The organism is Alkalicoccobacillus gibsonii (genome assembly GCF_016798245.1).
Taxonomy (GTDB): domain Bacteria; phylum Bacillota; class Bacilli; order Bacillales; family Bacillaceae_D; genus Alkalicoccobacillus; species Alkalicoccobacillus gibsonii.
Genome location: NZ_JAEUZA010000005.1, coordinates 171,310 through 228,980 on the forward strand (window position 1 = coordinate 171,310; position 57,671 = coordinate 228,980).

Below are 57,671 nucleotides of genomic sequence, written 5' to 3' on the forward strand. Positions count from 1 at the left end.
CATTCCAGCCCTATAAAAAAAGCCAAATTCCTCTACGAAGGAATTTGGCTTTTCATTTAAAGAATGGCACGAATTAATCCATTTGCCACAACGGCAATCATCAAAATTAGGACCACTCGATTGTATTTGCTTTCCTTCCCCTTAAATCCGGCAATCACTCCTACTGTTAAGAGAACAACAAAGGCTGCATTCATCCCAATGATAAACCACGGCTGAAACAGGCTAGCCACAAAGAGTAGAATGGCTAGTATCCCGAGAATCACTTCGCTTGTACTAAAACGCCACATCTAACCCCTCCTACCCTAAACTGTACCCTTCCTGTACTCTTCGTATGCACAAAAAAAGGAGCTGCCCCTTAGGACAAGCTCCATTCCTTGATTAACGCTTATTGATTTCTTCCATTAGGAATTGGTTCACCAATTGCGGGTTCGCTTTTCCTCTGGAAGCTTTCATGATTTGACCAACAAGGAAGCCCACAGCACGGTCTTTTCCGTTTTTGAAATCGATGATGGATTGTTCGTTTTGATCCAATACATCAACGACCATTTTGCGGATTTCGCCTTCATCAGAAATTTGAACAAGCCCTTTGTCTTGAACAATTTTCTCTGCGTCTCCACCTTTTTCGATCAGGTCTTTGAACACCTTCTTCGCAATCTTAGAGGAGATGGTTCCTTTTTCAATTAGCTTAATCATTCCAGCTAGTGATTCAGGTGTGATGGCTGTTTCACCAAGTTCCTTCTGCTCTGCATTCAGATACTCGGATACGCCACCCATTAACCAGTTTGAAACAAGCTTTTGATCTGCTCCAAGTTCAATGGTTGCTTCAAAGAAATCAGACATTTCTTTTGTAAGCGTCAGAACCTTCGCATCATATGCTGGTAAACCAAGCTCTTCCACATAACGTTGTTTACGAGCATCTGGAAGCTCAGGAATCTCCGCACGGATGCGTTCTTTCCATTCATCATCAATGTGTAAAGCGGTTAGATCCGGCTCTGGGAAATAACGATAGTCGTCAGATCCTTCTTTTACACGCATCAGAATCGTCTTTCCGCCAGCTTCATCAAAGCGACGTGTTTCCTGCTCGATGATTCCGCCAGATAGAAGAACCTGCTCCTGACGTTTTTCCTCATACTCTAATCCTTTGCGAACAAAGTTAAAGGAGTTCAGGTTCTTAAGCTCTGCTTTTGTTCCAAACTCTTCTTGTCCAACCGGACGAAGAGAGATGTTCGCATCACAACGCAACGACCCTTCTTCCATCTTACAATCAGATACGCCTGTGTATTGAATGATCGCTTTTAGCTTCTCAAGATACGCATACGCTTCTTCAGGTGTACGGATGTCCGGCTCAGATACGATCTCAACAAGCGGCGTTCCTTGACGGTTGTAGTCAACAAGAGAATAGCCACCAGCTGAGTGAGTGAGCTTCCCTGCATCCTCTTCCAGGTGCAAGCGTGTAATACCGATACGCTTTTTCTTACCTTCTACTTCAATTTCAATCCAGCCGTTTTCACCGATTGGTTTATCGAATTGAGAGATCTGGTAAGCCTTTGGATTATCAGGGTAAAAGTAGTTTTTACGGTCAAACTTTGTATCTGTTGCGACTTCGCAATTCAACGCCATAGAAGCCTTCATTGCGAATTCCACTGCTTTTTTATTTAAAACTGGAAGCACACCAGGGTAACCAAGATCGATTACACTTGTGTTCGCATTTGGCTCTGCTCCAAAATGGTTTGGGCTCGCAGAGAAAATCTTTGAGTCCGTTTTTAATTCTACGTGAACCTCTAGTCCAATTACCGTTTCAAAATTTGTCATGTCAATGGACCCCCTTTACAACGCTGGCTTCGCATCGGCAAAATCCGCTGCCTGCTCATAGGCGTGGGCTACACGATACACAGTCTTTTCATCAAAGTGCTTTCCAATAATTTGTAGTCCTAGTGGAAGTCCGTCTTGGAATCCACACGGTACACTGATCGCTGGTACCCCTGCAAGGTTTACTGGAATCGTTAAAATATCATTCGCATACATCGTTAATGGATCATCCGTCTTTTCACCAATCTTAAACGCTGGTGTTGGAGTCGTTGGTCCAACAATGACATCGTAGTTTTCAAAGACATCTTCAAAGTCTTTTTTAATTAACGTACGAACCTGTTGAGCTTTCTTGTAGTACGCATCATAGTAGCCTGAGCTAAGAGCAAATGTACCAAGCATGATACGGCGTTTCACTTCGTTACCGAAACCTTCCGCACGTGTTTGCTTATACATCTCAAGCAGGTTGTCTGCATTATCTGTACGATAACCATAACGCACTCCATCAAAACGAGACAGGTTAGCTGAAGCCTCAGATGAAGAGATCAGGTAGTACGTTGCAAGCGCGTATTTAGAATGTGGAAGTGAAACTTCATCCCATGTTGCTCCTTGTGCCTCAAGCACTTTAAGCGCATCAAGAACCGATTGTTTCACTTCAGGCTGAACACCTTCACCAAGGTATTCTTTTGGAACAGCAATCTTCAGACCTTTTACATCACCAGTAAGTCCTGACAGGAAATCAGGAACATCTACTTGAGCAGATGTTGAATCCATTGGATCCACTCCTGAGATTGATTGAAGAAGATACGCATTATCTTCTACACGACGTGTAACAGGACCAATTTGATCAAGAGAAGAGGCAAATGCCACTAATCCAAAACGAGACACACGGCCATATGTAGGCTTTAATCCAACCACACCACAGTAAGCTGCTGGTTGACGAATGGAACCACCCGTATCAGAGCCTAGTGAGAAAAGGACCTCTCCTGCTGCAACTGCGGCTGCAGACCCACCACTTGATCCACCTGGAACATAGTCAAGATTCCAAGGATTCTTTGTTTTTGCAAGAGCTGCGTTCTCAGTAGAAGAACCCATCGCAAACTCATCCATGTTTAACTTACCGATCGTCACGGCTTGATCTTGACGCAGCTTTTGAACAACTGTTGCATCATAGATCGGATTAAAGTTTTCAAGGATACGACTTGAGCACGTTGTACGAAGATCTTTTGTAACAATATTATCTTTTACACCAATTGGCATACCAAAAAGCAAGCCTTCAGGTGTTGCTACTTCATCTAACTCTTTTGCATACGCACGAGCTTTTTCTTCATCAAGTGTCAGGAATGATTGAACTTTTCCATCGACCTCTGCAATACGCTTGTAGGATTCATCTACAAGGTCCGTTACCTTTATTTCTTTTTGCGTAAGCTTCGCGTGAAGCTCTTTAATTGAATGGTCAAATAAAGACATTCTGGATCCTCCCTGCTATTCCATTATAGACGGCACTCGCACTTGACCATCCTCATGGTCAGGAGCGTTTTTCAAGACTTCCTCAACTGGTAACCCAGCGTCAGGCTTGTCCTCGCGCAGAACATTCTTCATGTTAAGTACATGAGTTGTTGGCTCTACACCTTCTGTATCTAATTCATTTAACTGCTCTGCAAATGAAATAATATCATCCAGCTGCTTTGTGAACATTTGAGCTTCCTCTTCCGAAATCGCAAGACGCGCCAAATTTGCCACGTGTTTCACTTGATCTGTTGAGATTCGAGACATCTCATTACACCTCCAAAATCGCATGTTGACAATACTTTAAACTATACCAAATTAAAGACCGGCAAGCAACAGAGGGTTGCAGGTGCTTGAGGATGAAATGAAGTGAGAAACCCTTGATGTTATAGGATTTATTGAGATTATATAGATGATACTTTATTTCTGTGACGTGGTGGTGTAGAGGTGTACTCTAACTGTTTATCTATGATTTTGCTTCTGTTGACAATTAAACAAACCTCTGTAAAAGTTAAACTATGTAAAAGTGATTAAAAAGGAGCGGATGCGAATGGTGAGCATTCGAGACATTGCAAAAAAAGCTGGTGTATCCGTTACATCTGTTTCTTATGCACTCAATGGCAATCCAAAAGTTTCTAAGAAAACAACAGAGCACATCAAACAAGTAGCAAGAGAGTTAAATTACCGACCTAATGCAGCCGCACGTACGTTAAAAACCCGACTAACAAAAAAAATTGGTATTTTTATTCGTGAAGACCGTGGAATCTTCTTTGGAGATATTCTTTCCGGTGTCATTGAAACCTGTTCGAAATTTGGCTACGATGTTGTCGTTTGTACAGGAGAGAAAGCTTTGGACTCTTTAGATAATGGATCTGTTGATGGTGGATTGGTTATGGACAACCGCATTACATCAGAAGAAGTGATGCGCTTAGCGGACGCCGGACGTAAGCTAGTCGTCCTTGATCGAACCTTCTATCACAAACACGTACGTCAGGTTCTTCTCGACAATGAGAACGGAATGAAACAGATGATTCAGCATCTTGTAGACTTGCCTACTCAAACGACCTATCTTGTGACTGGAAGTAATCAAAATTTTGATAACCAAATTCGCTCAAAAGCTGCCCTTGCCACCTTCTCTGACCTTGCACCCAATCGAGAAATTTCAGTGTTAGAAGGAGACTTCAGGTTAAATGGCGGATTAGAGGCAGCTAAAATCATTGAAAGAGAATGGAATGGTGAGCCAACAACCGTTTTAGCCCTCTCAGACAGTCCTGCAATTGGTATGCAGGAATATTTTCAAAAAAAGGGATTTGTGATTGGTAGGGATATCTTGCTCGCAGGCTTTGATAACAGTTTACTCAGCCAGTACGTTACCCCTCCTCTCACAACTGTTGATTATTCAACAGAACTCTGGGGAAACATTGCAGCTAAGGTCTTGCTCCAACTCGTTCAAAGTGATGATACCCATGACGAACTCATTCCTACCAGCTTAAAAATAAGAACCTCAACTACAGGATAACCTGTAAGGATAGAGGTTCTTATTTTTTTCTTGCAATTTAATTTACCGTCGATTTATACTGTAGGTACATAAACAGGTGAAACGTTTCAAAACGTCATAAGTCGATAAAATAAATATAATCTATATTTTTTTACTTATTTGGTGAAACGTTTCACTCTATTTTCTTTGTGAGGTGTTTTATGATTAATGATAAAGTTATACAGCTTTTAGAAGAAATGACGATTGAAGAAAAGATCGGACAGCTTACTCAGTTTGCTGGCGTCTTTTACTCTACTAGTCACTCGAGCACACCAGTTACAGGGAGAATTGAATTTCCTGTTAATCAAGAAATGATTGATGCAAGTGGATCGGTATTGGGAATTGCAGGTGCCGAGAAGCTACTAGAGATCCAAAAAAATCATCTTGAAAAAAACAGACTCGGCATTCCACTGTTATTTATGGCTGATGTAATTAATGGGTTTGAATCTATTTTTCCGATCCCACTTGGGCTAGGAGCAACATGGGACCCCCTTTTAGTCGAAGAATTGCAAGCGGTTTCAGCAAAAGAAGCAACAAGCGCTGGACTTCATGTCAGTTTTGCTCCAATGGCAGACCTCGTGCGAGACCCTCGTTGGGGACGAGTCATGGAGTCCACTGGTGAGGACCCTTACCTTAACAGCTTATTTGCTAAAGCCACTGTTCGTGGCTTACAAGGTTCAGATTTAAAAAACGATTCTCAGCATCTTGCTGCATGTGTTAAACATTTTGCTGCTTATGGATTATCTGAAGGTGGCAGAGATTACAATACGGTTGATCTTTCAGAGCGTGAGCTAAGAGAGATGCATATGCCTGCCTATCAAGCAGCTCTAGATGCAGGCGTAAAGCTCGTAATGACTGCTTTTAACACAGTCGACTCCATTCCAGCTACAGGTAACAAAGCATTACTACGTGACATGCTCAGAGAGGAATACGGCTTTGATGGGGTGATCATTTCTGACTTCAGTGCGGTTCAAGAATTGATTCCACATGGTGTTGCGGAGGATGAAGCTGAAGCCGCCAAAAAAGCACTCGACGCGGGCGTTGATATTGATATGATGAGCCTATGCTATTCCCATTCTTTAAAAAGGCTTATAGAAGAAGGTAAAGTCGAGCTTGCCCTTTTAGATGAAGCAGTAAAGCGAGTGCTGGAGCTCAAGAACGAATTAGGCCTATTTGAAGACCCATACCGTCAAACCAGTGTCACTCGAGAAAAAGAGACATTAACGAATTCCAGGCATAAAGAACTTGTACGAAAAGCGGCCGAAAAAAGTGCTGTTCTATTAAAAAATGATAACGCGCTTCCACTTTCTACTAGCACAAACGTTGCACTTATTGGGCCTTATGCAGACAACAAAGATCTCCTCGGAGAATGGTCAATCTTCGGGAAAGTAGAAGAAACCGATACACTTAAGGATTGTATGGAAAAGACATTTTCACACTTCGCTTATAGCAAGGGCAGTGAAATGTATGAAAGAAATGAAAAACTATTAAACGAAGCATTAGATTCCGCTTCAAATGCTGATTTGATCGTTCTCGCTCTAGGTGAAGGACGTGAACGGAGTGGCGAGGGAAGAAGTCGCGCGTCTATCACTCTAGCACCATGCCAACTTGAATTAGCTAAAAAGCTTTATGAACTCGGAAAGCCCATAGTCGTCACACTCTTTAATGCTCGTCCGCTCGATTTAACAGAGCTTGAACCATATGTAAATGCCATCCTGGAATGTTGGCATCCCGGGTCTGAAGGAGCCAGCGCCATTACAAATCTGCTCCTCGGAGAAGCCAATCCAAGTGGAAAGTTAACGATGTCCTTCCCTCGAACCACTGGTCAGGTACCTGTCTATTACAATGCGTATACGACTGGTAGACCCTTACCACCAGGGAGTGATGAGCGCTTTTTCTCTCGTTACATTGATGTAGCAAATGAACCCTTATATTCGTTTGGGTTTGGACTAAGCTATACTTCGTTTAAATACAGTAAGCTTCATCTTTCTTCAGACCAATTAACTGCGAATGAATCGTTAACAATTACGCTAGACATTACAAATATTGGCGAAGTCTCGGGAGAAGAAATTGTTCAACTTTACATTCAAGATCCTGTTGCCGAGGTTGTCCGTCCGGGTAAAGAACTAAAAGGATTTCAGAAAATCTTTTTAGAGGCTAAAGAAACGAAAACGATTCAATTTGAAGTGACTGAGAGCATGCTTCGTTACTATCACAGTGATCTATCTTATAAAAGTGACTCTGGAACCTTTCACATCTATGTTGGTAGCAGCAGCGAAAATTCCAACCTAACCAAGCTGTCTTTTACACTGTTAGATTTATAATAAGGGGGTAATGATGTGGGTAAAAAACGATTAGCTCTGACGGCTTCAGCTGTGGCTCTTATCTCTATTGTTCTAGGAGCATGCTCTAACGATCGTGCAAGAGGCGATATCACGCTAGATGTATGGGCAATTGGCTGGGAAGCCGAACAACTCGTTAATGAAGGATATATTAAGGCATTTGAAGACGAGAATCCAGGTGTAAAAGTAAACTTACAAGCCATCCCATGGGACAACATCTACGACAATTTATTAACTGCGGTAGCCTCAGGAAGTGGACCAGATGTGGTTCAGCTTGGTACTTCATATATGGCAGATTTTTCGAGTACGGGGGCTTTAATGCCCTTAAATGACTATGTAGAAGAATTTCCAAATCTTGACCCCTCACATTTCTTTGAGGGAGCCGTTGATTCAATCATGTACAACGATGACATGATGGCGGTACCTTGGTACGTGGAGACACGGGTTTTATACTATCGTACAGATCTTTTAGCAGAAGTCGGGTATCCTGAAGGGCCTGAAACATGGGAAGAACTGTATGATGCCGCCACTCGTCTATATGATAGAGGAGATGGGTTATACGCTCTGACGTTACCGGAAAACGATGATACCCTCCCTTACATTTTTGCATGGCAAAACGGTGTGGAATTTGAAACTGACGACAAAGGAGTCGATTTCTCTGACCCTGCTTTTATTGAATCTGTAGATTACTATACACGATTTTTTAAAGAAGATTTAGCTCCATTAGGTCTCGGACTTGATCCGATGCAGTCCTTTGTTGATGGGATTCAACCAATGTTTTTTGAACCCCCTTTTCGCTATCAACAATTGATTGATAACTATCCTGATTTCGAAGAATGGGATACAAAGGTCATGCCATCAAAAGAGAATAACGACTCTGTTATTGGTGGATCTAACATGGCCGTGTTTGAATGGACAGAACATCCTGATGAAGCTGTGGCTTTTCTTTCTTATTTAACAGATCGAGATACCCAAATTGATTACTTTAAGGATGTAAAAGTATTACCACCTAGAGTAGATGCCTGGGATGACCCTGCTTTGCAAGAGGATAAGCGCTTCTACCGATACTTTGATCAGCTTGAGCACTCTCGAGCGCAACCACAAGTTTTAAATTGGAATCGAATTAATGATGAATGGAAACGTTCAGAACAACGAATTACACGTGCTGGTTACTCAGTTGAGGAAGAGATTGCAGATTTCCGTTCAAGAATCGAACCAATGATTGTAACAGAAGAGGACTAAGGGGGGAATCGTTCATGGAAATGGCACGAAAGAAGACGTTGCACTCAAATCAACCTGCCAAAAAACGGCTTAAACCTGAACCGTATTATTTTATTACTCCAGCCATCGCGCTGCTCATCCTTTTTGCTGTGTTGCCAATACTGATTGCCTTAGTCATTAGCTTTACTGATATGGACTTAAGAGGAATCACTGATTGGTCAAATATTTCCTTTATTGGCTTGGAAAATTATCGTGTGTTGCTGAGTGATCCGATCTTTTGGACCTCCTTATACAATACGTTTTTCTACGTAATCATTGGAGTACCACTTGTCATCATTTGCTCACTTGGAGCTGCGTTACTCCTAAACTATGGATCCAATAAATTATTTCAATTCTTTAGAGTCATCTATTACATGCCAGCCATTACAAACATTGTAGCCATCGCCGTCATCTGGGGATTTTTATACAACGTTTCCTATGGATTGTTTAATCAGATTCTTGGTTTTCTTCATTCCGGTCCTGTCCTCTGGTTGGAAGACCCAACCGTTGCAAAGCTTTCTTTAATCATTCTCGCTGTTTGGAAGGGCATTGGAATCAATATGCTGATCTATTTAGCTGCGCTACAAGCCATTCCAAAAGACTATTATGAAGCTGCAACCATCGATGGTGCGAGTCGCCGCCAGCAATTCTTTAAGATTACGTTTCCTCTCTTAGGATTCGCCACCTTCTTTATCACGGTCACAACATTAATTGGCTGGCTTCAATTCTTTGAGGAACCGTTTGTTATGACGCAAGGTGGACCATTAGACGGAACCATTTCCATTGCGCTCTTTATTTACGAAACAGGGTTTAGCTATAGTAACTTTGGCTACGCCGCAGCAGCTTCATTCGTTTTATTTGTCATCATTATCATAGCGACCTTAATTCAATTTAAATTACGCAAAACGCAAGAAGATCTATAAGGAGGGATTTGTGTGGCTGTTAACCAGCGCTCTAAAACTGAGGTAGGAATTGTAACCGTTTTACTGTTTGTGGTCGGGTTTATCTTATCCATCCCTTTTATCTGGATGCTTTTATCAGCATTTAAACCAAATGCTGAGCTTATTCAACTGCCAGTGCGTATCCTACCACAAACGTGGACATTGGAAAATTTCACAAGACTCTTCACCGAGATGAATTTCGCTATTTACCTTCGAAATACGTTAATTCTCGTTGGATGCTCATTAATTGGATTATTATTTAACGCAATGGCCGGCTACAGTTTTGCCAAATTTCAATTCAAAGGGAACCGCCCCTTATTTTTTCTTGTACTTGCTACGATGATGATCCCCGGTCAAGTAACAATGATCCCTGTCTATTTAATTCTGAACCAAATCGGTTTAACGAATACAATGACTGGAATTGCTTTACCAGGTCTTGTCGCTGCATTCAGTATCTTTTTGTTTAAACAATTTATGTCGACTATCCCAGATGCTCTTCTTGAAGCAGCAAGACTTGATGGAGCTGGTGAGTTCTACATCTTCTTCAAACTTGTGTTGCCAATGGCTAAGCCCATTCTCGCTGTTCAAGGAATATTAGCCTTTATCGGAGCCTGGAATAGCTTCTTGTGGCCTTTAATTGTCGCAAACTCTCAGGATCTCTATACCCTTTCTGTTGGACTTGCCCTGCTTCAAGGTCAAGCCGGTGAAAACTATGCCCTTCAAATGGCTGGCTCAGCAGTCATGGTTGTTCCAATCTTAATCGTATTTGCGATCTTCCAGAAATATATTGTAAATGGGTTTACGATGTCAGGAATTAAATAGGCTATGAAACCGAACTGAGGGGGTAAGTCAGTTCGGTTTTTATAATGAAGGGGTTTAGACTGTTATCGTTTCACTTTGTCTTTCAACTGTTCACTTTAATGCTCTATCATTTCGCTTCACCCTCCATTGCTACAATTAATCCCTCCACCCCATAGATCTCGACCTCTATCATTTCAATCCACCCGTCTATCGTACAGATCTCCTGCCTATCCCTTGGATCCTGCCTTCCATCGCGTAGATCCCACTCTTATCCCATGGATCCTGACCTCTATCACATGGATCCCACTCCTATCCCACGGATCCTGACCTCTATCACTTGAATCCCCCGCCTATCCCATGGATCCCGTCCTCTATCACATGAATCCCCCCGCCTATCCCATCGACCCTGCTTCCATCACACAAATCCCTCCCGCACCCAAACAAAAACCCCCATCATAAACGATGGGGGTTCCACAAATCTTTCCTATCTTGATCCTTTTAAATACGCGGATCCTAATGCTTTTGGTCCTTCTGAACGTCCGACAAATCCTGCTAGTGCGAGGATTGTTAGCACGTATGGTGCAATGAGTAAGAAGACAGATGGAACGCTTGATAGCATTGGAATTTGCGCACCTGTGATACTGAGTGCTTGAGCAAATCCGAAGAACAAGGCTGCACCCATCGCTCCAAGCGGATGCCATTTACCGAAGATCAAGGCAGCAAGTGCCATGAATCCCTGACCAGCAATTGTTGTTCCTGAGAAATTACCTGTTACCGTAACAGCTAGTGCAGCTCCTCCAAGTGCGCCAAAGGCTCCACTTAGCATCACACCGATATAACGCATGCGTGTCACATTAATACCCATTGTATCTGCTGCTTGCGGGTGCTCACCTACTGAGCGAATTCGTAAGCCAAACGGGGTAAAATAGATAACAAAATACACGATAACGGCTAAGGCAATGGCCATAAAGGATGTAATATACGTACTAGAAAAGAAAAGCGGTCCAATTACAGGAATATCGCTCAATACCGGAACATCAAAGCGATAGAAACGGTTTGAAATGTAATCCGTTTGTCCTTTTCCATACATTAGTTTAATTAAGAATACACACAGTCCTACAGCTAAAAGGTTAATCGCTACACCACTTACTACTTGATCCGCACGAAAATGAATGGATGCTACCCCGTGAATTAAAGAGAATAGAGCTCCAATCACAACAGCTGCTAGGAGACCAATCCATGTGGATGCTGCCCCCACTCCCGCTGCTTCAAGAGTTAAGGTTGTCACAATCGCAGAGAAGGCTCCAACAACCATAAGTCCTTCAAGTCCGATGTTAATGACACCGGAACGTTCACTGAAAAGTCCTCCAAGTGCTGTAAGCATAAGGGGAGCTGCAGCATAGATCGCAGCAGGAACAACAAGAGCTAAAACAGCCATCAAACTCATTATTGATTCCCCTCCTTTTTCTTCTGAATTCGCAATAATGCCCATCTAATAATGTAGCTTGATGCTACAAAGAAGATAATTAACGCAATCACTATATCAATTAATTCTACTGGTACACCAGCTTGTGATTGCATAGTGCTGGCACCTGATTTAAGTCCTCCAAATAAGAAGGCAGATAAAAAGATTCCAATGGAAGAGTTTGCTCCAAGAAGGGCAACAGCAATTCCGTCAAATCCAATATTCGTAAATCCAGTTAAAATCGTCATATATCCATACATTCCAAGTCCTTGCATGGCTCCTGCGAGTCCTGCAAAAGAACCGGAGATGATCATCGTAATCATCACATTCCGACCAACACTCATTCCCGCATAACGAGAGGCGTGCTGGTTAAATCCTACTGAACGAAGCTCGTATCCAAGTGACGTTTTCCATAGAAGGAACCACATGAAAATACATGCTAAGATCGCCACAATGATTCCGTAGTGAATACGAGAGTAGTCTGTAATTGATTCTAAAAATGCAGACTGAAGAGAAGCAGTTGGCTGGATATTATCTGTACGCTCACCCGGCACGATTAAATAGGCACGAATAATGGAGTTTACGACATGATATCCGACATAGTTCATCATGATACAAACGATTACTTCGTTTACATGAAACTTGGCTTTTAATAAGCCTGGAACAAAGGCCCACAGTGCACCGGCTGCTGCTCCTGCAAGAATAGCAAGTGGTAGGTGAATGATCATTGGTGCTTCAACCACAATCCCTACATAGACAGCGGCCAACCAGCCTACAAGTACTTGTCCTTCTACTCCAATGTTTAACAGCCCTGCGCGGTATGCAAACGCGACAGCCAGACCTGATAAAATCAATGGAGTCATCGCTCGAACGGTTTCACCAATGTAAAACGGCTCACTTAAAATTCCATTAAAAAGAGCACTGTATCCACTAATTGGATCATAGCCACTCACAAGCATAATGATTCCGCCAACAAGCATACCAAGTAAAATGGCAATGAGCGGAATGGCAATGTTAAAAATTCGGCCGCGGCTCATGAAAAACGACTTCATTCTGTCTCACCTGCTTTCGCTTTTCCGCCAGCCATTAATAATCCTAGCTGTTGCTCATTCGTTTCGTGAGCATTAACAATGTCTACAATTTCACCATCGTAGATTACAGCAATTCGGTCACTGACATTTAATACTTCATCGAGTTCCAAAGACATAAGCAGCACAGCTCGTCCTTTGTCTCGTTCTTTTACTAGTCGTTGGTGAATCGTCTCAATTGCCCCTACGTCTAAACCTCGTGTAGGTTGAGCAGCAATTAATAGATCTGGCGAGCGATCGACTTCCCGGGCAATAATCGCCTTTTGCTGATTTCCCCCCGAAAGAGCTCGAGCTGGCGTATAGGCACTCGGCGTACGAACGTCGTAATCCTTAATTAATTCTTCAGCTTTTTCATAAACAGCTTTATAACTCATCATAAAGAATTTGGATAATGGTTTTTTATAATAGGTTTGTAATGCAATGTTTTCTCCTACGGTAAAGTCAAGAACCAGGCCTAGTTTATGTCTGTCCTCTGGGATGTGCCCCACTCCTGCTTCCGTTACTTTTCGTGGAGATAGTCCATTTAGTTTTTTACCATTTAATTCGATTGTTCCTGATTGAATTTTCTTTAATCCCGTAATCGCTTCAATCAATTCAGACTGACCATTTCCCTCAACACCCGCTAGTCCGACGATTTCACCAGCACGAATGTTTAAGCTCAGTGATTTAACCATTTCAATTCCACGGCTATCCTTCACCGTTAAATCAGAAACATTTAACACCGTTTCTTTTGGATTCGAACGAGTCTTGTCCACTTTAAAATTCACTTCGCGTCCGACCATCATATTAGCAAGCTGCTGTGTATCGGTGTCAGCCACATCGACCGTACCAATTCCCACACCTCGACGAATGACTGTGCAACGATCACAGATCGCTTTAATTTCCTTTAGCTTGTGCGTAATCATAATGATTGACTTACCTTCAGCCACAAGTGTTTTCATAATGCCCATCAGTTCTTTAATTTCCTGTGGAGTTAAAACGGCTGTTGGTTCATCAAAGATTAAAATATCGGCCCCGCGATAGAGGGTTTTTAAAATTTCAGCACGCTGCTGCATTCCAACCGATATATCTTCCACTTTTGCATAAGGGTCTACGGCAAGACCGTATTTTTTTGAGATCTCAGCAACTTCTTTTGCTGCTTTCTTCAAATTGATTTTTCCACCCTTAGTAGGCTCACTTCCAAGAATAATGTTTTCCGTTACATTAAACTTTTCTACTAACATGAAGTGCTGGTGCACCATTCCGATTCCTAGACGATTAGCTGCATTGGGATCAGTAATATTCACTTTTTCCCCGCGCACCTTAATCTCACCTTTTTCAGGCTGATAGAGTCCAAACAACACGTTCATTAGTGTGGACTTACCGGCACCATTCTCACCTAGTAAAGCATGGATTTCGCCTTTTTTAACTTGAAGCGTGATATTGTCATTTGCAACGATGCCCGGGAATTCTTTGCGGATGCCGTTCATTTCAATGACATAGCTCATACTTTTCACTCCTTGCTCCCAAATAAACGCTTGATCAAACCAAAAGGGTAAAACTGATGAACAGGACCGATGCCATTCATCAATGACCCTTCCCTCCGTCTATATACATGAAACAAAGGCTAGCAGTCACTAGCCTTTGTTTTGTTTAGATGTGTGGATTACTCAACTGTTTCTAGAAACGTCTCGTATTCTTCATCTGTCTTTGGAACTTCAATCTCTCCAGCTGTAATTTGACCTTTGTAGTCTTCAACAGCACTTAGATCTTCGTCCGTTAGGTTTTGTTCAGATTCTGCAATATCAATTGCAGAGTCATCTAATCCAAACTCAAGAATCTCTCCACCAGGGAAGTTTCCGTTCATTGTATCTTCAGAAACAATTTGAACCGCTTGGTCTGTACGTTTAACCATTGATGTTAGAGTAACAGACTCGTCTGTACCATATTCACCTTCAGCATACTGGTCACGGTCAACACCGATTACCCAGATGTTTTCCCCGTTACGCGCACGGTTGATTGCTTCAGTGAATACCCCGTTACCGGAGTCACCAGCAGAGTGATAAATAATGTCTGTACCATTTGAGTACATTGTGTTCGCGATTTGTTGTGCTTTTGTTGGGTCGTTAAAGTCTGCAACGTATTGAACTTCGATTTCAGCATCAGGATTCACTGATTTTACGCCTGCTTTGAAGCCGTTCTCAAACTTTTTGATTAGCTCACCTTCTACGCCACCAACAAAACCTACTTTGTCCGTTTCAGAGCGAAGTCCAGCAATCACTCCAACTAAGAATGAACCTTCATGTTCTTTAAATGTAATATTAGCAATGTTAGGAATTGGATTTCCATCTGCATCATTTACTACTGTATCAACAATAGCTAATTGAGCATCTTCATTTTGTGTTGCAACTGTACGGATCGCATCTTCCATTAAGAAGCCGATTCCCCATGATAGATCATAGTTTTCACGTACAAGTTGACGAAGGTTTGGTTCGAATTCATCCAAGCTACCAGATTGAAGATAACTGAAATTCGTTCCTTCTTCTAGTCCTTGCTCTTCGCCAAAGGCTTGTAAACCTTCCCATGCTGATTGGTTAAATGACTTATCGTCAATTCCACCAACGTCTGTAACCATACCTACTTTAAATTCTGAAGGCTCGGTAGACTCGCCTTCTCCAGCTTCTCCTCCACCAGATGAGTTGTCATCACCTGATCCACATGCGGATAATGCTAGTACTGCCACGGTTGATAATGTAAGTGTTTGTAACCACTTTTTCAAAATAAATTGCCCCCTTTTATTTATACGTCCCAACTCTTTTTTAACAGATGCTTGTCTATTTAAAGAGTAGTAGTAAATGAGCGGCCCTAGTCATCAGAAGTCTGATGACCACCCTTCTCTCATGTCCAACCGCACTTAATATATCATACGAATGACCAAATGAAAAATAGTTTTTTGAGAATGTTAGAGATTTACACAAAAAAGCCTCATTTCTCCCCAAAAACAGGAAAGAAACAAGGCTTTTCTTTAGTCCATCACATGGATAAAGGGCTCTTCACCAGGCTCTGCAACGATTAAACTCTCTTGTTCACCACTCACAGAATTGACGTTCACTTCTACTTTAATATCATCATAATAGTTAGGAATAATGGAAGCAATAAACTGAGTTAAGGCCACAATCTCTGTTTTTCCATTATAGCGTAAGGGAATATCAACTGTTAGCTCCGTTAAACGATCGTTTTGATAAAAACCTTTCCCGACAACTCCAACGTATGTACTAAAGAAGTTTTGAATTTGCTCTTGGAACCGACCAAACTCATCTGAATCGTCACGCACATCTTGATTCGCGCGATCTGACGGGAACAAATAGGTGCTCTCATCAATACCTGACCAGCTTCCTAAGTCAGAGTTCGGCTCAGCGATCGCTGTTTGAAAATAAGTACCTGAGATAATAGACTCTCTTGGCTGCTCTCTAAATAAGCCGACAACAATTGGAATGTTGTTAAATGCTCCATCTAAATCTAAAAACTCCTGATCACGAAGACGATTAACAATCTCGTTTGCGATTCGCTCACCATCTTCTTGAGTAACAGAATCTTCTAAAGGAGTAGAATAAAACTCATATAGCCCGTTCTCATCTGTGATTCGGAAGTTGTACACACTATTTAAGGAAACACCAATAACTATGGCACCAAGCTCTATCTCACCATCTTCATTTTCTACCATGTAGTTTTGCTCTAAAATATGAGAGAGTGTTCTAGGACTGTTCTCTTCCTGTGCTCTCAGATCATCTCCTGATCCAAGTGCCGGGTTTAATCCCAATGGATTTTCTTCTTCATCATAGCGTCTTAACCAGTTATTCAGTAACTCTTTATTAATGAACTGTCCTTCTCTTAAGGAGTATTCACTTTGTGGAAAATGTTCTTTTGCAATACGCGTTAATCCCATTTCAAGTTCATCTAGATCTAAGCGATTATAAACAACATCCGTCCCAAATCCACGAGCTTTCCCACTTTGATATTGCCCATCCATTAAAATGGCCTGATAGTAGTTCTCTGGCGAACTTACAGGTGGGACAATCGTAATTTCTTGATCATTTGTTGGATTCTCAACCTCTGTATTCTCAGGCTCATCCTGAGAAAAAGGGAAGCACCCCGCCATGAGAAGTGCCAAAGGTAAAGTAACCAATCCCCATCTTTTAAACATGAACCGCCTTGCTCCTCTCGCTCGTGCCTTAATTTATCCTTGGTTAAACTCTTGTATTAACCGCTCTTCATCCCAAATTTCAATGCCTAAGTCCTCCGCTTTTGCTCGTTTGGAACCAGCATCTGTTCCAGCAATCACTAAGTCTGTTTTTTTACTAACACTGCCAGTGACCTTGCTCCCGAGTAACTCCAGCTTTTCCTTTGCCTCATCTCGAGTCAGTTGTTCAAGCTTACCTGTTAGCACAACTGTTTTCCCAGCAAGAGCAGAATTCGACTCTTCCGCATCAGTTACTGTGACAGGCTTAGGTCCAGTATAACTCATATTTAAGCCTGCTTGCTTTAATTGATCAATCAATTCAAGCACTTCTGGCTTCTCAAAATAGCTTACTATGGAATCAGCCATCTTCTCACCAATTTCATCAACAGCAATAAGCTCTTCTTTTGATGCCTGCTGAATGTGGTCCATCGATTCAAAGTGCATAGCAAGTGTTCGTGCAGCCTTTGAACCAATAAATCGAATCCCAAGTCCAAACAAAACACGTTCTAAAGAGTTTGTCTTTGAATTCTCTATTGATTGTAACAGATTGTCTACTGATTTTTCGCCCATTCGTTCAAGATTCAATAATTCATCTTTTTTTAGATCATAGAGATCAGCCACATTATGGACTAACTGATGAGAGAACAATTGGGTAATGACCTTTTCTCCTAACCCATCAATGTTCATCGCTGTTCTAGAGACAAAGTGAATCAGGCCTTCACGGATTTGAGCCGGACATTCTGGGTTAATGCAACGGAGGGCTACTTCTCCCTCTAAACGAACAAGCTCACTCTCACACTCAGGACAATGCGTAGGCATGTGGAAGTCTTGTTCTTCCCCCCTTCTAAGATCAACGAGAACATTCACTACTTCAGGAATGATGTCTCCGGCCTTTTTCACAACAACCGAATCACCAAGCTTTACATCCTTTTCTCGGATGAGGTCTTCGTTATGTAACGATGCTCTCTTCACAGTTGTTCCTGCTACACTGACAGGCTCGAGTATAGCTGTTGGAGTCACTACACCTGTTCGTCCAACATTTAACTCAATATCTAACAGCTTCGTTATCACTTCTTCTGCAGGAAACTTAAATGCAGTTGCCCAGCGAGGACTCTTTGCTGTAAAGCCCATTTCCTTTTGAAGCTTAAGGGAATCTACTTTTATGACAATCCCGTCAATTTCATAATCAAGCTCGTGGCGACCTTCAACCCATTTTTCTGTATAGGCAATCACTTCATCTATGGATTCGCAACGTTTTGTTTCTTTATTCACTTTAAAGCCTGTTTCGTTTAAGAATGACAGACCCTCGTAATGAGAGTCGATGTCACGTCCTTTTAATTCACCGATCGAATAAACGAACAGTGAAAGATTACGTTTTGCTGCAATCTTAGGATCAAGCTGACGCAAGGAACCGGCTGCAGCATTACGAGGATTCGCAAAAGGCTCCTCTTCCGCTTCTTTTTTTGCTTTGTTTAATGACTCAAACGAGCGCTTAGGCATATACGCTTCACCGCGCACCTCAAGATCAACTTCATTATTTAAGCGCAAGGGAACGGCAGGGACAGTTTTTAAATTACTAGTAATATCCTCACCTGTTGTTCCGTCCCCTCTTGTTGCGCCACGAACAAGCTTACCTGCTTCATAGGTTAAGGAAACAGCAAGTCCATCAATCTTTAATTCACACACATAGGATACAGGTGTATCGCCAGCAAACTGTCTGACACGTCGATCAAAGTCTCGAAGGTCTTGTTCGTTAAATGAGTTCCCTAAACTCATCATCGGTATCTTATGAGACACCTTAGTGAAGTGAGGCAAAATGGCCCCACCGATACGAACGGAAGGAGAATCTTCAGTTACCAGATCGGGAAACAGCTCCTCAATCTTTAAAAGTTCTTGTAATAACCGGTCATATTCCTCATCCGGTACGATTGGAGTGTCCAATACATAGTAGTGATAGCCATACTTCTCCAGCTTTTCTCTTAATTCCTTCAGCTGTGCTGTGGCTTGATTCTTATCCATTCAGCTCGTCCTTTCTATTCCTTGGTAATCGGGGCAAACTGGGCAAACAATCGTTTCACGCCAGTTGGTGGTGGAAAGGCAATATCCAATTCAACCGACTGCCCGTCTCCTTTTATACTTACAACCGTTCCAGTGCCCCACTTCTTATGATTAGCTTTGTCTCCAACTTTCCATTCAAAGCTTTCTCCGCCAGTGGATGTAATCTGTGGTCTTGCTGGTCTCGATGGTCTACTTGCACTTTGTGAAACAGGTTTTCTTTGACGAAGTCCCTGATCAGCTTGTTCGCCTAGTACCTCAATGAATTCCTCTGGAATCTCTTTGATAAAACGAGAAGGAGGGTTAGCATTTGTACGCCCGAAAATCGTTCTAAGTCGTGCATTTGTCATAAATAGCTGTTTTTCCGCACGTGTAATCCCTACATATGCTAAACGACGTTCTTCTTCCATCTCATCTTGCTCAAACAACGAACGGCTGTGAGGGAAAATTCCTTCTTCAAGTCCAATTAAAAAGACAAGCGGGAACTCAAGTCCCTTTGCAGAGTGAAGCGTCATTAATGTAATGGCATCCTTAGGTCCTTCTTCTGGCTGATCATCAAGCTGATCAATATCAGCAACAAGAGCCAGATCTGTTAAAAAGGCAACCAGCGTTTTGTCTTCGCTCCGTTTTTCAAACTCACGTGTTACTGTAATGAACTCATCGATGTTCTCTAATCTGCTTTGCGCTTCAAGTGTTTGTTCGTTCTTCAGCGCATCGCGATAGCCTGTTTTCTCAAGAACCTCCTCAACAAGCTCGGTCACTGTTAGATAATCCTGCATTTGCACCCAGTTTGCAATTAGATCTCTAAATTCCTTTAGCTTACCGAGTGCTCGTGCGGTCACACCCATTTCGTCTACTTCAAACAACGCTTTATGCATAGACATTCCGTGCTGTAGTGCATAGGCAAGCACCTTGTCCACAGTTGTTGCACCAAGTCCACGCTTTGGTACATTCACAATACGCTGTAAGCTAATATCATCATCTGAGTTTGAGATTAAACGCAGATATGCAAGAACGTCCTTAATCTCTTTACGATCATAGAACTTTGTCCCGCCGACAATGTTGTAGTCAAAATTAGATTTCACGAAAAATTCCTCAATAATACGCGATTGCGCATTTGTCCGATAAAGAACGGCAATATCAGAATAAGAGAAGTCTTTGTTTTGGACTGCATCTTTGATTTGTTCCACGATAAAATGTGCTTCATCCTGCTCAGTTGAACCAGAGAAATGACCAATCTTTTGACCTTCGTCATTCTCTGTCCAAAGATTCTTAGGCTTACGATTGCCGTTGTTATTAATGACTTTGTTCGCTGCATCGAGAATTCGTTTTGTTGAGCGGTAGTTCTGTTCAAGAAGAATTACTGCTGCATTCGGATAATCCTCTTCAAACGAAAGAATATTTCCGATATCAGCTCCGCGCCATTTGTAGATGGACTGGTCAGAGTCCCCTACCACGCACACATTCTTCAAGCGATCTCCGAGCATTTTTACAAGCATATATTGAGCTCTGTTCGTATCCTGATACTCATCAACATGGATGTATTGAAACTTTCGTTGATAAAACTCTAATACATCTGGAACAAGCTTAAACAACTCGATCGTTTTCATAATTAAATCGTCAAAATCCAGTGCATTGTTTTGCTTTAATCGCTTCTGATACTCCGTATACACGTCTGATGCTACTTCCTGAAACGGGCCTGTTGCTTTTGCTGCAAACTCAGTTGGCTTTTGCAGTTCGTTTTTCGCACCACTAATTGTAGCTAAGATACTCTTCGCATCAAACTTCTTAGGATCAATGTTCTGCTTTTTTAGGATTTGTTTGATCACTGAAAGCTGATCCGTTGAATCTAGAATAGAAAAGCTTCGGCTGTATCCCATTCTGTCGATATCCCGGCGCAGAATACGTACACACATGGAGTGGAACGTAGAAATCCAAATATCTTCAGCAATTGGTCCTACAAGACCAGCCACCCTGTCCTTCATCTCTCTAGCTGCCTTATTTGTAAATGTAATAGCTAGTACACTCCACGGGGCCACTTCTTTTTCCCGAAGAAGATACGCAATTCGGTGAGTTAACACACGCGTTTTCCCACTTCCCGCACCAGCCATTAATAGCAATGGTCCTTCTGTGGTTGTAACCGCTTCGCGTTGCTCTGGATTTAGTCCTGATAACATCTTTTCAATTATATTTCCTTGCATACTCACACCACCAAACAAATGTTCTTATTTTTATCTTACTAAATTCTTCTAAGAAAGCAAGTCTCCTTTTACCGCTTGAACCGTTTTTATGGCTTCTTGTAGATTATGATAAATCACATTGCCGACAACAATTGTATCCGCGTAGGCTGCCATTTCCTCTGCTTGAGCTCTAGATTCAATCCCTCCACCGTAAACCAACCTCGTCTGTTCAAGAACAGATGATACCTGCTTAACGATATTAGGATCTCCATAGGTTCCACTATATTCTAAATAAAAAATCGGAAGCTTGTACATATGCTCTGCCATTCTTGCATAGGCGAGTACATCCTCGGTATCAAGATCACACACGGCATCTGTTAGTTGCGCAACCTTTGCTTCAGGGTTTAACACACAATAGCCCTCTGGAATCACTTCATCCCAATTCATGATAGCCCCGTATTCTTTTAGGGCTGCATGATGCTGCCCTGTAATCCATTCGACCTTCTGACTGTTTAAAACTGTTGGTATAAAGAAATAATCAAATCCCGGTGTTATCGCATCTACATTCGATACTTCAAGTACACAAGGCACAGCGTAACGTCTAATCCGCACGAGTAGCTGAAGGGTGTTATCGAGTGTCACTCCATCTGTGCCACCCACTATAATTGCATCTGTACCTGACTCACATATTGCTTCTAATGCTTCGTCAGATAGTTCTTTATTTGGATCAAGTTTAAATAGATGTTTCCAATGCTGATACTCAGCCATATCATCAACTCCTGAGAGGACATTTACACAAAAAAAGCCGCGACTGCGGACCTTTTCATACTACGTAAAATGAGACTTTTGTACGTTCATTATAACAAAGAATAAGAAGGTTGTCGTCTAACCAATTGCTTAAAACCGTCAAAAAACGCAGGTACATCGTGGATCTCATGTACCTGCGTTACCTTATTCTTTAATTGGTCTCTTTGACCAGATTGACACCATAATTGGCCCAGTAATGTTATGAACAACGGAAAAGATTGCACTTGGTAATGCTGTGATCGGCTCAAAATATTGTGTGGCAAGTGAAGCACCCAGTCCTGAATTCTGCATTCCAACTTCAATGGAAACCGCTCGCTTCTTACTTTCATCAAGCTTAAACATCCATGCGGCTATATATCCGAGTAGTAACCCAAACGTATTATGAAGTAACACAGCTAAAAATAGAATAAAAGCCGTTGTCGCTAAGTTTTCTTTATTGTTAGACACAACCGCTGTCACGATGGCAAGAATCGCCAAGATTGAAACGAGTGGCAAGGCAGGCACACTTTTTGTGACGACTTTAGGGAAGAACCTGCGAAGTAAGATCCCGAGTACAATTGGAATAATAACCACTTGTACAATCGATAAGAACATAGAGCCTGTATTTACATCCACGTATTGACTGGCTAAAAGTAAGACAATGGCTGGTGTCATAATTGGAGCGAGTAATGTAGAGATTGATGTCATCGCTACCGATAGTGGTAAGTCTCCTTTTGATAAAAACACCATGACATTAGATGCTGTACCACCAGGACACGCACCTACTAAAATGATACCAACAGCTAATTCATAAGGAAAATCAAATATCTGAGTGAGCGCAAAGGCAATCCCAGGCATAAATACAAACTGTGCGACAACCCCAATGATAACGGGGATTGGCTTCTTCGCGACAATGGCGAAATCAGTTGCCTTCATCGTTAACCCCATACCAAACATAATGATACCAAGTAATAGTGTGATGTACGGAACGATCCATGTGAATCCCCCAGGCGATAAAAACGCGATAACACTAACTAAAATAACAATAAGTGCAAAATACTTACTAATAATTTGTCCTACTCTCTCTACTTCTTGCATTGTTCACAATCCTTTCTCTAATCGTTCAAACTATTCTAACATTCTTTTATACTATAACGCTATAAAGTGTTGCTAAATTATCTGATAAAACAAAAAACCCTAGCGCATTCGCTTAGGGTCGTGTTCTGAGATTCTATTTAGTTGAAGAGTTCTTTACAGTAGAAGCGAGATTCCTTTAACAATTCCAATTAAAGCCGCCCAGCAAGGTAAGCTAATCAGTAACGCCCAACCAGACCCAATCACGATATTCTCTTCTGTCTCCATGAACACGGCTCCCCTCTTCTTGTGGTTAACCTAAGTATAGAGGGCGCGTGTTAATAGAACATAAAGTGCATGTAAAGATTATGCGATGTTCGTATTAAGCATAGGCGTATGTTTGTTTAGAACCAATCACTTTTGTACTTAGTAGATCGTACGTTAGGCATACGGGCTTATTCGTTCTTGGATCCCGAACGACTTCTGCATCAATGTTAAAGACACGCTCAAGCACTTCGCTTGTCATAACCATTTCAGGCATACCTTCTTTGATAATGGTGCCCGCATTCAGAGCAACCATATGATGAGCAAAACGTGCCGCATGGTTTAAGTCATGAATAACCATAACAATCGTGCGTCCTTGTTCCTTATTCAATCTTTCAAGCAGCTGAAGAATCTCAAGCTGGTGAGCCAAGTCTAAGTAAGTTGTAGGTTCATCTAACAGAAGCAGATCTGTTTCCTGAGCGAGTGCCATAGCGATCCAAACGCGTTGACGCTGGCCTCCCGATAGTGCATCAATTGGACGATCATGAAATTCAAGCATCCCCGTTACTTCAAGTGCCCAATAGATCAGGTCATGATCTTGTTTCGTTAGTTTTCCGAATCCTTTTTGGTGCGGGAAACGTCCGTACGATACTAGCTCCATTACTGTTAAGCCACTTGGTGCTTCAGGCGTTTGAGGCAAAATAGCCATCTTCTTCGCAATGGTTTTTGTCGATTCTTTATGAATCGCAGTCCCATCAAGGTAGACTGCCCCTTTTTTTGCACTATGAATTCGAGCCATCGTTTTAAGAATCGTAGACTTCCCACATCCATTTGGACCTATGATTGTGGTTATTTGTCCTTCGGGAATCTCTAAATCAAGTCCCTTAACAATATCGCGATCACCATATGAAATATCCAAAGCTTCTGTTTGAAGTCTAACCATTCTACTCACTCCTCAAATTATGGGGTTTTCATTAATAGATATAAAAAGTAAGGTGCGCCAAGCATTGCTACGACGAGACCTACAGGGATTTCAGACGGCTGTAAGACATTACGCCCGAGCATATCTGCCACAAGCAAGAGCAACGCGCCAACAAGCGCTGAGGCAGGAATTAAATATTGATGCTTCGGACCAACTAGCTTTCGTGCAATATGAGGTGCAACTAGTCCAAGGAAGGCAATTCCTCCCCCAACAGCTACACACGCTCCTGCAAGTGCAACAGATAAAAACAAGAGAATTCTCCGCTCTTTTTCTACACGAGCACCTAAGTTTGTTGCTACTTGATCACCTAAATTTAAGATATTTAGATACCTAGCTTTATAAAGTGTAAACGGTATGAGGATTAGAATCCAAGGCAATGTCGCTAAAACAAACTTCCAATTTGTTCCCCAGATACTACCTGATAACCATATCGTTGCTTGCATAAAGTCACGCGGGTTCATTTTTAATTGAAATACGAGCAGAGCAGCGGCAAAGCCTGCATTAATCCCTATTCCAACTAAGATTAGTCGGACAGGTGTTACGCCCTTTTTCCATGCTAGAACATAAATTAAAAAAGCAGCTAGCACGGCACCAAGTAAAGCAAAGAAAGGCATAATAAAAATGGAAAGAGTTCCGAGACCCGTAAGCGATCCTTGGAAAAAGAAAATAAATAAGACAACTGCAAAGCCAGCCCCTGCATTAATGCCTAAAATTCCTGGATCCGCGAGTCCATTTTGCGATACGCCTTGCAGGATGGCACCTGATACCGCAAGTCCCGCACCAATTAAGAGAGCAATAACCATACGTGGTAAGCGAAATTGAAAGAGCACCAGTGCGTCCTTGTCTGTTCCCATACCTAAGAAGGTTTTAAGTACATCGAAGGGTGCGATACGAATGTATCCTAGATTTAAACTTAAAAGAAACACCCCAATAATAGCGATTATTAAAATGCCGAATATGATAAAAGGTTTTTTGCTTTGTTTTGTAAGATTATAAGAGTCCATCACAATCCCCTCCCTTCTCTTCTAGCAAGGTAAAGGAAGAACGGAACACCAACTAAAGCGGTGATGGCCCCAACCGGTGTTTCAAAAGGTGGGTTCACCATTCTGGCTCCGATGTCTGCAAGGACCAGTAAGAGACCTCCAAGTATTGCCGAACAAGGAATAATCCAACGATAATCGACTCCAACTAAAAAACGAGTAATGTGTGGAATGACTAGTCCAACAAACCCAACAGAACCGGCCACAGAAACAGCAGCACCTGTTAAAAGCAACACAACAATGGTTCCGAGAATCTTAATCAAACGGGTGCGTTGCCCTAACCCCTTTGCTACCTCGTCCCCCAGGCTCAATACAGTTACCGACCTGGCGAGTATAAAAGCGAGTGTTAATCCAATGATGGCAACTGGCACAATCATTTGAATGCTTACCCAGCGTGTACCTGCTAGCCCACCTGCAAACCAGAAGCTAATATCTTGTGCTACATCAAAACGGATGGCAATGGTAGATGAGATAGCGCTAAGAAAAGCACCGACCGCAGTTCCAGCTAAAGCAAGCTTAACGGGTGTTAACCCACCTCGCGACATCGATCCAACTCCAAAAACGAGTGAGGCACCAAGCCCGGCTCCAGCAAATGACCAAAGCATTAATTGGAGTGATGAAGTATGCGGGAAAAAAGCAAATGCGATGGCAATAGCAAATGCCGCTCCGTCCGTTACGCCCATTATCGAAGGAGATGCGAGTGGGTTTCGAGTCATCCCTTGCATAATCGCTCCAGATACAGCGAGAAATGCACCAATTAAAGCGGCACCCAATGCTCTTGGCATACGTAATTCTTGAATAATTTGGTGTTGGGTCAGCTCTGGATTAAAATGCACCAACGCTTGCCAGACCGTTTGAAGATCAATGTCTGCAGCTCCTAAAGCGATGGAGGCCCCTATTGCTAAGCATAAAACGAAAAGTCCTAATACCAAAATAAACGTAGCCACAAACGGACGTTTTTTTATCTTTTTTAGTTCTACTGTTTGATCTTCTTCAGGAGTTACCATACTGTTCATCCTATCTTGACATTTACACTATTCAAATTGTGATTTTTACACGTATGTTCTCATTCATCTGTAGTAACATTGATAATCATTATCATACCGTATGATTCCATCCAAGTAAACGATTAATAAAGCTTTTTCTAAAACTGTTCATAAAAAAAGAATCATCGTCTCCCGTTCGGATCGAATGATTCAGTGATGTTCGTTTATATAGATAGTCTTTTTTGGTTTTGGTTTTTCTCGTTGCTAGATCAGCAAATGCATAAGGACTACGGTTCTTACTAGGATTACGCATTCCCTCTCGTTCTAGCTTCTTACGTTGCTTTTGGGCTTTTGAACGTGCCATATCAGTCATCTCCTTTTATTCGTATATTCTTATTATAAGGCAAACAAAAAAAATCTGAAAGCTCAAGGTTGAGCCTTCAGATCAATCATTAGTAAGCTAAGCTAAACAAACCTTTAATGTGCGTTAGATAACGAACATTACTTGCTTCTTTCATTAGGGAAGCAGGCATTCCTTTTAAAGGCGTTGCATTTTGACCAATTGTTGCTACGGCATCTTTGCGGCCTAGGCTTGCAAGAGTTCCGGAATCAATCGGACTAAATGGTGCACATTTTTTCCCTTCAAGATACGCATATAAGTTGTAACCAACCAATTCACCCATTTGCCAAGCAATTTGAGCCGTTGGAGGGTATGGACGACCATCTGGTGAAAAGTATACAGCACTATCTCCGACCACAAAAACATCTTCATGAGAAGTCGACTGAAGTCCTTCTGTTACCGTTGCACGACCACGGTTCACTTCAAGACCAGATTCTCCAACTAGAGGATTTCCTTGAACGCCACCCGTCCAAACAAATGTGTTTGCGACAATTTTTTGACCGTCTTTTAGATCAATAACGTTGCCTTCAACATTTGTAACAGGTAGACCTGTTAAGAACTCTACGCCACGTTTTTCAAGACTCTTCGTTGCACGTTCGATCAGATGATCTGGCAATACAGGAAGAATTTTAGGACCAGCTTCTACTAGTTTTAATTTAATATCTTGTGGATCTACACCAAGTGATCTAGCGAAAGCAGGTAATGTATCAGCAAGCTCACCAACAAGCTCAACACCTGTTAGTCCACCACCACCGATTACAATGGTAGCGTCTGCTTCATTTTTCGTTTTTGCATACTCACGAATGCGATCTTGAATTTGGTTATGAACTTGATTTGCTTCAGCTGCTGATTTAAGAACCATGCTGTTTTCTTCAAGTCCAGGGATGCCAAAGTAAGCTGTTTTACTTCCAAGCCCAACCACTAATGCATCATAGCTAAGCGTGCTTCCGTCTGATAACGAAACTTCTTTGTTATCAACCGAGAACGAGTTAACTGTTGCAATTTTAAGATCGATGGCTTTTCCTTTAAATAGCTTTTCAAGTGGCATCGCCACAGCGTCCTCAGCAATGTTTCCTGCTGCTAAACGGTGAAGCTCAGTAATGATTTGGTGAGTCCCTGTTTGGTTAACCACTGTCACTTTTGCTTGAGATTCACTATAGTATTTTCTAACAGTTAAAGCAGCTAAAAGTCCGCCATAACCTGCGCCTAGGATGACAATATGTTTTGACATTCTTTTTTCCTCCGTTTTTAAGTCAACTAATCAGCCGTTCACTTGAATTACTTCTTATTCTCACGCTCGTTCATGACATTAAGGTAAGCTTGAGTGAAGCGGAATAACTTTTGAGCTTGAGGGTCTTTTAGAAGCTTCATTAGGCCAAAAATACCAATGACTTCATTGCTTGCTTCTGCACGCTCTTTTGCTTCAATCGCTGTTTGAGCGACTTCCTTCGCTGTCTCTTTAACCGGCTCAAGAATTTCAGTAATTGCTCCAACTGTATCTGCTTTCAGCACATCATCAGTAGCAACAGAATGAGCAAAATCATATGATTTCGTCATCACTGTAATCATTTCAGTCAATTTTGGTAATTGATCAACTAGCGTTGTGAGTGATTCTTGTACCTCTGGTTTCAAAAGCTGATCAAGTAATTCTACTTGCTGCTTGCTTAGTGAAACTTGTTGTTGTTCGCTCGTTTCTGACATGTACAATTCTCCTTTACTTTATAGCCTTGAGCTATTTTCTCCTAGCTTGTATAGGATTATGTAGAGCCTCTTGCAATTTATCAAATGTGAATTTACTCACAAGCATAAATAAAAAAACACTACAATATATGGGCAAGGCCTTACTGACTACCGTATATAGAATAATCCTTTCCGCTGATTTTGTCAAAAAATCTTGACAGTTTTATGGCAGTTTTTTTAACACTTTTTTAAAGAAAAAACCAGCTATTTAAAAATAGCTGGCATGTATTAAGACTGTATGGGAATGTGTTTAAATTGAAGGACATCAAATAAGCCGGTATCCGTTAATTTTAATGCTGGAATTACAGGCAAGGCTAAAAAGGCGAGTGTTAAAAATGGGTCCCAGTTTTCATGGAAACCAATCGCTTTTAGCGCATGTTCTAACTCTTGGATTTCTTTCTGAACGACCTTATGTGGTTTTGTTGACATTAGTCCAGCCAGATCAAGTGATAGGCTTGCCACAACTGTTCCTTCTTTCACTACAGCCATTCCACCATTCATTTCCTTCACATGGTTAATCGCTGCAAGAATACTTTCGTCATCCGTACCACATGCAATCACATTGTGAGAGTCATGTGCGACAGTGGAGACAATCGCCCCATTTTGAATAGGAATTCCCTTCACAATGCCTAGACCTACATTTCCGCGCTGCTTATGCCGCTCAACGACCGTTAATTTTAATTGATTCTTTTCTGGGTCAGGTTGAAAACAGCCTTCACTTACTTGAATTGACTCTTTTATTGATTTAGTAATGATGGAACCAGGGCTACTTTCAATAATAGTTGCTTCTTGATCTGCTTTTGCCGGAAGCTTCAGATCCTGAAGTGAGATTGGGGCCATGTTCATGCTTTTAAGTAAATGTTCAGGTGCATCAATCGATTCACGAATGTTTTGCACAAGCTGACCATTCGTTGCATACTGTTCACCTTTGACAAAGACAGCTTCGACCGAGAATGTTTTTAGGTCATTTACTAAAAGAAACGTAGCCTCATAGCCTGGTGCAATTGCCCCCTTATCCTGTAGTCCAAATGCTTCTGCCGCATTGAGTGTAGCAAGTTGTATGGCTTGCAGCTCTGACATTCCAAGCTTGATTGCCTTACGAATGCTTCCATCAATGCTGCCTTCTTTAATAAGGTGATCCAAATGACGATCATCTGTTGCAAAAGCAAAACGCCTTGCATTCGCCGGCGTAATTGCAGGTAAAAGCGCCTCTAAATCCTTTGCTGCTGTGCCTTCACGTATTAGGACGTACATCCCTCTGCGTATTCTCTCTAACGCTTCCTCCGCTGTCACGGCTTCATGATCGTTACGTATACCTGCCGTACGATACGCATTCAACGAATAGATGTCTAAACCTGCAGCATGCCCATCTATCACATGACCCCCAGCACGAGCGCTTAAGATTTTCTCAAGCATATCCGTTTCACCAGACAAAACAGCCGGATAGTTCATTACTTCTCCAAGCCCAAATGCGTTCCCCTCTTCAAATAAGGCTTTCACATCTGCTGACGTTACATCTGCTCCGTTATGTTCAAAAGGTGCAGCGGGTACACAAGAAGGAATCATCATCTTAATGTCCAGTGGGAGATTCTTTGCAGCATTCATCATGTAACGAACAGCGTCTGCTCCCCCAACATTCGCAATTTCATGAGGATCGGCAATGACTGTTGTTACACCTTTTGGCACCACAATTTTACTGAACTCCTCAGGAGGAACCATTGCTGATTCAATATGGATGTGACCATCAATCAACCCTGGACTTATATAGGCTTCTTTAGCATCTATCCGTTGCTTGGCTTCTGGATAGGATCCAATTCCCACAATAAGTCCATCGCTGACTGCTACATCTGCTTCGATAATTGTTAAATTAAAGACATCAATTACTTTACCATTTGTAATCACAAGATCTGGTACGCTCTGCTTAGAAGAAGCCGCAATCGTTGTTTTGAGTGTTTCTGCATTCATCGTGCAAGCCCCTTTCAAACACGTTTTTTATATTTGAACTATTGTAGTCTATTTTAGCAACGGATGCACACTTTTTTTCAAAAAAAAGCTATCTGTTCATGGCCGAACCATGGCAGATAGCTTTTACTTATTCAGTTGATCCCGTTTGCTCTTCCTTGATACGGTCTAGAGCCATCGTGTAGCTGTCATTTCCATAGTTCAAGCAACGCTTGACCCTGGAGATGGTTGCCGTACTTGCTCCAGTCTCTGTCTCAATTTTGTGATACGTATATCCGTTTTGAAGCATTCTTGCTACTTCAAGACGTTGTGCCAGTGACTGTATTTCATTAATTGTACAAAGATCATCAAAGAATTCATAGCATTCCTCTAGATCTTTTAGTGAAAGAACGGCTTTAAACAGTTGATCAAGTTCCTTACCGCGTAATTTATCGATTTGCAATCATTTCACGCCTTTCCAAAAATTTCGGCATGCCTGATCTGTTGACCAGGAACTTATACTTTATCATTTTAGCGCATAATCGCAGGAAAGAGTATCTTTTTCTTTGTTACATCATAGATTCCTCTTTGCGTAACGCGAATATATGGCAAATGAGTTGATGAAAAGAATTGTAAACTATAGATTGGATCTTCGTGCTTATAGCCTCGTTCGCGTAGAAGCGAAACGAACTTCTTCTCTTCCTCCATGATACCTTCCATCGACTTATCGGACATCGCTCCATTTAAGGAAAGGACGATACTTCCAATCACATCTCCATCTTCAACAATTGCCATACCTCCGCCTTGTGCCTTTACAGCGCGAAAGGCTGCGACCATGTCTTTTACATTTTTTCCGATTAAAATGAAATCACCTGTGTTAGAGAAAGAACTAGCAAAACCTTTAATCTTATTCGAAAAACCTTTTATCATGGTATTAATCATCCATTTACCATTCTTGTCGATTAGAACAAAGAAGCTCTCATCATGAGTATCACTTAGCTCGTTCACAGTACCTTCAACTGTAATACGGTAAGGCTTTAAGATAACGGCATTCACCATTTCAATTCCCATCGGCATTGAAAAATGTAACTCACTCTCATCTAAGTCCCAGCTAATATCTAGTGGTTTTATCCCATAATCGTTCCAGCCAAACGACTCTTCCCCTTGACATTCAATGCCATCACGGACAATCCACTGCCCTTTTGCTAAAACACCAATTGGTTTTGGTGAATGTTTGTCAGAAAGGAAGTTAAGATGTGCAATGCGGCCCGGCGCAATCATTCCTAGCTTATGATCCAGGTTATAATATCTAGCTACATAATACGTGGCCATTCCATACGCATCAAAGTCAGATAGTCCTGCATCAAGAGCCATTTTAATTAATTTATCCATGACACCGTCCTCGTAAAATGAAGGAGGCGACCCATCTGTTGTCATAATACAGCGAACAAAGTGGTCAACGCCAAGCTCCTGCATTTCTCGAAGTAGATTCGGTAAGTCAGGTCGCATAGAGGAATGGCGTAAAGAGGTCATATACCCCATATCCAGACGTCGAACAGCTTCTTCTCCGTTGATTGCCTCATGATCGCATGTCACACCAAGCAGGGCCATTTGAGATAACGTCCGCTCTGACGCTCCCGGCAGGTGTCCTTCAATTGGCTTACGCAAGCGACTGGTCTCTTGCATCCAATGTAACGTAGAATCATCACCTTCTAGAACTTTTGGCCAAGATGTTAACTCTCCGCCTTGAACTACCAGATGATGCTCAAGCCATGCTTTCATCCGAGAATTGGTAAAATGAGCCTCGCTCTGGAGCTCAGTCTGAGGGTCGTATCTTGCCCACCAGTACATACTTGCAGGCATTTCCTCCAGCTTTTCAATCAGAGAAAGCGCTTTCTTTTTTTCAACATTCGAAAAGAAATATAAATTATCATTGATCAATGTTGTTGTCCCACGAGCCGAAGCATATCTTGCAAAGCTATGGGGATTATATAATTGAAACGGATGAGCGTGGTGCTCAATATACCCAGGTACAACGACTGAGTTCTTACATTCAATTATTTCAGTATCCTTATCTGTTACCGGGGGAAGCTCCTGTCCAACATAAACAATTCGATCATCCGCAATCCAAATATTTGCTTTAAGCCATTTTCGTCTGGCGTGATTGAGATACGTAGCATTTTTGAGAACAATAGAAGGCGCTTTTTCTCCCCTGACGACATCCAGGTGCTGGCGCAAGCGTTTCTTTGTCCAGCGATATATACGTTCCGTCATTGGCAGATCACCCATTTCATTTTTCTTTTGTCTATATGTTATCACAAAATCAAGGTTATATAGGAAAAACTTGTGACATCTTTTCACACATTAATTGTGAAAAGCATTAAATAACTTTTTAAAGTGGAGGAACTGAACATGAAGCCAAATTTAAATCTCATTGAGTCATTTATTCGCATCACATGCGGGCTCACATTGCTCAGCTTATTTTCAGCAAAGAAACAAGCATCCCTTATTGGGTTTATCGGCATTATCCTCGGTGCATTAAAGGTAGCGGAAGGAATGACCCGCTTTTGCCCTATTAAGTATATGAACAAAGCAAATCAGATAGAAACAAAAAAACACGAACATCATCAAGATGGACGTGTAATGAACCCATCATAACGCTGGGTTCTTTTTCTTTTTTCCAATTAACAGCCCTATACCTAACCCAAATAGACTAAGAATGTAAAATAGAAGCAGTGACCCTTCAACTCCAAAAGGAATAAAGAAGTAGGACCAACGTTCATTTTGGAACGCCTGAACACAGATGTAGGAAATGCCGTACGAAATAAAAGGAATGGCTATACATTCTAGTCCGAGTATCCTACGTCTCGTTAAAAAGCCGATTAAAATGAAGACAACGCCCCACCCGATGTAGCCACTGAGAGCATGATACGAAAAATCTAATTGCATGCCAACATAACCATAAGGCATCAAAGCAAAAAGCAGAAACAAAGCGAGGCGTCTGATCATCGGTTTCCTCCAGGCTCGTTTTAATTGATAAGATCAGTAAAACATGGAAAGTAAGAGTTGGGCAATAGTTGGTTTTGAGTGGAGACGGGGTTAGCGTTTCAATCCTAGCGTCTATCACATAAATTCAGAACCCTATCACACAAATCCCTCCTCCATCACATCGATCCCGCACTCTATCACATCCATTCCTCCTCCATCACATGGGTTCAGAACCCTATCACACAAATCCCTCCTCTATCACATGGATCCCGCACCCTATCACATCAATCCCTCCTCTATCACATGGATCCCGCACTCCATCACATCAATTCCTCCTCTATCGCATGGATCCCGCTCTCTATCACATCCATTCCTCCTCCATCACATGGATCCCGCTCTCTATCATATCCATTCCTCCTCTATCGCATGGATCCTGCACTCCATCACATCTATTCCTCCTCCATTGCATGGATCCCTTTCTCTATCACATCAATCCTTCCTCATCACATGGATCCCGCACCCTATCACATCAATCCTTCCTCATCACATGGATCCCGCACCCTATCACATCAATCCCTCCTCTATCGCATGGATCCCGCACCTTATAACATTAATCCCCCATCCATCGCATGGATCTCGCTCCCTATCACATCAATCCCTCCTCCATCCCATGGATCCCGCTCCCTATCACACCAATCCCTCCTCTATCGCATAGATCCCGCACTCTATCACATCAATCCCCCTCATCCCCAAAAAAACAGCACCCGCCTAAGCTGATGCTGTCCTTTTCTCTATTTGATCGCTTTATCCGCGATATCCGTTCGGTTAAATAGGCCTTCGCTCTTAATATGGATTAGAGATTCATAGGCTTTTTCTTTTGCCTCTTGAATGGTTTCTCCTTTGGCTGCAACTAGGAGGACGCGGCCTCCATTTGTTTGCCAGATGCCATCATGAAGAGCCGTTCCTGCATGGAAAACGAGTCCTTTTTTAGCAGCTACCTCGAGTCCAGCAATAGCTACACCTTTTGGATATTCTCCAGGGTAACCAGTGCTCGCCATGACTACTCCGACAACTGCTTCTTCTGACCAGAGGAGCTCTGGTTTTTCACCATTGTGAAGTTTCTCCATCACGTCGATTAAGTCTGTCTCTAATCGTGGAAGCACCACTTGTGTTTCCGGATCTCCAAAGCGGGCGTTAAACTCAATGACTTTTGGTCCTGTGGCTGTCATCATCAAGCCTGCGTATAGGATTCCGGTAAATGGTGTACCTTCTTCAACCATTGCAGCCGCCGCTGGCTCTAATACGGCACGAACCGCCACGTCTACTTGATTAGCATTAAATTGAGGAACAGGGGAGTATGCACCCATCCCGCCTGTGTTCGGTCCTTTGTCCGCATCGAATGCACGCTTGTGATCCTGTGCACCGACCATTGGCACAACGATATCGTTATGAACAAACGCCATCAGGGATAGTTCTTCCCCTTCCAAATACTCCTCAACCAACACACTCGCTCCTGCATCTCCAAAGCGATTCGCTTCTAATACGTCAGACAAAGCAGCAAGTGCTTCTTCCTCTGTCATGGCTACGGTTACGCCTTTTCCAGCTGCAAGTCCGTCTGCTTTAATGACGATTGGCGCACCTTGTGTTTTTACATAAGATGCGGCTTCCACGTAGTCAGAAAATGTTGCGGATGCACCTGTAGGGATGCCATACCGGTTCATAAGATCTTTCGCAAAGGACTTACTGCCTTCAATTTTAGCTGCGGCTTGGTTCGGACCAAACACCTTTAATCCAGCTTCTCTAAAGTGGTCAACAATTCCAAGGCTTAAAGGCACCTCGGGACCAATCACAGTCCACTCTACGTTATTGTCTTTAGCAAAGGAAATCAAACCAGCAAAATCGGTTTCACCAATGGATACAACTTCTGCTACATCCGTCATTCCTGGATTCCCTGGTGCTGCAAACACCTTCTCAACTTTTGTGCTTTGTGAGAGCTTCCACGCGATGGCATGCTCTCGTCCACCGCCTCCAACTACAAGTACATTCATTGTGGTATCCTCCGCTCTTAGTGTTTAAAGTGACGTGTGCCAGTGAAGACCATGGCAATGCCATATTCGTCTGCTTTTTGAATAGATTCTTCGTCACGAATCGATCCACCCGGTTGAATAATCGCCTTCACTCCAGCTTTTCCTGCTGCTTCTACTGTGTCCCCCATTGGGAAGAACGCATCAGATGCGAGCGCTGAGCCATTTGCGCGCTCACCCGCTTGCTCAATTGCGATACCAGCCGCACCCACACGATTCATTTGACCAGCTCCAACACCGACAGTCATCTCACCATTTGTTATTACGATAGCATTCGATTTCACATGCTTCACGACTTTCCAGCCTAACTTTAATGCTGTCCACTCGTCTTCTGTTGGTTGACGTTTCGTTGGAACGGTCCAGCTCGTTTCGTCCACTTCTGGTTTATCTTCCTCTTGAACCAACAATCCGCCTTGAACAGATGTCACTTTATTCACTGCTTTTTCCGTTGTTTCAATTGCTAATTGAAGTAAGCGGATGTTTTTCTTTTTTGTTAAGATCGCTTTTGCTTCTTCTGTAAAGCTCGGAGCGATAATCACCTCTAAGAAAATTGCAGACATTTTGTCAGCCGTAGCAGCGTCTACTTCACGATTCAGTGCAATGATTCCACCAAAAATAGAAACAGAATCTGCTTCGTATGCACGGTTAAAGGCCTGCTCAATTTTTTCGCCTGTACCGACTCCACATGGGTTCATGTGCTTCACAGCTACAGCAGCTGGCTCAGAAAATTCCTTTACAATCTCAAGAGCTGCATTTGCATCTCCAATATTGTTGTACGAAAGCTCTTTCCCGTGAAGCTGTGTGGCATTTGCGATTGAGCTTTTATCTCCTTGAGCAGACTTGTAGAACGCTGCTTTTTGGTGTGGATTCTCTCCATAACGAAGAGATTGACTTCGCTCATATGTAAGGGTTAGAGACTCTGGATATTCCTCTCCCACCGCTTCTGTTAAATAGCTTCCAATCATTGCATCGTAGGCAGCAGTATGACGGAATACTTTTGCAGCTAAACGGCGACGAGTGTCTCCATTAACTGATCCGTTTTCTTTTAGCTCAGCTAATACATGCTCATAGTCAGTAGGATCAACAACTACCGTTACATGGTTATGATTCTTTGCTGCTGAACGAAGCATGCTTGGACCACCGATGTCGATGTTTTCAATGGCGTCTTCAAACGTAGCGTTTTCCTTTGCAATGGTTTCAGCAAATGGATAAAGGTTGACGACAACAAAGTCAATCGGATCAATTGAATGTGTTTCAAGAGCTTCCAGGTGCTCCGCTTTTTCACGCATGGCAAGTAAGCCACCATGGATATTCGGATGAAGGGTTTTGACTCGGCCATCTAAAATTTCTGGGAATCCAGTCACTTCTGAAATACCAATAACAGGCACACCTGCTTCTTCAAGTGCTTTTTTGGTTCCACCTGTTGAAATGACTTCAATGCCTTGTTCCACGAGTCCTTGAACAAATGGTACTAATCCTTCTTTTTTAGATACACTGACTAATGCTCGTTTCTTACTCATTTTGTCCGTCTCCTCCTACAACTTTTGTTTCCATGATCTGCTTAACCGTTTGCGGATAAAGATTGTGTTCGATCTCTTGAATCTTCCGGAAAACATCTTCCCTTGTATCGGTCACTTCAATTAGAACTTTTTCTTGGGCAATAATTGGACCAGTATCCATCCCAGCATCTACATAATGGATCGTTACGCCTGTTTCACTTACCCCTGCTTCTAATGCCTGGCCCACTGCATCTAATCCAGGAAAAGCTGGTAATAGGGATGGATGGATATTCACGATACGACCCTCGTATGCGTTTAGTAGGGTAGAACCAATTAATCTCATGTAACCTGCTAAGCAGACAAATTCCACACCGTGCTCCTGCAAATGAGAGACTACCTTTGCTTCATAGTCTGCCTTTGTTGCAAAGTCCTTTGGTGCTAGTGCGATTGAAGGTACGCAAAACCGATCAGCCTTATCAAGCGCACCAGCACCAGGTTTATCAGAGACAAGAAGCGCCACCTCGCCACCTAATTGCTTTTGGGATGCGGCTTGCATTAAAGCTTCAGCATTTGAGCCTGTTCCTGAAGCAAATACGGCGATCTTCATGAATCAATGCCTCCAATAGCTACTCCTTCGCCCTCGGTTACACGACCAATAATGTATGCCTGCTCACCTTCTGCTTCAAGTGTACGAATGACATCAAGGTGCTCCTCTTCTGGAACAACAAGCATCATCCCAATTCCCATATTAAAGGTAGAGAAGAGGTCTTTTTCACTCAGTTCTCCCTCTCTTTTTAGCACATTAAAAATAGCAGGAATAGGCCAAGAGCCGTTATCAATTTCTACTTTAGTACCAGCTGGTAGCATTCTTGGGACATTTTCATAGAAACCGCCACCTGTAATGTGGGCAAGCCCATTAACAGTATGGTGTTTGATTGCAGCTAGTAATGGCTTCACATAAATCTTAGTTGGTGTTAACAATACCTCACCGAGTGAGTCTTCTAGTCCATCTACTTGATCCGTAAGAGCATATCCTGATTTCTCTAGTAAAATATGTCTTACAAGCGAGAACCCGTTGCTGTGTAAGCCACTTGAGCTAAGTCCAATAACAACGTTACCGGGCTTGATTGCATCGCCCGTAATCAGTGCGGACTTCTCAACAGCTCCAACAGAAAACCCTGCTAGGTCATATTCTTCTGGATCATACATCCCCGGCATCTCCGCTGTTTCACCGCCAATAAGAGCACATCCAGCCTGTTCACAGCCATCCGCCACTCCTTTAACAATGGCTTCAATTCGCGCTGGATCAGCCTTTCCACATGCAATATAATCAAGGAAATAAAGCGGCTCTGCACCCTGAACAACAATATCGTTTACACACATAGCAACGGCATCTACACCGATTGTGTCATGCTTATCCATCATAAAAGCAAGCATAAGCTTCGTTCCTACACCGTCTGTTCCGGATACAAGGACGGGCTCTTTGTAATTTAAGGACGATAGATCGAAGTTGCCTCCAAATCCACCTAGCCCTCCAAGAACACCTGCGCGAGCTGTTCGTTTAACATGCTGTCCCATTCGTTTCACTGATTCATAGCCTGCTTCAATATCAACGCCGGCTTGTTTGTATGCATCTGACATGCGAATGCTGCCTCCCTTTATTACACCTTTGCGTGTGGATGAACTGTATCTGCGTAAATTTCTGTAGGATATTCTCCTGTGAAACAAGCCAAGCATTGACCACAATTACTCATCTCTGGATTCCGTCCAATTCCCTTCATTAAACCGTCCGTACTTAAAAAGGCTAAGCTATCTGCACCCATCATGTCTCGCATCTCGTCTAGCGAATGCTGCGAGGCAATCAGTTCTGAAGTGGTAGATGTATCAATCCCGTAGAAGCAAGGATGCTTAATTGGAGGAGAACTGATACGCACATGAACCTCAAGTGCGCCGGCTTCCTTTAACATGTTCACAATTCTACGACTTGTTGTTCCACGAACTATCGAGTCATCTATCATAACCACTCGTTTGCCTTCAACTACACCACGAACGGCAGAGAGCTTCATCTTCACACCTTGTTCACGTAGCTCCTGCGAAGGCTGAATGAAGGTACGTCCAACATAGCGATTCTTAATTAACCCGAGTTCGTACGGGATCCCCGTTTGCTCTGCATATCCAATGGCTGCTGAAATACTAGAGTCTGGCACACCTGTCACCACGTCTGCTTCAATTGGCGCTTCAATGGCAAGCTGTTTCCCTAGCTGTTTTCTTGCTGTATGAACGTTAATCGTTTCTACGTTACTATCAGGGCGAGCAAAGTACACATACTCCATGCTACAGATCGCAGGATTTGGAGATTTGTCATATTGTTCACTACGTAATCCATTGTCATCAATGATGACCATTTCTCCAGGTAGTACGTCGCGTTCATAGGTTGCACCGATGATGTCAAAGGCACAGGTTTCAGAAGCGACAACGTACGCCTCACCAATGCGACCAATCGCAAGTGGTCTCAGTCCGTTTGGATCCATAGCAACAATGAGTTGATGTTCATTCATCACCGCAAATGCATAGGCTCCTTTGAGCATAGCAAGCGCGTGGCGGAATTGGTCTTCTAAAGACCAATAGCCACTACGCTTAATGAGGTGCGCGAGTACTTCTGTATCAGATGTTGATTGAAAGATACTTCCTTGGTTTTCAAGCTGAAGCTTAAGGTTATTGGCATTCACAATGTTTCCGTTATGTGCAATGGCCAGTCCGCCTACCTGTGAGCGAAACATAAGTGGTTGGACATTCGCGAATCCACCGCCGCCAGCCGTTGCGTAACGAACATGACCGATCGCCGCCGAGCCGTGAAGAGAATGTAAGGTTTGTTGGTCAAAGACTTCATTTACAAGTCCTAGGCCTTTATGAACATTTAACGTGTCTCCGTCAGAAACAACGATACCTGCTCCTTCCTGACCACGATGCTGAAGACTATGCAAACCATAGTACGTAATTTGCGCTGCGTCCTTATGTCCCCAAACAGCAAATACTCCACACTCTTCATTTAAGCCTTTTATTTCAGCAAACATGGAATGGCTCCTTTCCAAGCCTTAACGATTTCTTCTTGAGACAGATCGAGAACAGCCTTGCCATTCTCATCACATACGACCAATTGATTTTCATTTGTTACTTCACCAATACATTCTGCATCCACAATCGCTTCAAATGCTGTGCGATGTTCAGGAGAAACGGTAACAACAAAACGAGATTGACTCTCTGCAAAAAGATGAACCGGGTTTGTTCCTTCTTGTTGAACACGAACACCCACGGTACCAGAAGTCATCCCTTCTGCTAATGCAACCGCGAGTCCACCTTCAGACACATCATGAGCTGATGCAACAAGTCCTGATTGGATCGCTTTTAGAAGTTGTTCTAAACGAGCTTTCTCAAGTGACAAATCAATCTCAGGTGCCTTACCGAAAATACGTCCTTCTTGAAGCTTTTGAAGCTCACTTCCGCTAAATTCAGGCTTTGTTTCCCCAAGAAGATAAACTAGATCTCCTACTGCCTTGTAGTCCTGCGTAGTAATATGATCAAGATCTTCAATTAAACCAACCATGCCAATAACAGGCGTTGGATAAATGGCTCCACCCGTTGTTTCATTGTAAAGAGATACGTTTCCTCCAATAACAGGTGTTTCAAGCGTACGGCAAGCTTCACTCATTCCATCTGTTGATGTTTCAAGCTGCCAGAAGATCTCAGGCTTATCTGGGCTACCGTAGTTTAAGCAGTCTGTAACTCCAAGGGGTACGCCACCAGATGCAACGATATTACGCGCTGCCTCGGCAACTGCAATTTTGCCACCCACTTCAGGATCTAGGTATAGATAACGGGAATTACAATCTGTTGTCATTGCAAGTGCTTTACGTGTATCTCGGATACGCACAACAGCCGCATCAGAGCCTGGTGATACCACCGTATTTGTTTGAACCATATAATCGTATTGATCGTAGACCCATTCCTTACTAGCAATGGTTGGCTGAGCTAATAGATTAAGTAATGTTTCATTAAAGTCTTCTACTTTAGGTACATAAGTAGCTTGTTCTTGGAACTCCTTGTAATAAGCTGGTACAGATGAAGGCTTGTGATAAACAGGTGCTTCTTCAGCTAATGCATCTACAGGAACATCCGCTGCTACTTCACCGTTATGCATAAGACGAAGACGTTTGTCATCTGTTACATAACCAACTTCTGCCGAAAGAAGTCCCCAGCGATCCACGATTTCTTTAATTTCTGCTTCTCTTCCTTTTTTGACAACGATCAGCATACGCTCTTGGGATTCAGATAACATCATTTCATAAGCTGTCATGCCTTTTTCACGTTGTGGAATAAGGTCTAGATTCATCACAATTCCAGAACCAGCTTTACTTGCCATCTCTGCTGAAGATGAAGTCAGTCCAGCCGCACCCATGTCTTGAATTCCGACTAATGCGTCACTTTGAATCAACTCAAGGCATGCTTCGAGTAAAAGCTTCTCCATAAATGGATCTCCTACTTGAACGGCTGGGCGTTTCTCTTCTGAACTTTCACTTAACTCTTCAGATGCAAAGGTTGCACCGTGAATCCCATCTCGGCCTGTGCTTGCTCCAACGTACATCACTGTGTTTCCTACACCTTTTGCTTGGCCTTTTTGAATATCTTTGTGATCAATTAATCCAACACACATAGCATTTACTAGAGGGTTGCCTTCATAACAAGGATCGAATTGTACTTCTCCGCCAACTGTTGGGACACCAATACAGTTTCCGTATCCTGCAATTCCTGCAACAACCTCTTCAAAAAGGTAGCGTACCTTTGGAGACGTTAGTTCACCAAATCGAAGGGAATTTAAAATAGAGATTGGTCGTGCACCCATTGAGAACACATCACGCAAAATTCCGCCAACTCCGGTTGCGGCTCCTTGATATGGTTCAATTGCTGAAGGATGGTTGTGACTTTCAATTTTGAAAACAACCGCCTGCTCATCACCAATATCAATGATTCCAGCACCTTCACCAGGTCCTTGAAGAACTTTTTCACCTGTTACAGGGAACTTCTTAAGAAGTACCTTTGAGTTTTTGTAGCTGCAATGCTCTGACCACATAACTGAGAATAATCCGGTTTCTGTGTAGTTAGGGGTGCGTCCTAAAATCTCTTCAACAAGCTGGAATTCATCATCAGTTAAACCCATAGCCTGATACAGCTTTTCTTTTTTTACCTGTTCAGATGTTGGTTCAACGAGTAGTGACATGAGAGTCCCTCCAGTTTTTTAGAATAGATTGAAATAATGGTAGCCCTTGGTCACTGCCAAGAAGCTCTTCTACTGCACGCTCAGGGTGAGGCATCATACCAAGTACATTTCCTGCCTCGTTCACAATCCCTGCAATCTGATGACGCGATCCATTTACATTCTCGCTATATCGGAACACAATTTGATTATTTGCTTCAAGTGCTTGGTAGGTTTCCTCGTCACATTCATAGTTTCCTTCTCCATGTGCGACAGGGATCGTAATCTCTTGTCCCTTTGTATAAGCTGTTGTGAACAATGTATCTGCATTTTCTACTGATAGTTGTACTGGACGACAGATGAACTTTAGTCCTTCGTTACGCTTCATTGCACCCGGAAGTAAACCAGCCTCTAAGAGAACCTGGAACCCATTACACACACCAAGAACGGGTACGCCTGCATTTGCCGCTTCAATAACCGCGTTCATAATTGGAGCAAATCTAGCAATGGCACCTGAACGCAGGTAGTCACCGTGTGAGAAACCACCCGGCAAGAGAATGCCATCATACCCATCAAGTGAGGTATCGTTGTGCCACACGTAATCAACCTCTTCCCCAAGCTGGTCGCGGATAGCATGGTACATATCCGCGTCGCAGTTCGAGCCTGGAAATACTATGACCGCAAACTTCATGAAGAGACAACCTCCTCAATTTCATAGCTATAGTCTTCAATAACGGTATTCGCTAAAAGCTTCTCGCACATTTCTTTTACACGAGCGTCCACGTCACTTGTATCTGCAAGTGTCAGCTCCATGTATTTTCCGATACGTACTTCTTGTACTTCCTTATACTCCATCGTGTGTAGCGCATTTTGAACCGCTACTCCTTGTGGATCAAGAACACTTTCTCTTAACGTTACGTAGACTTTAACTTTATACATTATTGGCCTCCCAAGCGTGTTAGTATTTCCTGATATCCATCTTGCAAGTTTCCTAGATTACGACGAAACAGATCTTTATCTAACTTCTGGTTTGTTTTTATATCCCATAGGCGACATGTGTCAGGTGAAATCTCATCAGCTAAAAGGAGCTTTCCTTCGTTCGTACGACCAAATTCTAATTTAAAATCAACAAGCCTTACACCAATTCCTGCAAACAACTCTACTAATAACTCATTTACTTTTTTTGCTTGTATTTTAAGAGATTCAACCTCTTCGGCTGTTGCTGCTTCAAGGAGATACACATGATCCTCTGTGATGAGAGGATCTCCTAATGCATCATCCTTGTAATAGAACTCAACGATTGGTTCAACAAGTGGCGTGCCTTCTTCTATCCCAAGACGCTTCGCCATGCTTCCAGCTACGACATTGCGGACAACCACTTCAAGTGGAACGATCTCCACCTGACGCACAAGCTGCTCCGTGTCAGATAATCTCCGAATAAAGTGACTTTGAAGCCCTTTTTCATTCAAGTGAGTAAAGATTAACGTGGAAATTTCATTATTCAATCTCGCCTTACCTTCAAGCGTATCCTTTTTCTCTCCATTAAATGCTGTTGCATCATCCTTATAAGTGACCCAAAGAACACCCGGTTCAGACGTTTGATAAATTCGTTTTGCTTTTCCTTCGTAAAGCTGTTGCTGCTTTTCCATTGGTGTGGACCTCCTAAGGTTTACTGTAAGCCAAGGCGACTAAAAATCGTGTCTACATGCTTTAAGTGGTGCTCGTAGTTAAAGCATTCGTCAATTTCTTCCTTAGTTAGCACCGCTGTAATGCGCTCTTCTGCATCAACAAGCTCGCGGAATTGAATACCCTCTTCCCAAGCTTGTGTAGCTTTTGGTTGGACAAGATCATATGCTTCCTCACGAACCATGCCCTTATCAATAAGAGAAAGGAGTACGCGTTGAGAGTAAATCAACCCGTATGTACGCGTCATATTACGCTTCATGTTTTCAGGGAAAACTGTAAGATTCTTCACGATATTTGAGAAACGATTTAACATGTAATTCAGACCGATTGTGGCATCTGGTAAAATCACTCGTTCAGCAGATGAGTGAGAGATATCACGCTCGTGCCATAGTGGTACGTTTTCGTAGGCTGTCAGCATGTAGCCTCTAATTAAACGAGCAAGCCCAGTCATATTTTCAGAACCGATTGGGTTACGTTTGTGTGGCATCGCAGACGATCCTTTTTGACCTTTCGCGAAAAATTCTTCGACTTCACGCGTCTCACTCTTTTGAAGACCTCGAATCTCAACAGCAAATTTCTCTACAGATGTTGCAATCAGAGCAAGAGTTGCCATGTATTCTGCATGTCGATCACGCTGCAGGGTTTGAGTAGAGATTGGTGCTGCATTCAGTCCAAGCTTTTCACAAACAAGCTGCTCAATCTGTGGGTCAATGTTGGCATAGGTTCCAACAGCACCAGACAGCTTACCAAAACGTACACCTTCTGCTGCGTGCTTAAAGCGTTCAATGTTTCGCTTCATTTCCTCATACCATAAGCCAAGCTTCAAACCAAATGTGGTTGGCTCTGCATGAACTCCATGAGTACGGCCCATCATTACCGTGTATTTGTGCTCAATGGCTTTATTTTTTAAGATTTCAAGAAAACGATCTAAGTCAGCAGCTAAAATATCATTCGCTTGTTTAAGTAAATAAGAAAGGGCCGTATCTACAACATCCGTTGACGTCAATCCGTAATGAACCCATTTGCGCTCTTCTCCAAGTGTCTCAGATACCGCACGCGTAAATGCCACAACATCATGTCTTGTCTCTTCTTCAATTTCAAGAATACGTGCGATGTCAAAGCTCGCATGCTCGCGAATCTTTTGTACATCTTCCTTTGGAATCATTCCTAGCTCAGACCAAGCTTCACACGCAACAATCTCAACTTCTAGCCACGCATTATAACGGTTTTCATCAGTCCAAATGGCGCCCATTTCCGGACGAGTATAACGTTCAATCATGTAAGTAAGCCTCCATATAGTATCTATAAATTAGTTCATTGCTTCTTTTTTAAATTGCTCAAGCTGACTAAGTGCATCTTCTACTGTATCTGCAAGAACAGTTAGGTGACCCATCTTCCGTTTTTCCTTGGCTTCGGCCTTCCCATACAGATGCAGTGAAATATCACCTAGTAGATGTAGCTTCTCATATAAAGGCTCGATATCCTCACCGAGTAGATTCTCCATCACAACTGGCTTTAAAAGCTCCGTACTACCAAGTGGTAACCCACACACAGCTCTAATTTGCTGTTCAAATTGTGATGTCCGGCAAGCCTCAATCGTATAATGCCCTGAGTTATGTGGACGTGGAGCAATCTCATTCACTAGAATGTGTCCATCCTCTTGAACAAACATTTCAACTGCAAGTGTTCCAACTACTTCAAGGCCTTCAGCAAGCTTTAAAGCAATGGCTCGTGCTTCTTTAGCAGTTTCCGCAGAGATACGTGCTGGCACGATAGACTGGTGCAGAATATTGTTCTTATGAATATTTTCGGCTACAGGGAAGGTACTCGATTCTCCATTACGCGTGCGAGTCACAATAACTGAAACCTCACACTGAAATGAAATCCACCCTTCCAAAACAAGCTCGCCTGCTTGAATAAGCTCTGTCGCAGCCTGCTCTAGCTCTTCAAACGTATGAACAACAGCCTGGCCTTTTCCATCGTAACCACCTCGACACGTTTTCAAAACAGCCGGAAGTCCAACGGTTTCATAAGCTGATTGAATGTCAGAGAGTGACGAAACCTCTGCATAGGGTGCCACAGGTACGCCTAATGATTCAATTGTTCGTTTTTCTGTTAGTCGATGCTGACTGACCCGTAACACGTCAAACCCCTGAGGAAAATCAACATGTTCTGTCAGCCACTTCGCCGTTGATTCATCTATATTTTCAAACTCATATGTGATTACATCACTTACCTCTGCAAGCTTAGCTGCTCCGTCAAGATCGTCATACTTTGCTTCAATCACATGATCAGCTACTTGAGCACACGGGGAATCGTGTCCTGGTTCCAAAACCGCAATACGATAACCCATTTGCTTCGCTGATTGAGCCATCATTCTTCCTAACTGTCCACCACCGATCATGCCGATGGTTGCTCCAGGTTTTACTAATACATCGCTCATAGCGTATCACTACTCGCAAGGACTGCTTCTTCCTTTTCCTTACGCTTGGTTAGCACGGCATCCTGTACTGCTTGATTCGTTGTCCCAACAATTTGTGCTGCAAGGATTCCTGCATTAGTCGCACCTGCCCTACCAATGGCGACAGTCGCTACTGGAACACCGCCTGGCATTTGAACAATTGACAAAAGCGAATCAAGTCCATTAAGTGCCTTGGATTGAACCGGAACACCAATCACTGGTATTGGCGTTTTAGCAGCAACCATACCTGGTAGATGTGCGGCTCCTCCTGCTCCAGCAATGATAACTTTTAGCCCCCGTTCAACAGCTTGCTCAGCATATTGAAACATCAGGTCTGGTGTACGATGAGCAGAAACAACTTTCTTTTCATACGGAACATTTAACTCATCCAACATGTCACACGCGTGTTTCATCGTTTCCCAATCAGATGTACTTCCCATGATTACGCCAACTACTGGCTCCATCACCATCATTCACTCCCTCGTATGACTGCTTGTTTCAAACAAAAAAACGCAGAATCAGATCCTAATCTGCACAATGAGAGAAAGACAGCTAATTCCGCGCTTGACGCACCCTCACTACAAGAAAAAAGTAGACGAAAGCGCGATATCTTCCCTCATAGTCTGATAGTTTACGGTTATCAGGTAGAAACGTATGGGCCATATTCCCAAAATTATATGAGGTGTTATTTCGTTTTTTATCGACAATGCACATTAATCTTACAAGGTATCTTTAAGAGTGTCAACTAAAAGTCGAACGGTTATATCTAATTAAAGAATTATTGTTCGTCTTCCTCCAATATTCCTTCAAAAATAATCTGCTGATGGCTGATAACTGGAGTTTTTGAGCCATTTTCCTTAAAAACAGGCTTCTCCATCCGACGAACAGGACGATATCCCTCCTTCTTCATACGATCGAGGCAATCTGCTATACTCTCCTCTGTTCCAACACTAAATTGCTGTTTACGTTTCTTAGCCAACCTAACTCCCCCTAAATAATCTTCATTATAATTGTAGCATGAGGACCTCTTTCATTCGACAAAATGCAAAGATGTTAAATGAACTAGAACAGACTCAAATCATACAAAATCGGCGCCATTCCGAACGGATTGGCGCCGATTCTTTTACTTCTTTCGTATACTAATAAACCGTCTCACATGTTTAAATGTCTGCTGATAGCCATCTTCATGGTTAAGCGCCTCTTCCTCTGCTTTAATTCGAACACTTAGCATGGCTACATTTAACAGACTAAATACGATAGCCGTTACGTAGGCCTGGAAAACGAGTGGCAGGAAGAAAATCTCCAAAACGACGACCGCATAGTTAGGATGGCGAATCCATTTGTATGGCCCATGGTTCACAGGCTCCGCTCCAGGCAAAACGATAATCTTGGTATTCCAGCTTCTGCCGAGTGTGGCAAGTGCCCATACTCGAATCGCTTGTGCAATCAAAAAGAAAACAAGCGGCAAAATGCTCCACATTGTCCATTCTGATTGCCGAATCGTCACCTCAGTTAGTAATGAAAGGAAAAAACAAACATGAAGAGCAACCATGACAGGATAATGGTTCGCTCCTGCTTCAAACGCACCACGTTCCATCATCCACCGTTCATTTGATTTGGCTACTCCAACTTCAGCTAATCGTTGCACAACAACAAGTCCAATAAAGAGATAAACGAGTATCAATGAACCATTCCCTCCCATTCAACATGTACAAGCTCAGAGCAAAAGCCTGGTCCGAGTGCTGCAATTAACCCGCGATAACCGAGTGGTCTGTCTGCTTCCATAAATTCTTTTAACACATATAACACCGTAGGAGAGGACATGTTCCCATACTTTCGTAATACCTCTCTCGAAACGGCTGTTTTTTCAGTTGAGAACCCTAATGCTTTTTCATAGGACTCCAGCACCTTTTTCCCGCCTGGGTGTGCAATAAAGGCATCAATGTCAGAGAGCTGAACCTCCTCTGCCTGCAGAAATTCCTTCACATTAGGTTCAAGCCATTTCTCCACAATTCCCGGAATGCTTCGTGAAAAGACAACGTGTAAGCCCGAGTCACGCACATCCCAGCCCATCACATCCTCTGATTGAGGCATCAATGTTGATCTGCTACCTAGAAAACGTGGAGAGGTTTCTTTTACAAGATCAAAACGAAGTGGACTCTCATCTCCACCAATTAAAGCACAGGCCACTCCATCTGCAAAAAGCGAGGTCCCAATCAAGTTACTCTTAGAATGGTCATTCTGTTGAAAGGTTAGGCTACACAACTCCACACAGATGAGCAGCACATTTTCCTTAGGATGAGCCTGACAATATTCAAAGGCTCGACTTAATCCCGCAGCTCCTCCAGCACAGCCCAGTCCCCATATCGGAATTCGTTTCGTATGCTTATCGAATGAAAGATGATTCATCATTCGTGCTTCTAGTCCAGGTGTCGACATACCTGAACTGGTGACACAAATAATGGCATCAACCTCATCCACACCCACTCTTCTCTTTAAAAAGGTGCTGTCTTGAAGACAATTTCGGATTGCCGCTACACCATACTTAACAGCTAGTTCAATAAATAAGTCGTTTCGCTCTTTTAACGTATGTGGCGCGTGGAACCATTCCATCGGTGCCGCAAAATAACGCTCATCGATTTGGCCATTCCCAAATACGGTTAAGAGACGTTCAATATCCTCAAAGCTTTCACTAAATAACTCTCTCGCAAACTCCATCGTATCCTCTTGACGAAGCTTGTGTGGAGGCGCGTATGTACTAACTGAATAGATAGAAGGCATGTCTTGTCCACCTCACTCTTTAATACACTTATCGTGCCTCACAATAGGGAAAATATTCATTTTATTCTATTGGCAGGAACCTTTCATTCAAGTAAACTGAAGAGAACTGAAGATGAGGTGAACCGAATGAACCCCTTAATGATTGATTTTCCAGAAAGCTTTGAAACCGAACGATTATTGATTCGAGCTCCAAAACCGGGTGACGGTGCGAAAATGTACGAGGCGGTAAGCACATCGATTGAGGAGTTAAAACCGTGGTTACCTTTTGCTCATTTTGAACAATCACCAGAGCTCACAGAAGCAAATATTCGCGAAGCTCACGTAAACTTTTTAACCCGAAAAGACCTTCGCTTACTCGTCTTCCATAAAGAAACTGGAGAACTCGTCGCATCATCCGGACTCCATCGTATTGATTGGGATGTTCCAAAAGTGGAGATAGGCTACTGGATTCGAACGGATTATAGCGGAAAAGGCTATATGACTGAAGCTGTTCAGGGTATTACAGACTTTGCCTTTCAAGAATTAAATGCACGTAGAGTTGAAATTCGATGCGACGCGAAAAACGTGAAAAGCCGCGCGATTGCCGAGAGGCTGAACTTTGAACTCGAGGCAGTATTGAAGCAGGAAGCAAAGGCGATTGACAGTGATGAGTTACGAGATACATGTGTGTATGCGAAGATACGGTAACATCAAAAAAACCGCCTCTTTTTGGAGAGACGGTTTTTTATTTAATTAATGACTCAAAAATGCAAAGTAAAGAACAAATACAACAAATAGGAAGTACATAATCGGGTGCATTTTTTTCGCATTTCCACTCACAACCATTGTGATTGGATAAAGGATAAATCCAAGTGCAATTCCGTTTGCAATACTATACGTTAATGGCATTGCTACAAACGTAACAAAGGCTGGGATTGCCACTTCCATACGTGTCCAGTCAATAAAGCGTAGAGATGAGGCCATCATCACTCCAACAATAATTAATGCGGCAGCAGTCACATGACCCGTAACAACTGCTAGTAATGGGGAGAAGAATAGTGCTACTAAGAATAGAATTCCAGTGACAACCGCAGTAAGACCGGTACGTCCACCAACTGCTACACCAGAAGTTGATTCAACATATGCTGTTGTTGTTGATGTACCTAAAAGGGCACCAATCGTTCCACCACTTGCATCGGAGAATAGTGCTTTTCCTGCGCGTGGTAATTTATTATCTTTCACGAAACCAGCTTGGTTTGCAACAGCAAATAATGTTCCCGCTGTATCAAAGAATGTAACGAATAAGAAAGTTAAAATAGCAATACCCATTTGAGCACTAAAAATTTCAGAACTGCTAATGTCAAACGCTGCAAAAAGAGTTGGTGACAAGCTTGGAACTGACGCTACGATACCCTCAGGACGCCCTACTAAACCAAAGATAATACCAACTACAGCTGTAATAGCCAAACCATAAAATACGCCTGCTTTAAGACCCATAACCACAAAGATGGCAGTGAGAACAACACCAAACACAGCAAGTAATACAGGACCTGATGTTAAATCACCTAATGCAACAAATGTCGCTGGATCCGCAACAATGATCTCTGCGTTCTTTAAACCAATAAACGCAATAAATAGACCAATACCTGCACCTGCCGCATGCTTTAACTCTGCGGGAATTGCATTAATAATAATTTCTCTAATTTTAAATGCAGTAATAAGTAGAAAAATAATACTTGAAACAAATACAGCAAACAATGCTGCTTGCCAGCTTAAACCCATTCCAAGAACTACTGTATAAGCAAAAAACGCATTTAATCCCATTCCAGGAGCGACAGCGATTGGATAATTTGCAACAAGTCCCATGATTAGTGAGCCAATCATAGCAGAAAGAGCTGTTGCTACAAATACTGCATTCACATCCATACCAGCATCACCAAGAATCATTGGGTTTACGCCCAAAATGTATGCCATAGCTAGGAATGTAGTAAGTCCAGCAATTGCCTCTCTTTTAATAGTCGTACCTTTTTCCGTTAATCCAAAAAATCGATCCATGCTGCTCCTCCTTGGGGGTTTTCCCCATAAAAATAAGCTCCGAGCATCCTGCTCCGAGCGTACACATTATCAGCAAAATAGAAGACCTAACGTCCTCTATTGGGATAACATCGTAGTAAGCTCTTTAAGGCAGCTTGTAGAGACTCGCGGACCATATCTCCGCGAATATACGAACATGATATGTGGTTTGTTTATGAAACTGATTTTAGCAACCTTTATTCAATTTGTCAATAAAAACCGAACAATGAGTGCGATTTCATATGCATCATTCGGAAAACAAATAAAAACACACAAGAAGGGGATGACGTTCTTGTGTGTTTTACGAGATTGTTACTTATGGCCAATTCCTTCTGACAACTTGATGGTTCCACCTGCATAAATTAGGTCTTCGTCTTTAATGGTGGGATTCCACTCTATTAATGTAGTCCATGTTACATTTTCCCGTAATCCGATTTCAAACAGCGTATCGCCTGGCTGAATAACGTAAAGCGAAGAGTCTGACCCAGTTTGAGCAGAGTGATTTGAACCTTCCTTCTCATCCTCTCCGAATTGTATCCGGTCTTCAACCTTGGGCGAGACCTCACCCGCTTCTCTTAAGTACGAGATTAATAACTCATCTAGCGCATTATACTCATTAGTGACAGGGAGATCCGCCAATAGCTCATACTCGTCACCGCCACTAGCTAAAAAGTCATTGGTTGCAAGAGAATAGGTCTTGGTTAGGTCCAGTGGCTCTCCGTCTACAGTGACTGAGTGAACACGAGTTCTTGGTTCCTCCGCTTCATCAATATAAAACGAGAAGCCACTTATTTGGGGAAATCCTCCACTTGGCTCAGGGTACTCTTTTACTCCAATTTCCAAGACTTCCAGTAGCTGTTCACCTGTTATATCTTTTGTGACCCCGTAATTTCCAAATGGTGAGACTTCCACAAGATCCCCTTTTGTGATCGTACCCGCAGCGACAGAAGCTCGAATACCCCCTCCGTTTGTTAAGGCAATGTCTGCGTCAGTCGATTCACGTAATACGTCAGCAATGAAATTACCGAGGTTTGTTTCTTCTACTCGCACCTGTTCACGTTCCCCGTTTAGCTCTACTTTTGTTTCACCTACCGGTTCTGCTAGAATCTCTTGCTGGGCTTCTTCTAGCTCTTCCAATAGAGATTGCATCTCTTGATCTGGTTCAATCTCTTCAACCTCAGTCTGATTGATTAAACGTGCGGTTCGATCAATAAGTTCACCGTCCTCCACAACAAGTTCAACCACACCAAGATTTTGGACATATTCCCCGGCACTAGCAATCAGCGTTTCATTCCCTGCCTCCATCCCAATCTGTAGTTCGGAATGACTGTGTCCATCAATGATCACGTCAATACCCGGAACATCTTCTGCTACTTTCTCACTTGTGAATTCGCTCGACTTGTCGATACCGAGATGTGCCAATGCAATAATTAGATCAGCACCCTCTTCTTCAAGCTGCTCGACCATTCGAATAGCGGCGATGGACGGATCTTCAAACGTTACATCACGCACATTGTTTGGATGGGTTTTATATTCCGTTTCTGGAGTGGAAAGGCCAAAGATGCCTATCTTGACTCCATTTACTTCTTTTATCAGATAAGGATCAAAGAATATCTCTTGCTGATCATTTAAAAGGTTAGCCCCAAGGATCGGAAAATTTAACGTGCCTTCAAGTTCCTGAAGTCGCTCTAATCCATAATTGAAATCGTGATTCCCAGGGACAAGTGCATCATAGCCTAGCAAATTTAAGGATTGTGCAATCGTTTCACCTTCCTCAAGAGACGCAAATGTTGTGCCATGAAACGTATCACCTGCATCAAGTAAAAAGGAATGCTCGGATCGTGTTTCGTCAATGAGCGCTGCTAGCTTTGCATATCCCATGCCGTCAAATTCTCCCTCAAAGGCACGTCCATGTGCATCGTTCGTATGTAGGATCTGGATGGTTGTCTCCTCTGCCTTAGCCTCAGCACTTAACACAACAAATAGAATGCCCGTCAAACTTGCATAACGTAATAACTTCATTCGATTCATTTCCATTCCTCCTTTTTTATCTATGTCTAGTGTAGACTAGCAACATTAACCCCATGTATCAATTGGGATAATGTGATATTAAAAAATGACGAGCCTTCACAACAAAAAAGCCCCTGAGAATACTTTCTCAGAGGCAGATAACATTTCTTTCTTACTCCCACTCAATCGTGCTTGGTGGCTTACTCGTAATGTCATACACTACGCGGTTCACGTGAGCTACTTCGTTTACAATACGTGTAGAGATTAGCTCGAGTACATCCCATGGGATACGAGCCCAGTCACTTGTCATACCGTCAATTGATGTTACGGCACGGATACCGACTGTGTAATCGTATGTTCTCGCATCACCCATCACACCTACACTACGCATGTTAGGAAGGGCTGTGAAGTACTGCCAGATTTCACGGTCAAGTCCTGCTTTTTTGATTTCTTCGCGCAGAATGTAATCTGAGTCACGAACAATCGTAAGCTTCTCATCCGTAATTTCTCCAAGTACTCGGATACCAAGACCTGGACCTGGGAATGGTTGTCTCCAAACGATTTCATCCGGAATACCAAGCTCAGTTCCTACTTTACGAACCTCATCTTTAAATAATGCTTTTAGTGGCTCGATTAGTTCAAAACGCATGTCTTCTGGAAGACCACCCACGTTGTGGTGAGATTTAATCGTTTGAGCTGTATCAGTTCCACTTTCAATAATATCTGTATAAAGAGTTCCTTGTGCTAGGAAATCCATATCTTTAAGGTTTGCGGATTCTTCATCAAACACATAAATGAACTCGTTACCGATGATTTTACGCTTCTGCTCAGGATCAGATACACCCTGAAGCTTAGAAAGGAAACGATCGGCCGCGTCAATTTTAATGACGTTCATGTTGAATCCTTCGCTAAATGTCTTCATCACGCTTTCTGCTTCACCTTTGCGAAGAAGTCCGTGATCAATAAACATACACGTCAATTGATCGCCAATCGCTTGGTGCAGGAGAACAGCGACAACGGAAGAATCTACACCACCACTAAGTGCGCATAGTACATGCTTATCTCCAACTTGCTCACGGATTTTTTCCGTTTCAACCTCAATAAAGTTTTCCATTGACCATTCACCTTTTGCCTTACACACTTCAAAGGTAAAGTTCTTAAGGAGCTCGTCCCCAAACTCAGAGTGACGAACTTCCGGATGGAATTGTACACCATATAGGTTCGCTGCTTCATTACTCATTGCCGCAACTGGACAAGATGGATTGGATGCATCGACCACAAATCCTTCAGGTGGTGCCACAATCTTATCACCATGGCTCATCCATACGGATTGTTCAATAGGAAGTCCTTTAAATACTTCAGATTGATTTTGAACACTAATGATTGCTTTTCCATATTCGCGATGAGAAGCTGCTTCAACCTTACCACCGAAGTGCTGGGTCATTAACTGCATTCCGTAGCAGATCCCTAGAATTGGTACACCTAGATCATAGATTGCTGGATCACAGTGTGGAGATCCTTCCACGTACGCACTATTTGGTCCACCAGAGAAGATAATTCCTACTGGATTTAATTTTTTTATTTCCTCAGCTGTAATCTTGTGTGAGTGAAGCTCACTATACACCCCAAAATCACGGATACGTCTTGTAATCAGCTGATTATATTGTCCTCCAAAGTCGAGAACAACAATCATTTCTTGATCAAATTCAGTCATGATCTTCCATCCTTTTCCTATTAAATTGTACAATTCTGCCATGAAGTCATACGTAAAGAAAAAAGCTGATACTCTGCCTTATTGTGAATCTTTGGCAGAATACCAGCAGCTTCATATCAGAATGCACGTTGCATTGGCCTTAAGAAGTTAAAACATCTGATATTCGTAGCTTCTGCTATACACCGACTTATTTTAACAAGGCAAACCTTAAGTGGTCAAGGCTTGATTTTCATGACAATTCGTTCCCAATGCTGTCTTTGCCTAGCCCATGTATTAGCAGCCGGCTTTCCACTATATAATGTGCGCTCATACTCACTCGTTAATACACTCATATCGGAAAATCCAAATTGCTGATCAAAACGTGTTGCAAATTCACTTAATGTTTCGCTTGATTCTCTTTTGTAACCATTCAACTCAAGGAGCCATAATAGTCTCTCGTACGCTTGATTAAACACGCGATCGTCTTTTTTCGAACGATAATACAGTAAAACAAATGTAGTAATGAGTCTCTTACGATAGAAAAAGAATAACACGATGAGCGCAAGCAGGATCAAGGCTGTTACCCATAATCCAACTGGTGAAGAAGGAGTACTTTGGTCCTCTGCAACAGCAGCCTCCGTTTGATCTTCCTCTTCCACCTCTTCCTCTACTTCATCTTCAGTTACTTCTTCTGTTTCTTCTTCCTCTTGGCTTGTTTCACGATCAGGTGCCTCTATCGGATCCGCTTCATTTTCAAATTCTTGATCAAATGAGTACGTATTGGTAAAACCTTTAGTTGGTTCAAAGGCAACCCAGCCTTCTCCCGGAAAGTAGACCTCTACCCATGAGTGAGCGTCTGAATTAGAAATCGTATAGCTGTTTGCCTCGTCCCCCACATCAACCATTGTACCTGCAGTAAAACCCTTGACCCATCTAGCTGGGATATCAAGTGTCCGTAGTAGAACAATCATAGATGTAGAGAAATTGTCACAATAGCCTTGCTGCGTTTCAAAAAGAAATTGATCAACGTAATCCTGACCTGCCGCAGGAACGGCAACATCCTCCGTTTCATACGTAAATTCAGGACCCCGAAAGTGATCTTCTATCGCTTTTGCTTGATCGTATCGATTTGTTGCATCGGCTGTCAGCTCCTCCGCTAACTCAAACACTCTTTCTGGAATGGTATCGGGGAGCTGAGTGTAATACTCATGTATTTCTGAATTATTATCCGATCCATTTACATTTCTAAGACCATCAATATTGTAACTTGTATCTACATACTCAAAGGTATATTCCTGAGGGGAAAGCGCCTCTCCACCAGAGAGAATTTCAGCTTTTTCCGTGAACTCATCTAAAACTACAGGATCGTTTTGATGCTCCTCAATCGTTTGAGAATACCATTCGCCTGGGTAAAACATGTGTGAAAATCGCATCTCATTGTACATCTTTACATTTGCTTGTTTAATGGTACGTTCAGCGGCTTCTGTCGTTCCAAAGTTATTGGTACCCCTGTATCCTCCAGCAGCTGTAGTTCTTTGCTCCCATCCAGCTCCAGTATAAAAATCTTTCGTCTCACCTCTCCAGTAGACTCCTCTCTCTACTGTTGCACGGAAGACTGGTGTATCATCATCAATAAAACCACCGCCAAGCCGCTCATCGTTATTTCCATATCCAATTCTGCGGGGGCCACCTTGACCCATTCCTTCACCTGAGACTGCAGCCTGGAGAAACGGAACAGGGTCGTCCCACTGAGGGACAGGCTTTGGAAGAATCAAACTAATAAAACCTGTTACAACGAATAATCCTGTAATCACCAGTCCCATTCGAATCGGCAATAAGCGTGGAATATTCGCATAACGATTCGCTTCAATTGTTCGATACATGTACATAAAGCCAAGCAACAAAACCCCAATTCCTATGACACGAACAATGGCAACAGTTGCATCGTAGATCGTGAATGTATCAATAACTGTGACATAAAGTACGGTTGATAAGAGAAAAAAGAAGATTCTTCTCAAATAAACCGTCCAGTAAAATAACAGAAAACTCATGATTGATAGCAGGATAAGAAACAAAAAGCTACGAAATACGTCAGATAAGTCATACCAATTCCCGGTTAAAATACTCCATATACTTGTGGTTAAGTCTGAGAAAAACAATGGAATCCACTCAATTGGAGTGGTTCCTCCTGCTGGAAATAATACATATAAGCTTCCTAAGATTATAACCACTCTAGCTAGAAAACTAACAATAAGTGGTGTTTGTAAAAAAGAAACAACAAAAAAGAGAAATGTGGCAATCAAAAAAAATCTGATTGAGCCTGTGTCTGTCATCAGCGGTAAAGGTAACAACCACTCCAGTAGTAGCAAGAAGCTTAAGCCGTAAAGGAATCCATCTCTACCATAATGGATATGTTTTCTTCTTTGATTCAATAGATACCTTCCTCCTTGCTAAGACGTCATGTAGATTGGTTCAATGCCTTTTATGCGAAGCTGTTCTGCCAAGCTAATTTGATCAGGTTCAAACTCTAAAAGGCAGACCTTTACTTCGATACCCTCTAAGGCGAGTCTTTCAATCGTATGAATCACCTGTTGATCCAACTCTGCACAGATATAAATAACCGTTTGATTGGTCCATTGTCTATAAATTGGGTGGATTATTGGTGCTGGTTGTTGATTCGCTTGAATAGATGCAAGCATCCTCAAGACCTTTTCCCACGTAAAAGCCTGCAACTCTTCGGTTATCCAATG

General features: G+C 42.5%; 51 protein-coding genes and 2 riboswitches (2 of these 53 only partly in view). Of the genes, 8 read left to right on the forward strand and 43 right to left on the reverse strand.

Annotated elements, in window-relative coordinates:
* Positions 1-16, forward strand: the 3' portion of a protein-coding gene (locus JNO66_RS17760) for a VanZ family protein (RefSeq protein ID WP_210340933.1). It extends 1,373 nt beyond the left edge of the window; the window shows 16 of its 1,389 coding nt (coding positions 1,374-1,389); the start codon falls outside the window, past its left edge; the stop codon is at positions 14-16.
* A 40-nt stretch (positions 17-56) separates the two neighbouring features.
* On the opposite strand, the gene JNO66_RS17765 is transcribed toward JNO66_RS17760, so the two are convergent.
* The 4 genes from JNO66_RS17765 to gatC all read right to left on the reverse strand — a co-directional run bounded on the left by JNO66_RS17765 (position 57) and on the right by gatC (position 3,582).
* Entirely contained in the window at positions 57-287 is a 231-nt protein-coding gene (locus JNO66_RS17765) for a hypothetical protein (RefSeq protein ID WP_203090539.1), read from the reverse strand.
* Between the two features lie 91 nt (positions 288-378).
* On the reverse strand, positions 379-1,812 hold the full coding sequence (gene gatB / locus JNO66_RS17770; RefSeq protein ID WP_203090540.1) for an Asp-tRNA(Asn)/Glu-tRNA(Gln) amidotransferase subunit GatB: 1,434 nt from the start codon (positions 1,810-1,812) through the stop codon (positions 379-381).
* A gap of 15 nt (positions 1,813-1,827) precedes the next feature.
* Positions 1,828-3,276, reverse strand: coding sequence for an Asp-tRNA(Asn)/Glu-tRNA(Gln) amidotransferase subunit GatA (gene gatA, locus JNO66_RS17775; protein ID WP_203090541.1), 1,449 nt, complete (start codon positions 3,274-3,276; stop codon positions 1,828-1,830).
* A gap of 15 nt (positions 3,277-3,291) precedes the next feature.
* Positions 3,292-3,582 carry an Asp-tRNA(Asn)/Glu-tRNA(Gln) amidotransferase subunit GatC gene (gene gatC, locus JNO66_RS17780; RefSeq protein WP_203090542.1) on the reverse strand — a complete coding sequence of 97 codons (291 nt, stop codon included), beginning with the start codon at positions 3,580-3,582 and terminating at the stop codon, positions 3,292-3,294.
* A 283-nt stretch (positions 3,583-3,865) separates the two neighbouring features.
* Between gatC and JNO66_RS17785 the strand changes: the two genes are divergently transcribed.
* The 5 genes from JNO66_RS17785 to JNO66_RS17805 all read left to right on the forward strand — a co-directional run bounded on the left by JNO66_RS17785 (position 3,866) and on the right by JNO66_RS17805 (position 10,217).
* The gene (locus JNO66_RS17785) at positions 3,866-4,834 is read left to right on the forward strand and encodes a LacI family DNA-binding transcriptional regulator (protein WP_203090543.1); all 969 of its coding nucleotides are present in this window, start codon (positions 3,866-3,868) and stop codon (positions 4,832-4,834) included.
* Between the two features lie 179 nt (positions 4,835-5,013).
* Positions 5,014-7,176: a beta-glucosidase BglX gene (gene bglX, locus JNO66_RS17790; protein WP_203090544.1), complete on the forward strand. Its 2,163-nt coding sequence runs from the start codon at positions 5,014-5,016 to the stop codon at positions 7,174-7,176.
* Between the two features lie 15 nt (positions 7,177-7,191).
* On the forward strand, positions 7,192-8,436 hold the full coding sequence (locus JNO66_RS17795) for an extracellular solute-binding protein (protein ID WP_203090545.1): 1,245 nt from the start codon (positions 7,192-7,194) through the stop codon (positions 8,434-8,436).
* A 20-nt stretch (positions 8,437-8,456) separates the two neighbouring features.
* A complete protein-coding gene (locus tag JNO66_RS17800; RefSeq protein ID WP_203090661.1) occupies positions 8,457-9,377 on the forward strand; it encodes a carbohydrate ABC transporter permease in 921 nt (306 codons plus the stop codon).
* 12 nt (positions 9,378-9,389) lie between these two features.
* Positions 9,390-10,217 (forward strand): carbohydrate ABC transporter permease, encoded by an 828-nt coding sequence (locus JNO66_RS17805; RefSeq protein ID WP_273753626.1) that lies wholly within the window; start codon positions 9,390-9,392, stop codon positions 10,215-10,217.
* Between the two features lie 463 nt (positions 10,218-10,680).
* Here the strand turns inward: JNO66_RS17805 and JNO66_RS17810 are convergent, their stop codons facing one another.
* From JNO66_RS17810 to JNO66_RS17895, 18 genes are all read right to left on the reverse strand, one after another.
* Positions 10,681-11,643 (reverse strand): ABC transporter permease, encoded by a 963-nt coding sequence (locus JNO66_RS17810; RefSeq protein ID WP_203090546.1) that lies wholly within the window; start codon positions 11,641-11,643, stop codon positions 10,681-10,683.
* Entirely contained in the window at positions 11,643-12,698 is a 1,056-nt protein-coding gene (locus JNO66_RS17815) for an ABC transporter permease (RefSeq protein WP_203090663.1), read from the reverse strand. The genes JNO66_RS17810 and JNO66_RS17815 overlap by 1 nt, the downstream gene beginning before the upstream one ends.
* 11 nt (positions 12,699-12,709) lie before the next feature.
* The gene (locus tag JNO66_RS17820) at positions 12,710-14,236 is read right to left on the reverse strand and encodes an ABC transporter ATP-binding protein (protein WP_203090547.1); all 1,527 of its coding nucleotides are present in this window, start codon (positions 14,234-14,236) and stop codon (positions 12,710-12,712) included.
* Between the two features lie 158 nt (positions 14,237-14,394).
* The gene (locus tag JNO66_RS17825; protein WP_203090548.1) at positions 14,395-15,507 is read right to left on the reverse strand and encodes a BMP family lipoprotein; all 1,113 of its coding nucleotides are present in this window, start codon (positions 15,505-15,507) and stop codon (positions 14,395-14,397) included.
* 246 nt (positions 15,508-15,753) lie between these two features.
* The gene (locus JNO66_RS17830; protein ID WP_203090549.1) at positions 15,754-16,932 is read right to left on the reverse strand and encodes a CamS family sex pheromone protein; all 1,179 of its coding nucleotides are present in this window, start codon (positions 16,930-16,932) and stop codon (positions 15,754-15,756) included.
* 33 nt (positions 16,933-16,965) lie between these two features.
* The gene (ligA, locus tag JNO66_RS17835) at positions 16,966-18,987 is read right to left on the reverse strand and encodes an NAD-dependent DNA ligase LigA (RefSeq protein WP_203090550.1); all 2,022 of its coding nucleotides are present in this window, start codon (positions 18,985-18,987) and stop codon (positions 16,966-16,968) included.
* Positions 18,988-19,001: 14 nt separating this feature from the next.
* Positions 19,002-21,224, reverse strand: a complete 2,223-nt coding sequence (gene pcrA / locus JNO66_RS17840) for a DNA helicase PcrA (protein ID WP_203090551.1) — start codon at positions 21,222-21,224, stop codon at positions 19,002-19,004.
* 48 nt (positions 21,225-21,272) lie between these two features.
* Positions 21,273-21,971: a heptaprenylglyceryl phosphate synthase gene (gene pcrB / locus JNO66_RS17845; RefSeq protein WP_203090552.1), complete on the reverse strand. Its 699-nt coding sequence runs from the start codon at positions 21,969-21,971 to the stop codon at positions 21,273-21,275.
* 183 nt (positions 21,972-22,154) lie between these two features.
* A complete protein-coding gene (locus tag JNO66_RS17850; protein ID WP_203090553.1) occupies positions 22,155-23,087 on the reverse strand; it encodes a bile acid:sodium symporter family protein in 933 nt (310 codons plus the stop codon).
* 358 nt (positions 23,088-23,445) lie between these two features.
* Positions 23,446-24,270, reverse strand: a complete 825-nt coding sequence (locus JNO66_RS17855) for an ABC transporter ATP-binding protein (RefSeq protein WP_203090554.1) — start codon at positions 24,268-24,270, stop codon at positions 23,446-23,448.
* A gap of 17 nt (positions 24,271-24,287) precedes the next feature.
* Entirely contained in the window at positions 24,288-25,313 is a 1,026-nt protein-coding gene (locus tag JNO66_RS17860; protein ID WP_203090555.1) for a FecCD family ABC transporter permease, read from the reverse strand.
* Positions 25,313-26,356 (reverse strand): FecCD family ABC transporter permease, encoded by a 1,044-nt coding sequence (locus JNO66_RS17865; protein ID WP_203090556.1) that lies wholly within the window; start codon positions 26,354-26,356, stop codon positions 25,313-25,315. Before JNO66_RS17865 ends, JNO66_RS17860 begins: the two co-directional genes overlap by 1 nt.
* 91 nt (positions 26,357-26,447) lie before the next feature.
* Positions 26,448-26,699, reverse strand: a complete 252-nt coding sequence (locus tag JNO66_RS17870) for a hypothetical protein (protein ID WP_203090557.1) — start codon at positions 26,697-26,699, stop codon at positions 26,448-26,450.
* A gap of 88 nt (positions 26,700-26,787) precedes the next feature.
* Positions 26,788-27,966: an NAD(P)/FAD-dependent oxidoreductase gene (locus tag JNO66_RS17875; RefSeq protein ID WP_203090558.1), complete on the reverse strand. Its 1,179-nt coding sequence runs from the start codon at positions 27,964-27,966 to the stop codon at positions 26,788-26,790.
* Between the two features lie 47 nt (positions 27,967-28,013).
* Complete coding sequence (locus tag JNO66_RS17880) at positions 28,014-28,436, reverse strand: helical membrane plugin domain-containing protein (protein WP_203090559.1); 423 nt, start codon at positions 28,434-28,436, stop codon at positions 28,014-28,016.
* Positions 28,437-28,703: 267 nt separating this feature from the next.
* Positions 28,704-30,440 (reverse strand): adenine deaminase, encoded by a 1,737-nt coding sequence (gene ade, locus JNO66_RS17885; protein WP_203090560.1) that lies wholly within the window; start codon positions 30,438-30,440, stop codon positions 28,704-28,706.
* 127 nt (positions 30,441-30,567) lie between these two features.
* Positions 30,568-30,879 carry a YerC/YecD family TrpR-related protein gene (locus JNO66_RS17890; RefSeq protein ID WP_203090561.1) on the reverse strand — a complete coding sequence of 104 codons (312 nt, stop codon included), beginning with the start codon at positions 30,877-30,879 and terminating at the stop codon, positions 30,568-30,570.
* 68 nt (positions 30,880-30,947) lie between these two features.
* Complete coding sequence (locus tag JNO66_RS17895; RefSeq protein WP_203090562.1) at positions 30,948-32,690, reverse strand: adenine deaminase C-terminal domain-containing protein; 1,743 nt, start codon at positions 32,688-32,690, stop codon at positions 30,948-30,950.
* Between the two features lie 138 nt (positions 32,691-32,828).
* Here JNO66_RS17895 and JNO66_RS17900 point away from each other — a divergent pair, with 138 nt between their 5' ends.
* A complete protein-coding gene (locus JNO66_RS17900; protein ID WP_203090563.1) occupies positions 32,829-33,074 on the forward strand; it encodes a YgaP family membrane protein in 246 nt (81 codons plus the stop codon).
* On the opposite strand, the gene JNO66_RS17905 is transcribed toward JNO66_RS17900, so the two are convergent.
* From JNO66_RS17905 to JNO66_RS17980, 16 genes are all read right to left on the reverse strand, one after another.
* Entirely contained in the window at positions 33,069-33,425 is a 357-nt protein-coding gene (locus JNO66_RS17905) for a hypothetical protein (RefSeq protein ID WP_203090564.1), read from the reverse strand. The genes JNO66_RS17900 and JNO66_RS17905 overlap by 6 nt on opposite strands.
* Before the next feature lie 770 nt (positions 33,426-34,195).
* A complete protein-coding gene (gene purD, locus JNO66_RS17910; RefSeq protein ID WP_203090565.1) occupies positions 34,196-35,452 on the reverse strand; it encodes a phosphoribosylamine--glycine ligase in 1,257 nt (418 codons plus the stop codon).
* 17 nt (positions 35,453-35,469) lie between these two features.
* On the reverse strand, positions 35,470-37,008 hold the full coding sequence (purH, locus tag JNO66_RS17915; protein ID WP_203090566.1) for a bifunctional phosphoribosylaminoimidazolecarboxamide formyltransferase/IMP cyclohydrolase: 1,539 nt from the start codon (positions 37,006-37,008) through the stop codon (positions 35,470-35,472).
* Positions 37,001-37,594 (reverse strand): phosphoribosylglycinamide formyltransferase, encoded by a 594-nt coding sequence (gene purN, locus JNO66_RS17920; protein WP_203090567.1) that lies wholly within the window; start codon positions 37,592-37,594, stop codon positions 37,001-37,003. The genes purH and purN overlap by 8 nt, the downstream gene beginning before the upstream one ends.
* Positions 37,591-38,628, reverse strand: a complete 1,038-nt coding sequence (gene purM, locus JNO66_RS17925; RefSeq protein WP_203090568.1) for a phosphoribosylformylglycinamidine cyclo-ligase — start codon at positions 38,626-38,628, stop codon at positions 37,591-37,593. Before purM ends, purN begins: the two co-directional genes overlap by 4 nt.
* Positions 38,629-38,648: 20 nt before the next feature.
* Positions 38,649-40,061 carry an amidophosphoribosyltransferase gene (gene purF / locus JNO66_RS17930; RefSeq protein ID WP_203090569.1) on the reverse strand — a complete coding sequence of 471 codons (1,413 nt, stop codon included), beginning with the start codon at positions 40,059-40,061 and terminating at the stop codon, positions 38,649-38,651.
* Positions 40,046-42,262, reverse strand: coding sequence for a phosphoribosylformylglycinamidine synthase subunit PurL (gene purL / locus JNO66_RS17935; protein ID WP_203090570.1), 2,217 nt, complete (start codon positions 42,260-42,262; stop codon positions 40,046-40,048). Before purL ends, purF begins: the two co-directional genes overlap by 16 nt.
* Positions 42,246-42,929, reverse strand: a complete 684-nt coding sequence (gene purQ, locus JNO66_RS17940; RefSeq protein ID WP_203090571.1) for a phosphoribosylformylglycinamidine synthase subunit PurQ — start codon at positions 42,927-42,929, stop codon at positions 42,246-42,248. The genes purL and purQ overlap by 17 nt, the downstream gene beginning before the upstream one ends.
* The gene (purS, locus tag JNO66_RS17945; RefSeq protein WP_203090572.1) at positions 42,926-43,177 is read right to left on the reverse strand and encodes a phosphoribosylformylglycinamidine synthase subunit PurS; all 252 of its coding nucleotides are present in this window, start codon (positions 43,175-43,177) and stop codon (positions 42,926-42,928) included. Before purS ends, purQ begins: the two co-directional genes overlap by 4 nt.
* The gene (gene purC / locus JNO66_RS17950; protein ID WP_203090573.1) at positions 43,177-43,887 is read right to left on the reverse strand and encodes a phosphoribosylaminoimidazolesuccinocarboxamide synthase; all 711 of its coding nucleotides are present in this window, start codon (positions 43,885-43,887) and stop codon (positions 43,177-43,179) included. The genes purS and purC overlap by 1 nt, the downstream gene beginning before the upstream one ends.
* 20 nt (positions 43,888-43,907) lie before the next feature.
* Entirely contained in the window at positions 43,908-45,203 is a 1,296-nt protein-coding gene (gene purB, locus JNO66_RS17955) for an adenylosuccinate lyase (protein ID WP_203090574.1), read from the reverse strand.
* Between the two features lie 30 nt (positions 45,204-45,233).
* Positions 45,234-46,367 (reverse strand): 5-(carboxyamino)imidazole ribonucleotide synthase, encoded by a 1,134-nt coding sequence (purK, locus tag JNO66_RS17960; RefSeq protein ID WP_203090575.1) that lies wholly within the window; start codon positions 46,365-46,367, stop codon positions 45,234-45,236.
* Positions 46,364-46,849, reverse strand: a complete 486-nt coding sequence (gene purE, locus JNO66_RS17965; protein WP_203090664.1) for a 5-(carboxyamino)imidazole ribonucleotide mutase — start codon at positions 46,847-46,849, stop codon at positions 46,364-46,366. The genes purK and purE overlap by 4 nt, the downstream gene beginning before the upstream one ends.
* A 135-nt stretch (positions 46,850-46,984) precedes the next feature.
* Positions 46,985-47,086: riboswitch (purine riboswitch) on the reverse strand.
* Between the two features lie 77 nt (positions 47,087-47,163).
* Positions 47,164-47,364, reverse strand: coding sequence for an NETI motif-containing protein (locus tag JNO66_RS17970; RefSeq protein ID WP_203090576.1), 201 nt, complete (start codon positions 47,362-47,364; stop codon positions 47,164-47,166).
* A gap of 144 nt (positions 47,365-47,508) precedes the next feature.
* Positions 47,509-48,069, reverse strand: a complete 561-nt coding sequence (locus tag JNO66_RS17975; RefSeq protein WP_246483343.1) for an isoprenylcysteine carboxyl methyltransferase family protein — start codon at positions 48,067-48,069, stop codon at positions 47,509-47,511.
* Entirely contained in the window at positions 48,066-49,166 is a 1,101-nt protein-coding gene (locus JNO66_RS17980; protein WP_203090577.1) for a type III polyketide synthase, read from the reverse strand. Before JNO66_RS17980 ends, JNO66_RS17975 begins: the two co-directional genes overlap by 4 nt.
* A gap of 126 nt (positions 49,167-49,292) precedes the next feature.
* Here JNO66_RS17980 and JNO66_RS17985 point away from each other — a divergent pair, with 126 nt between their 5' ends.
* Positions 49,293-49,853: a GNAT family N-acetyltransferase gene (locus tag JNO66_RS17985; protein WP_203090578.1), complete on the forward strand. Its 561-nt coding sequence runs from the start codon at positions 49,293-49,295 to the stop codon at positions 49,851-49,853.
* A gap of 45 nt (positions 49,854-49,898) precedes the next feature.
* On the opposite strand, the gene JNO66_RS17990 is transcribed toward JNO66_RS17985, so the two are convergent.
* From JNO66_RS17990 to JNO66_RS18010, 5 genes are all read right to left on the reverse strand, one after another.
* Complete coding sequence (locus tag JNO66_RS17990) at positions 49,899-51,200, reverse strand: NCS2 family permease (RefSeq protein WP_203090579.1); 1,302 nt, start codon at positions 51,198-51,200, stop codon at positions 49,899-49,901.
* A 93-nt stretch (positions 51,201-51,293) separates the two neighbouring features.
* Positions 51,294-51,393: riboswitch (purine riboswitch) on the reverse strand.
* Between the two features lie 137 nt (positions 51,394-51,530).
* On the reverse strand, positions 51,531-53,249 hold the full coding sequence (locus tag JNO66_RS17995; protein ID WP_246483344.1) for a 5'-nucleotidase C-terminal domain-containing protein: 1,719 nt from the start codon (positions 53,247-53,249) through the stop codon (positions 51,531-51,533).
* Positions 53,250-53,400: 151 nt separating this feature from the next.
* Complete coding sequence (gene guaA, locus JNO66_RS18000; protein WP_203090580.1) at positions 53,401-54,942, reverse strand: glutamine-hydrolyzing GMP synthase; 1,542 nt, start codon at positions 54,940-54,942, stop codon at positions 53,401-53,403.
* 215 nt (positions 54,943-55,157) lie between these two features.
* Entirely contained in the window at positions 55,158-57,353 is a 2,196-nt protein-coding gene (locus JNO66_RS18005) for a transglutaminase TgpA family protein (protein WP_203090581.1), read from the reverse strand.
* An 18-nt stretch (positions 57,354-57,371) separates the two neighbouring features.
* Positions 57,372-57,671 carry the final stretch of a DUF58 domain-containing protein gene (locus JNO66_RS18010; protein WP_203090582.1) on the reverse strand. 858 nt of this gene lie beyond the right edge of the window, so 300 of the gene's 1,158 nt are visible here — the last part of the coding sequence; its start codon lies beyond the right edge, outside the window — the gene reads right to left on this strand; its stop codon occupies positions 57,372-57,374.

Excerpts from the sequence above, each read along its gene's own strand:
- purQ (WP_203090571.1), bottom strand. The coding sequence starts at position 42,929 with ATGAAGTTTGCGGTCATAGTATTTCCAGGCTCGAACTGCGACGCGGAT.
- JNO66_RS17980 (WP_203090577.1), bottom strand. The coding sequence starts at position 49,166 with ATGCCTTCTATCTATTCAGTTAGTACATACGCGCCTCCACACAAGCTT.
- JNO66_RS17875 (WP_203090558.1), bottom strand. The coding sequence starts at position 27,966 with ATGTCAAAACATATTGTCATCCTAGGCGCAGGTTATGGCGGACTTTTA.
- purM (WP_203090568.1), bottom strand. The coding sequence starts at position 38,628 with ATGTCAGATGCATACAAACAAGCCGGCGTTGATATTGAAGCAGGCTAT.
- JNO66_RS17860 (WP_203090555.1), bottom strand. The coding sequence starts at position 25,313 with ATGGACTCTTATAATCTTACAAAACAAAGCAAAAAACCTTTTATCATA.
- JNO66_RS17985 (WP_203090578.1), top strand. The coding sequence starts at position 49,293 with ATGAACCCCTTAATGATTGATTTTCCAGAAAGCTTTGAAACCGAACGA.
- JNO66_RS17995 (WP_246483344.1), bottom strand. The coding sequence starts at position 53,249 with ATGAATCGAATGAAGTTATTACGTTATGCAAGTTTGACGGGCATTCTA.
- JNO66_RS17905 (WP_203090564.1), bottom strand. The coding sequence starts at position 33,425 with ATGATCAGACGCCTCGCTTTGTTTCTGCTTTTTGCTTTGATGCCTTAT.
- ade (WP_203090560.1), bottom strand. The coding sequence starts at position 30,440 with ATGAATGCAGAAACACTCAAAACAACGATTGCGGCTTCTTCTAAGCAG.
- purF (WP_203090569.1), bottom strand. The coding sequence starts at position 40,061 with ATGTTTGCTGAAATAAAAGGCTTAAATGAAGAGTGTGGAGTATTTGCT.
- gatC (WP_203090542.1), bottom strand. The coding sequence starts at position 3,582 with ATGTCTCGAATCTCAACAGATCAAGTGAAACACGTGGCAAATTTGGCG.
- purD (WP_203090565.1), bottom strand. The coding sequence starts at position 35,452 with ATGAATGTACTTGTAGTTGGAGGCGGTGGACGAGAGCATGCCATCGCG.
- JNO66_RS17880 (WP_203090559.1), bottom strand. The coding sequence starts at position 28,436 with ATGTCAGAAACGAGCGAACAACAACAAGTTTCACTAAGCAAGCAGCAA.
- guaA (WP_203090580.1), bottom strand. The coding sequence starts at position 54,942 with ATGACTGAATTTGATCAAGAAATGATTGTTGTTCTCGACTTTGGAGGA.
- JNO66_RS17865 (WP_203090556.1), bottom strand. The coding sequence starts at position 26,356 with ATGGTAACTCCTGAAGAAGATCAAACAGTAGAACTAAAAAAGATAAAA.
- ligA (WP_203090550.1), bottom strand. The coding sequence starts at position 18,987 with ATGGATAAGAATCAAGCCACAGCACAGCTGAAGGAATTAAGAGAAAAG.
- JNO66_RS17800 (WP_203090661.1), top strand. The coding sequence starts at position 8,457 with ATGGCACGAAAGAAGACGTTGCACTCAAATCAACCTGCCAAAAAACGG.
- pcrB (WP_203090552.1), bottom strand. The coding sequence starts at position 21,971 with ATGGCTGAGTATCAGCATTGGAAACATCTATTTAAACTTGATCCAAAT.
- JNO66_RS17895 (WP_203090562.1), bottom strand. The coding sequence starts at position 32,690 with ATGACGGAACGTATATATCGCTGGACAAAGAAACGCTTGCGCCAGCAC.
- purH (WP_203090566.1), bottom strand. The coding sequence starts at position 37,008 with ATGAGTAAGAAACGAGCATTAGTCAGTGTATCTAAAAAAGAAGGATTA.
- bglX (WP_203090544.1), top strand. The coding sequence starts at position 5,014 with ATGATTAATGATAAAGTTATACAGCTTTTAGAAGAAATGACGATTGAA.
- JNO66_RS17765 (WP_203090539.1), bottom strand. The coding sequence starts at position 287 with ATGTGGCGTTTTAGTACAAGCGAAGTGATTCTCGGGATACTAGCCATT.
- purB (WP_203090574.1), bottom strand. The coding sequence starts at position 45,203 with ATGATTGAACGTTATACTCGTCCGGAAATGGGCGCCATTTGGACTGAT.
- JNO66_RS17815 (WP_203090663.1), bottom strand. The coding sequence starts at position 12,698 with ATGAGCCGCGGCCGAATTTTTAACATTGCCATTCCGCTCATTGCCATT.
- purN (WP_203090567.1), bottom strand. The coding sequence starts at position 37,594 with ATGAAGATCGCCGTATTTGCTTCAGGAACAGGCTCAAATGCTGAAGCT.
- JNO66_RS17850 (WP_203090553.1), bottom strand. The coding sequence starts at position 23,087 with ATGCAAGAAGTAGAGAGAGTAGGACAAATTATTAGTAAGTATTTTGCA.
- purE (WP_203090664.1), bottom strand. The coding sequence starts at position 46,849 with ATGGAGCCAGTAGTTGGCGTAATCATGGGAAGTACATCTGATTGGGAA.
- JNO66_RS17785 (WP_203090543.1), top strand. The coding sequence starts at position 3,866 with ATGGTGAGCATTCGAGACATTGCAAAAAAAGCTGGTGTATCCGTTACA.
- gatB (WP_203090540.1), bottom strand. The coding sequence starts at position 1,812 with ATGACAAATTTTGAAACGGTAATTGGACTAGAGGTTCACGTAGAATTA.
- JNO66_RS17870 (WP_203090557.1), bottom strand. The coding sequence starts at position 26,699 with ATGGCACGTTCAAAAGCCCAAAAGCAACGTAAGAAGCTAGAACGAGAG.
- purC (WP_203090573.1), bottom strand. The coding sequence starts at position 43,887 with ATGGAAAAGCAGCAACAGCTTTACGAAGGAAAAGCAAAACGAATTTAT.
- JNO66_RS17820 (WP_203090547.1), bottom strand. The coding sequence starts at position 14,236 with ATGAGCTATGTCATTGAAATGAACGGCATCCGCAAAGAATTCCCGGGC.
- pcrA (WP_203090551.1), bottom strand. The coding sequence starts at position 21,224 with ATGCAAGGAAATATAATTGAAAAGATGTTATCAGGACTAAATCCAGAG.
- JNO66_RS17900 (WP_203090563.1), top strand. The coding sequence starts at position 32,829 with ATGAAGCCAAATTTAAATCTCATTGAGTCATTTATTCGCATCACATGC.
- purS (WP_203090572.1), bottom strand. The coding sequence starts at position 43,177 with ATGTATAAAGTTAAAGTCTACGTAACGTTAAGAGAAAGTGTTCTTGAT.
- JNO66_RS17830 (WP_203090549.1), bottom strand. The coding sequence starts at position 16,932 with ATGTTTAAAAGATGGGGATTGGTTACTTTACCTTTGGCACTTCTCATG.
- JNO66_RS17855 (WP_203090554.1), bottom strand. The coding sequence starts at position 24,270 with ATGGTTAGACTTCAAACAGAAGCTTTGGATATTTCATATGGTGATCGC.
- JNO66_RS17810 (WP_203090546.1), bottom strand. The coding sequence starts at position 11,643 with ATGAGTTTGATGGCTGTTTTAGCTCTTGTTGTTCCTGCTGCGATCTAT.
- purK (WP_203090575.1), bottom strand. The coding sequence starts at position 46,367 with ATGAGCGATGTATTAGTAAAACCTGGAGCAACCATCGGCATGATCGGT.
- gatA (WP_203090541.1), bottom strand. The coding sequence starts at position 3,276 with ATGTCTTTATTTGACCATTCAATTAAAGAGCTTCACGCGAAGCTTACG.
- purL (WP_203090570.1), bottom strand. The coding sequence starts at position 42,262 with ATGTCACTACTCGTTGAACCAACATCTGAACAGGTAAAAAAAGAAAAG.
- JNO66_RS17990 (WP_203090579.1), bottom strand. The coding sequence starts at position 51,200 with ATGGATCGATTTTTTGGATTAACGGAAAAAGGTACGACTATTAAAAGA.